The organism is Mechercharimyces mesophilus (assembly GCF_059818345.1).
Genome location: NZ_JCBAPH010000003.1, coordinates 10,196 through 67,866, shown reverse-complemented (window position 1 = coordinate 67,866; position 57,671 = coordinate 10,196). Strand labels below are relative to the sequence as shown.

Below are 57,671 nucleotides of genomic sequence, written 5' to 3'. Positions count from 1 at the left end.
CACACCCTGCTCAAGATCAACCATCTTGTAATAGGAAAAAGATTCTTTTCGCCAACAATTTTCTATGCAACTGGCCAACTCCTGAAACCAGTCTGGATCAGCAAAGCGCACATCGGTAATCAGGTATTCACCATCCACCGTTAACAGTCGAATCGCTCCGTCCCAAGTCAACTCCTCCACACAAACAAAGGGAATGTGGTGCGTATCCTCTTCCATTAGCACCAATTCCTCCTCTTTAATCTTTACCTCTCGGTATTGTCGGAGGCGTACCCAGCGATCATCAGTCAAAGAGATCAGTCCAACATCCCATGCCACTTTCCTCAGATGAGGAATCCACTGAGGATAATAGGGAAAATCATAGACCAGGTGTGTGCTTTCGATGGAAATTCGTTTCTGATCCTCCTCCCAACGCAGTTCTAAAATTTCCGATATTTCTATCCGTTGCTTTCTTCCCCATTTTACAATGACCAGATGAGCACCCCTGCGCTCAATCCTTTCACTCCACACACAATAAATAAAAAAAAGAAAGCCAGCGAACGTACCCGTCGCAGTCACCCCGATCACTACATTAACGACCCTTTCCCATGCGGAATAATCCATCAATGCAGGGTCAACAAACGAGAGAATGGCACCATTCTCTTCTAACATATACACACGAACAGGTTGTCCACTCTGGATTACCTTGCGAAGTTTTCCCTCATGCATGGGAGCATACAATATTGGATAATGGTTGGTCGGCGTGAGGACCTCCCCCGAAAGCACACCTTCCACTCTAATTTCCCTTTCTTCTACTTCTCCCCATACTGCCCGTGTTTCCCATGTTCCAACAGCGAAGACAGACACCAGGAGCAAAACAGTCAAGGCCATATAACGACGAGGATGACGCTTTCCCCAATAAGCAACAGAGGCGACTAAAATTATCGCAGGAAACCAGGCAAACAGATAGATCTCCATCATCCATAAAAGATAAAACGATGCCCCTGGGTACCAAATCTGATAGCCCACAAAAAGGAGTGCCGAGGCGAGTGTCGGTGTCCCAAGAAAAAAAGTCAGCCATGCCGTCATCACTCGGTTCTCCATTGAGTCGCCTCCTTCTAAGAACTTTTCTAATGTTACTCTATTTTATCACAATTTTCGCCTTATGAATGAGGCGTAACGAAGGTACAATCCGAGGGAACCTCCACTTCTGGTGCATAATAGGTAAGCTTTCTTAGAAAATAGCAAGACTCAGGCAAATGATGTTCGAGGAAAAGAAGTGTTGTCTTGTTCATCAAACGGGCCCCTTTATACTCCCGTATAATATACTGAACATAGCGATAAAAATCAATTACGGTCTTTGCCGTTACATAAGCCAACTTTTCTTGTCGCGGAAAACCGGTACTTTGTTTGCGCAAGTAACCATGGATCGCGCGATTTTGAAGCAACAACGCCGCAAACTGCTGTCGAAACTTTTCCGTCTCGCGAAACACATCAACCTCTATTAGATCAAGGTCAAAAGCAAGTAATGAAGCGTGCCCATACTGATCTGCCAACCAGAGATTGGATAGATCAACCAAAGATAGACGCGGTGGTTGTTTCCCGTATACATAGTAAGAAAGAAGGCGGATATACTCAGCATTTTCTCCTAATGTTCCATTAAAGTAAGTAGGGGTAAGCGATACCTGAACCTGATTGGCGATACGTAAGCTTTGTAGACGGCTCTCCAATTCATAGTATCCATTAATTACGGGGTAAGCCTGACTAGCAAACCGGACCATAGCAGGATCTTCAGGACCTGCCTTGTCGTCTAATTTTTTCAACTCTTCTTTTAATAACTCAAAGCGAGTAACATACTGTTCCGCTGCCGTCACCCATTCTTTTTCCTTCGGAGCGAGAAAATCATAGACGAATATAGCATGCTCTTCCAGAATACCCACCCAAAAAAGATGTTCCTCCCACGTAGTCAACTCTGCATTCATCCGCTCATCCCCCTCTAGGATCGGTCTACTCCTATTTATACTCTTATAGGAAGTACCTCAGCACATGATCCTCTAATTCTCCACCTGATTCCCCCGTGCTTCAGCTTGAACTCATCGAGTTTGAAACAGAGCAAGCAGGTCTTTTCCTTACTTTAGAGAAAGTGTTAAAGGAAGTATATAGAATCCTTTTACTCTTCGATTTCTTGTATCTCTATTAAAGAAAGGAAAATACTGATGACCATTTCAGATGTTCAACAAACGATGCAATCCTACAAAGATTTGTCCAGCCCCATTTTTAAAGAAAAAGCCTATCCTCTTTACAAAGAACTGCGTGAAGTTGCTCCTGTTCTTCCACTGCAAGGTTCAGATGGTAGACGACTATGGCTCATCACACGTTACAACGATGCACTCGCGTTACTCAAGGATCCACGTCTCAGCAAGGACCCTTATTCCTATCTTGAGGAGGAGCAACTAGATGAACTCATTAAAAATGAACAAGATTACCTCTCTAAGCATTTGCTCAACGCCGATCCTCCTGATCACACCCGCTTACGCAACCTGGTTCACAAAGTGTTTACCCCTCGAGTAATCGAAGAATTACGCCCACGCATCGAAGAGATTGCGACTCAGTTGCTTGCTTCTAGTAAAAAAGAGGGGAAATTTGATCTAATTGATGCCATCGCCTTTCCATTACCGATTATTGTCATTAGCGAAATGCTAGGCGTACCTACAGAAGACCGTGATCAGTTTCGCGAGTGGTCCAATTTTTTAGTGGAAGAAAGCTCGATAACAGATGAAGAGAAGGCAAATGAAGTGATGCGAGATTTCATGATGTACATCGGTAAACAAATCGCAGATAGAAGGGAGAATCCAAAAGAGGACCTCATCAGTCAATTGGTTCATGTAGAAGAAGAGGGAGATAAGCTGGACGAAAAAGAGCTATACTCCATGATTTTTTTGCTCATCATCGCTGGACATGAAACCACGGTGAACTTAATTGGCAACGGAATGTACGCGCTACTGCAGCACCCAGACCAATGGGAAGCGCTAAAAGAAGACCTCTCTCTACTGCCCACAACAATTGAGGAGATGCTCCGTTTTTATAGCCCAGTAGAGATGTCCACCGCCCGTTGGACACGCGAGGAGATTGTCGTACAGGAGACCGTTATTCCCAAAGGAGAAATGGTTATCGCCTCTCTCGCCTCTGCCAACCGCGATGAAAAGCAGTTCCCCCTCGCAGATACATTTGATATAAGGAGAAATCCCAACAAACACCTCGCCTTTGGTATGGGCATTCATTATTGCCTGGGTGCCCCTCTCGCCCGCTTAGAAGCGCAAATTACCTTTCAAGCGCTCATCAAACAGATGCCCACTCTCCATCTGAGTGAAGAGCTCCAAACGCCTCTATGGAGAGGGAGTCACCTCATGAGAGGACTAAAGTCCCTACCGGTTGAGATTTGAGTCGTCTTCAACCTCCCTCCTACCCTAGCTATATCCAGCAAAAAGACCGCCCCCACTAGGGGACGGTCTTTTATTCATTATCAGCTTATACAGCGTATTTGCCAGCTTCAATGATGCGCTTCGCAATTTCTTGTTTCAATGCCACTTCGTTGATCGGATCGAAACGGGTCAGTTTTTTCAAGATGGAAAGTTGCGTACGTAAGACGTCGCCTTCTTCCATCGCTGCGAGCGTATGACGGGAGAATTGTTCTACTTTAGCAAAACCGTCGTTAACATAAGCAGCCACGAGGTCGATTTTTGCTTGAGCTTTTTCTTCTCCATCTTTATCAATCGCTTTCTTAGCCCGTAGATAAGCACTTTCCATCGCGAAAATTTCAATGCCGATATCCGCAAGGTCACGCAGAATTTCTTGTTGTTTTTGTAGATCTTGTTGATACTTCTCTACTGCCAAACCAGCCGTCATAAGGAAAATTTTCTTCGCGTGAGCGATTTTCTTCGCTTCGGTTTCCAATGCTGCTGGGTTTTCTTCTGGCATAGCTGGCATCATGGTCATCAATTCTTCCTGCAGACCACCTGCAACCTGCAAGAGTGGCAGTTCGCCTTTCATTGCTTTCCGCATCAGGGTAGCCGGAATCAAGAGGCGGTTGATTTCATTGGTCCCTTCAAAGATACGGTTAATACGGGAGTCACGGTAGATGTTTTCTACTTCATACTCTTGCATGAAGCCATAACCACCATGGATTTGTACCCCTTCGTCTGCTACATAATCCAATACTTCGGAACCGAAGACTTTGTTGATGGAGCACTCGAGTGCATACTCAGAGATGGCTTTGGCAAATGCTTCACCGTCGTCTACGTCTACCGTGCTAAGTCCTTCGTCAAAATAGCCACCAGTACGATATACCATGCTTTCCAAAGCAAAGGTTTTCGCAGCCATATTCGCTAGCTTCTCACGGATCAGACCAAACTTAGCGATCGGAATGTTAAATTGCTTCCGTTCTTTCGCATAGTTGGTGGATATTTCGATCACACGCTTAGCGGAACCGAGTGCACCCGCAGCCAACTTGTAACGACCAATGTTCAAGATGTTAAAGGCGATGACATGACCTTTACCTACTTCACCCAGAAGATTTTCAGCTGGTACTTTCGCATCTTCTAAGATGAGGGTACGGGTAGAGGAACCTTTGATCCCCATCTTCTTCTCTTCTGGACCGGTGCTAACACCTGGGAAGTCTTTTTCAACGATGAAAGCGGAGAACTTATCGCCATCGATTTTAGCGTATACCACGAATACATCAGCAAACGCGGAGTTCGTAATCCATTGCTTCTCACCGTTAAGAAGGTAATGTTTTCCATCTTCAGTCAAAGTAGCCGTCGTTTTTGCACCGAGCGCATCCGAACCAGATACCGGCTCGGTCAAAGCGTACGCAGCAATGCGCTTACCGGTAGCCAAGTCAGGCAGGTATTGTTTCTTCTGCTTTTCGTTTCCGAAGAAGACGATTGGCAAGGTACCGATTCCCACATGTGCACCATGGCTGAGACCAAACGAACGAGCCAAGGAGAATTTCTCGGTGATCAATGTGGAGCTGATTTTATCCAAGCCCAATCCATCGTATTTATCAGGTACATCGGCACCCAATAGACCCAAGTCCCCAGCTTGCTTCAACAGACGAACACTGTGGTCAAAGTTGTGCTGTTCAATTTCTTCCAAAACCGGCATAACTTGCTCTTTCGCAAAGTCTTCCGTGGTTTTGGCAATCATTTTTTGTTCTTCATTTAAATCTTCTGGAGTGAAGACATCGCTTGGTGCATGGTCTTCGATGAAAAAGCTTCCACCTTTTTTGATGGTTTCTGTCGACATATGTCGTACCTCCCAAAATAAATGTTATTTAGTCAACCATTTCAATGACACCAGCGGCACCCATACCGCCACCGATACACATCGTAATCAATCCGTATTTTCCGTTGCGACGCTTTAATTCATGCATGATCTGTACGGTAAGCTTCGAGCCGGTACAGCCAAGTGGGTGACCCATGGCAATCGCGCCACCATTTACGTTGACAATATCTTTGTTAAGTCCCAGCTGATTAATCACTTCTAAAGACTGCGAGGCGAATGCTTCGTTCAGCTCAATCAGGTCTACTTGATCCAAAGTGATCCCAGCTTTTTCGAGTGCTTTTGGAATAGCGACAACCGGACCGATTCCCATCACATCAGGATCTACTCCACCTAGCATAAACGAGCGGAAGATGGCTATCGGCTTAATTCCAAGCTCTTCTGCACGTTCACGGGACATCACGATCACACCTGCAGCACCGTCACTGGTTTGCGAGGAGTTCCCTGCGGTCACAGATCCACCCACACGGAAAGCGGGCTTCAACTTCGCAAGTCCTTCCATCGAACTGTTAGGACGAACCCCTTCGTCGGTATCGAAGATAAATTCCTCTTCTTTCACCTTGCCGTCTGCACCGAGCGTACGGTTGGTTACTTTTACCGGTACGATTTCATCTTTAAAGCGTCCTTCTTGGATTGCTTTATACGCCTTCTTGTGACTTTCCACTGCAAAGGCATCTTGCTCTTCACGCGAGATGTTGTAACGTGTTGCTACTTCCTCAGCGGTATGGCCCATCGACATATACGCTGCTGGATTATGCTCCATGAGGTAAGGGTTAGGAGCCGGTTTGCTTCCGCCCATCGGCACCATACTCATGCTTTCGACGCCACCTGCAATGATGACATCCGCAAAACCAGCCATAATTTTTTCGGCCGCGATACCAATTGTTTGTAAGCCGGAAGAGCAAAAACGGTTAACCGTCATCCCAGGAACCGTGGTTGGCAGGCCTGCACGCGTCGCCACAATGCGCCCAAGGTTCATTCCTTGTTCTCCTTCTGGGAATGAGCAACCTAAGATTACATCTTCTACATCTTTGGGATCCAGTTGCGGTGTGCGATTCATCAATTCGCTCACAACCGTCGCGCCAAGTTCGTCTGGACGATGGTTCTTCAGTGCACCACGATTCGCTTTACCTACAGCGGTACGTACACCAGCTACGATAACTGCTTCACGCATCTGTCTTCCTCCTTCACACTTTTTCATTTCCGTTCATATGAGCAAGCGAGAGGGATGAACATCCACCTCACTCGCTCGATTTGGAGCTAAGAGAAATCTGTTCGCTTTCTAATTTGGTCTACAAGATTCTCCCTGTTCGATACGATTAAATCTCATAGAGACACTTCTATCGTCATCAAACCTCTAGTTACGTAGTGGTTTGTTCTTGGACAACATATGCATCATACGTTGTTGAGATTTGGGTTCGCCTGCAAGGCTCAAGAAGGCTTCGCGCTCTAGGTCTAAGAGGTACTCTTCCTCTACGATGGTACCCTCTGGCAAGTTGCCACCGGAGAGAACAAACGCGAGCTTGCTTGCAATCTTGTAATCATGTTCCGAAACATAACCCGATTGCAACAGGTTGTATGCCCCTAAGCGCAGGGTGTTATATCCCGTTTCCCCAACAACCGGTAGTTTCATTGGTTTCGGTGCACGATATCCGCGCTTCGCCATGGACAGCGCCGCCTGCTTCGCATCATAGATGAGGTGATCTTTGTTCACCGTCATGCTGTCACTCGGGTTCAAGAAGCCGTATTGACGTCCCTCTTCCCCACTGGTCGAAACTTTTGCCATAGCAATCGTTTCAAAAGCTTTATTGACAGCTGCTTGCAGTGCGATCGAATTTTTCGGATCGATCCCTTGCGTCAGACGGTATAAGAGCTCCTTATTTCCGCCACCGCCAGGGATAAGCCCTACGCCCGTCTCCACGAGACCCATGTAGGTTTCACCTGCAAATTGAATGTGGTCAGCCGGCAGAATCGTTTCTACTCCGCCACCCAAGGTCATGCCATGAGGAGCTGCGACGACTGGAATATCCAAGTAACGCATGGCACCCATGGTTTTTTGGAATTGACGAATCATCATATCGAGCTCTGGCCAGTTATGGTCTTGAGCTTCCATAAGAATCAACATCAGGTTGGCGCCGATGCAGAAGTTCGGAGCTTCGTTTCCGATAACGAGACCATCAAATTGCTTATGCCCTTCATTCGCAGCATATTGCAACATGCTGAGGATGTCGCCACCAATCGCACCTTTCGGGGAATGGAACTCAATCATGCCAATGCCATCGCCCAAGTCGATCAAGCTAGCACCACTGTTCGACTTTACCACCGCGCCTTGTGCTTTTAAGCTAGCGAGCGAGATTGATTTTGGATGCTCTTCGATTCCTTTGAACTCGCCACCCAGATGGAAGGCAAGTGGTTGATGATTCTCTTCTTGATAGAAGGAGGTTTTACCAGAAGCCAATAGTTCTTCTACTAGCTGCGGAATGGTTTCGCCTTCTTCTTTCATCCTGGCAACGGATTTCTCCACACCGATTGCATCCCAAACTTCAAATGGACCCATGTCCCAATTAAAGCCCCACTTCATCGCTTGGTCGACACTTACGATGTCGTCAGCAATTTCTGGGATACGTGCAGCAGCATAGAGAAGTACCTTTTTCGTGATCGTCCAAGCAAGTTCACTCGCTTTGTCTTTACCGTACATAAGCGCTTGCAGTTTCTCTGCATCTGTTTTCGCCCGTTTGGACATCTCTAGAGATTGTGCTTTTAATTTCTTGCGTGGTTCATATTCAAGTGTTTGAGGGTTAAGGGCATAAATTTCTTTTCCTTTTTCCCCTTTTACTTTTTTATAGAAACCTTGGCCTGATTTAGAGCCGAGCCAGCCGTTATCCACCATTTTTTGTAGAAGGGCAGGCACCTCAAAGGCTTCCTTCTCAGCTGGATCTTCAACGTTTTCACGTACGTTGTGACAAACGTGAATAAAGGTGTCCAGTCCGACAAGGTCCGCGGTACGGAACGTTGCACTCTTCGGTCTACCCATTGCCCGACCGGTTACAGAGTCAATCTCATCCGGGCCCAGTTCCAAGTCGTTCATCGCTTTAAATGTCATCTGCATCCCATAAACACCGATGCGGTTAGCAATAAAGTTAGGTGTATCCTTAGCAATAACCACACCTTTGCCTAGTGGACCTTCCGCAAACGCTTTCATCTGTTCCACGATTTCAGGCTTGGTTTCTTTCGTTGGAATGATTTCAAGCAATTTCATGTAACGAGGCGGGTTGAAGAAGTGTGTTCCAAGGAAGTAAGAACGGAACTCTTCGGAACAACCAGCTACCATATCATTGATTGAAATCCCGGATGTATTGGAGCTGACAACCGTCCCTGGCTTCCATACTTTTTCAATCCGGCTGAAGAGATCTTGCTTAATTTTCAGATTCTCGATAACTACCTCAATGATCCAGTCTACTTCAGAAAGTTGATCGAGATCGTCCTCTAAGTTACCTACCGAGATAAGATTGGTAACATCTTTTGTATAAAGGGGAGATGGTTTCTCCTTCAGCAAACGATCCTTCCCTGTTTGAGCTAGACGGTTACGAACCGCTGGATCTTCCAAAGTCAAACCCTTTGCTTTTTCCTTATCTGTAAGTTCGCGTGGAACAATATCCAACAATAGTGTTGGAATCCCCACATTGGACAAATGACCAGCAATAGCTGCACCCATCACACCAGAACCGATGACAGCCGCGCGTTTGATACTCGCCAATTTCGTTCCTCCTCTCGTGGTCGCTTACGTATATTTGTAAGCTTCACGTGGTTATTCGATCAGAGATCCGAAAGATTCGGACAGGCAATTCTTTTGCACCTATTTCTATGAATGAATGCTCATTCATTCGAAGGGGTTAAAAAACACCTTCCTTCGGATAGGCGTCTATCTTCGACTTTTTCCCTCAAACATCTTTATTGATAAAAGATGTGACGTATTCCACACAGCCAGTGCCATGGGAGTTTTCGAAGCAAGGGGCACGGACACCGTTCCCTCTCCGAAGGCTTCCGTCATTAGCCTTTACAAGTGGAGCCAAATTGACTATAGGATTTTCCCTCTCACGTTTAATTATCGATCTGAAAAGGAATTTCGTCAAGGGGGTAGTGAACATTTTCAAACAAAAAAGGGGCCGAGAGTATTCTGCCCCTCGTCCCTTTACTTAGTCTTCAAAGTACTTGGCATTGATCTTAACATATTCCTTCTCATCATCTGGTACAAAATCTTCTTCGAATATCGCTTCTACTGGACAAACAGGTTCACACGCACCACAATCAATGCAAGTATCCGGATCAATATAAAACATCACATCATCACCATGAATCGCATCTACCGGACAAACCTCCACACATTCTGCCGCTTTCTCTACTTTACATGGGGAAGTAATAACAAAAGCCAACGAATAATTCCTCCTTTTATGGGTTCCAAAAGAACGAATGCTTAAAAATTAGGAAGGATTCACTCAGTTTCTACTATTGGTCTAGCTACACTCTAAAGGTATTCGTGACAAGTGGACAACATTCCTGTCACAGCCTTCCTACTCAAAATTTACCCTTAGATAGAAAGATCGAAACATTCTTTTATAATTGAGTTTGGTATGAAGCGAGCCTTTTTCGAAGCCTGGCACTTACACGAGGTGAGCTATAATTGATTAATAGATATATATGCTATATTTTAAAAATTGTTGAATAAATGCATCATTTATATTAATATACAACTTAGTTTCAATCGAGCATGCTTGATGATCAAAGGAGAGGGTAATTTGAACCAACCTCAATTAAGCCTTTCTACTAGCGCAAAGCCTGTTTACAGACAAGCCTTTCGAGATGCCACTCCAATTGTTATCGGTTACTTTACGGTCTCTGCTGTGTTCGGCTTAATGGCAGTAACACAAGGACTTCCACTTTGGTTACCAGTAGTCATGAGTATGGTTGTCTATGCTGGAGCTGCACAGTTTTCGTTTCTAGCATTGATTGCTGCAGGCGCACCCGCCTTGTCGTTGATCATGACAACATTTCTAATTAATTTGCGCCATTCTTTAATGTCTATTTATATGGCGCCCAAAATGCGAGAGAGTGGGATAAAGAAAGGAGGAAGATGGATGTATGCGATGGGATTAACAGATGAATCATTCGCTATTCATAGCGAGCTTTTTGAAAAGAGAACACTTAGTACACAATATCTTGTCTCTTTTAATGCTTTTTGTCATGTAGCATGGATCGTTGGTTCATTCACTGGAGGTTTAGCTGCCATTTATACAGATCAAATCACATCCATTAAACTAGAATATGCACTGACTGCAATGATGTTGTATGTTCTCGTCTCTTTGGTTAATTCCAAAGGCAAGGTGGGTGTTGCATTAGCCTCTGTTATCACCATGTGTGTATTAAATGTAATCATGCCTTCTTACTTTAATATCTTTTTTGCAACAGCAGTCGGTTGTGGGGTGGGAATATGGATGCGACGTACTTAGTTCTCATTGTGGTGCTGATGGCAGTCGTCACCTATTTTCCACGTGCACTTCCTCTGCAAATTGATGAGAAGTATTGGCCACAGTGGTTACACACTGTGGTAGAATTTTTGCCAGTAGCGATTATCGCCTCTATAACCGTTCCTGGGTTAATTGTACAAGAGGCGACGATAACTTTTATCAGCCCGGAAGTAATCGCTGCTATTCCGACGCTGATCTGTGCTTACTATACACGTAGTTTAATGCTTAGCGTTGTAGTTGGCACGTCCATATATATTGTTCTGCAATTATTCATGTAAGAACCATTAATGATTTCATATAAACTTCCTTTTTCGTACAAAAATCTCCCCAACATCTTTATATTGCAAAAATAGGAATCGAGAGGGGAAGCTTCCTCTCTCGCTATTTACAAGTTCATTTCTTATACTTCTTTCGCAAAAAGAGAAGGGTCGTTGTTACTCCGAAGATAAGCAGGAAAAGACAGAGAAACCAAATAACATTTTCTACACTACTTAATAACGCCATAGAAACATCCCTAATTTTCAGATTTGTTCTATCATACCAGTTATCTGATTCGCTGTGAACCAGTTGAACATACTCACCATATGGCATACACGGCTCACTCAAGTCCACTTCCGTAGGTATGAATTATGAGCAATCGAAGCTCTCCAAAGAGGGTATGTAACCTCCTCATAAAAAAGCATCTCTTGAAAGTTACATGTTCTTGTTGATCTCCTCTTTCGTTGTTTCTTTTCACCTCTTCATAAAAGCCTCCTCCTAGAAGGAGAAGGCTTTTATCTAATAACCCAAGAAACACGAGAAGCATTATCCACAACGAGAAAGATGCCTTCTGTAGCAAAAAAATTAAAGGCAGGGAATGATTGATCAAATAATATAAATTCCTTTCCTGCATTCACTCCTGATGACAAATCTACAGACGGGTCAACCTTCTGCTCTATTAAAATCGTTATATCAATAGCATTTCTGGGAACACGAATCGATGCAGATGCTCCGGTTTCAATGTTGGATCTTCGTTCTTTTATTATGAATATTTGATTTGATATCTTGTAAGTGACAACTAAATTCATAGCATGAGAGTTAAAATTGGTTAACGCTACTACCGCCATAAAATTCCTCCTATTCTCTCATATTTATTCATTAATCTCTCTCTTTCTAGGATATGCTAGTTTTTGAGAATGGATTGGACTACACAAGTAACAAATACTACAGAAAGATATTTGGTATAAAAAAAAGCGATGGCACCCATACCATCGCTTTTTCTAGTCATTCTCTCACAAAAATTTTTTCAAACCTACTTTTTAGACCTCTCACCTCTCGTGACAGAGAATAAAATGCACTCCCTTTTTATCCTTCGATCCATGTTGTCAATTTCTCAATAGCAAAACGGGAGGTTTCTCGAGGCTCAACCGCTTCTTTTCCAAGTGCAATCAGCATTACAGGCATATACCGTGAATCAATGTTAAATTCCTCTATCAATTTCTGCGGGTTAAAACCGCCCATCGGACAAGTATCCCAGCCCTTTGCCTTTGCAATCAGCATCAATTGCATCGCCATCAGCGAAGCGTTCAGTATAGCAGAGTCACGAGCTGTATGCTCTCCCTGATAGGCACGGTTTATATTGCCTACTAATGTCTCATATGCCTCTTTCGTCATTAAACCCTCTTCCACTAACGGAAGAAAGACCGCATCTGCATTTTTATTTGCTTCGAGATCACCTAATATCGCGATAACAGCTGAGGCTTCACTCACTTGTGGTTGATTAAAGGCAATCGGCAACAGCTTCTTTTGCGTTTCCTCCCCTTTGAAAACCATGAAATTCCAATGTTGCAGATTCCAAGAAGACGGGGCTGTGGTTGCTTCTTCTAAGATCTCTGTCAGTTCCTTCTTTGAAATAACGGCATCTGTTTGATAATGTTTAACGGATTTTCGTTCTCGCATCACATGAATAATTTCTTGGTATGTACTCATCATTTTCCTCCTGTATATCAGATCGAAATAACAAAATGGATTTTTCTTTCGTCCAATCTATTCTTTATTCTAACCCAAGCGGACAGGATCACTCAAACAGCTTCCCACAGGAGAAAGACGAGTGCCTCTTCGCCAACTTCGAGCAAAGAAGTTGGGGAAGCACATTCATCGATAGGATGTTAGGTATATATTACCGTACTACCTTAAAATTCAATAAAAAAATGAATTTAGCTATATTTCATGTTAATATAAAATTATAAAGAATTGCATATGAATGATTGGAACACAAACACGTCTTGGAGGAGAAATGATGATCACCATCCAAAATGCAAGTAAAACCTACAGCGGGTCCACTGCCCGAGCAGTGGATGATTTAAATTTAACGATTCAATCAGGAGAAGTTTTTGGCTTTCTCGGACCCAATGGCTCAGGTAAAACTACTACCATTAAGATGATCACCGGCATTTTGTCTCCCGACAGTGGAAGCATACATATTGATGGCATTCCAATAAAAAATCAGCCCGTCGAAGCCAAACGTCGCATCGGCTATGTACCAGATTCTCCTGAACCGTACGAAAAACTGACAGGAAGCGAATATATTCAATTCATTGCGGATATGTATCAAGTCCCGTTGGTTGAGCGCAAAAAGCGCCTTCCTGTCCTCTTGAAGCAGTATCGCATGGAAGAAGCGGTCGATCACTATATTCATAGCTATTCGCGCGGTATGAAACAGAAGATCACCATTATTGCTACCTTGTTACATCAACCACCCGTTTGGATTTTGGACGAGCCCATTGTTGGCTTGGACCCACAGTCTGCTCATGTATTAAAAGAAACGATGAAACAACATAGTGAATTAGGTCACACGGTCTTCTTTTCCACACACGTACTGGAGGTGGCAGAGAAATTATGTGATCGCGTCGGTATCATCCAAGATGGGCGTTTGCTTGCTGTTGGTACGATGCAAGAACTACAACGCGGAAAAGGAACACATATCCAGGATCACACCACGTTAGAAAATTTATTTCTTGATCTCACCAAAGGGTCTGATACGAATAACTAGTCTTCCGATGCTACAAGTCATCCCATCCGCAGCATCGGCAATGTATCGATGAAAGGAGAATTGGCGTATGTCCCCGTTTTTCTCTCTACTCAGACTTACTCTGCGAAATCTCTTTCCCTTCTCATATATCAGATACCGTCTATTCATAAAAAAGGATTTTACCGTAGAGGCGATCTCCGCCATTTTGGCGATTTTCTTTTTCTTGCTCTCACAATCGATCATTATCCCTACTTCTATGGCACTTTTTCACCTATTGTCTGGCGCACAACAAGAAGAGGCGATGCTGACAGGAATCATCATCCTAGCACAGGCATCTAGCTTTATTTTCGGCCTTACCTATATTTATAGCCACCTTTATCACAGTCGCGATGTGGAATCTTTTCTGCCTCTCCCGGCCTCACCTGCCCATGTACTGGCCGCACGCTTCGTTGGCATTTGGGTGTATGAGGTACTTACTTTGACTCCTTTCATCCTTTCTCCCCTCCTCGTCTATGGCATCATGAGTGGGAGTGGGTGGGAGTACTATCTCACCATGGGCATACTTTACCTAACCTTACCCATCTTGCCCATCACGTGTGCAGCTTTGGTCGTCATGCTCCTGTTACGGGTTATTCCTTTTCAGCGTGCCCGCACTTTAATCACCATCTCCCTTCCTCTTATTGGACTTTTTCTCTACATCTTTCTCATGTCCAACTCTTACGAGGGAGGCATGAATATAGAATCGATACAATATTTACTTACCAGCTCGAGCCTGGTATCGTCACTGGGAGAATGGTTCCCTCCTAGCATTTGGGCGACGGAAATGCTTTCCTCCTCGTTTGTTACCACATGGTTCTCATGGGGATTGTGGATTCTATTACAACTGGTAGCGACCACGGGCTTTATATTCCTTGGGAAATATGTATACTATCCGAGTATAAGACGAAACCAGGCGACGTCGCTTCGTAAAAAAAGAAAATCAAAAGGAATCCAGTCACAAGCACAAACCCTTCACTCACCTGTCATCGCTCTCTTCTTACGCGAGTGGAAAACCTACATTCGTACTCCTGTCTTTGTTGTTAATACCATTGTTCTCCCGTTGCTCATGCTCGCTTGTATCGTTCTTCCGCAGATCAATCTTCAGGAGCAAAGCATCGATAGCTTCCTAAAGGGGACGAAAAGTGGGGACCTGGTGGTGTGGGGGACCGTTTTCATGATGACTTTTATTTCTAGTTCAAATGGTGCCTCTTATTCTGCAATTTCAAGGGAAGGACGCTTCCTCTTTCATTCACAGATGCTCCCGATCTCAGGGGGTACCTGGATACAAGCCAAGTGGCTTCATCTCGTCGCGCTCAATACGGTGATGATTTCCATTTTGACGGGAGGAACTTTTCTTCTCCATGCCTCCCTCTCTATCACGCTATGGGCATGGATACTCTCCCTAATGAGTAGCACCATATTCATTCAAATGGGATTATTTTTGGACCTTGCCTCCCCTAAACTGGATTGGAACAACCCCAAAGAGGCTATCAGTAAAAATTTCAATGGATTCACCATGATGATTGGGGTCATCGTATTTTCAATCACATTAGGCTCCCTTATCTATTTTTCTTATTGGCTCCACATACCAGGATGGTTGATTATGAGTCTCGTTGCTTCTCTTCTTGCAGGAGTCAATTATGCTTTATGGAAAGCTTTATTGCTCCATGCTGACTATAAATTTTATCACCTAGAATATTGATATAACCTGGACGATAATAAAAACCACTATCTTAGTGGAAGAAGGAGATCCTCGTATCATCGATTTTTTCATGAAGCGAGGATCTTCCTATATTTGTATCTTGTTAAAGGAAAAAGAAATTTCTTCATGTTTTCATTACAAATCCATTTCTTTTTCCTTGTACCAGTTTTGGTTGGACTTTCATATGATGTACACGAGCAAGGATCGGTCCTTTTTTCACTTTTTTTAAAAATTGATTCACCTTCTCTGTCTGACCTTCCACCTCGATCTCCACTGTTCCATCCGCACAATTACGCACCCACCCACTCACCCCGTACCGCGTTGCAATTTTTACCACAAACTTACGAAAACCTACACCTTGAACCTTTCCGTGTACAATAACATGATAACCAGCCATCAAACTCACCCTTTCTTCTTGATTTTCACACCGCTCTTCTTATCATTCCATCTTCTATATAGATGGAAACATCCACTGCCCACTCTCTTCAGACTCATTTCATTTCTATCTAAGAGTTCAACTCCAACCCATCACCTTGTGAGAAATTTATCGAAACCATATAGATCTCATACGATCCTTTCATTCTGACGCAAAATCCGCGCTTCAAAGTCACTTAAAATAAGCAAAACGATAAACATACCATTCTACTTTGAATATAATAGCATGAACTCTCTTAAAAAGGAGGCGAGAGTATTTTCATTATATAGAAACAGTCGTAGCCCATCCTCAAGTAAAGCCTCCCATCCTCTCACTCGTCCATACCATCCACGACTTGTTTCGAGTAATAAGAACCTACTACAGACTCTTGATCGGACAGTTATGTTGTTACCGTGAAATAAAACCATGTCTGTCACCAGACAATTAGAGGAACTGTCAACTGAACTAGCCGTCAGCAGACTTATGTGATCGTGATCATGAAACAATTATGAAACAACAGGGGGAAAGGGCATCTACGTGCAATTCTAAACCCCTTCGTTCAATATAAAGGTGGTACAGTATGCTCCCCCTATCTTTTAAAAGAATTCGAATGAAAAGTGTTTCTGTTATAAGAAATATTGTCTATACGATTGGCAAACGTTCAAAAAGCCTTACGCTCATAACGGCAATTGCCCTTGGGACGATCTCTCCCCTATTAACCTGCTCTTCTTTGTCACAAATCTTCCTTCATCCGACTAACGAACGCTCTGATTTACCTGCTGACTCCCTCACTTCTTCGTTTCAAGAGACGCTGGTACAAGCAAGCCTTCATCCTCGTGCTTTCGTTTCCTTCACGAACTCCTTCCGTTCATCTATTCCTATAACTGTACCAATCGACAAAGACAAAGACCGTATCCTGCCAGAGATAAAACAAGAGACAAACACCCCACTAAACACTTCGCTCTATCCCTATAACGCTATTGCCTCTCTTCATCTACAAGACGCGAAAGGCAAGTGGTATACTTGCTCCGGCTGGTATATTGATCCCAATTCGATCGTCACGGCGGCCCATTGTGTCTATAATACGTACCATGATCAATATTTCCGCTTGGCGTTCATTATCCCTGCCTCTAATGACACAGAAGAGCCGTATGGATGGCAATACTCTACGCAATTTTACGTTTCTGCAGAGTGGATGAACGCCGACCCTGAAGAGGAAGGGAAAGTATATTACGAAGACGTCCCGCACGATATTGCCGTTATTAATATCGCGCAGTCCCACTCTTTCCATCTGACAATCGATACCTCCGCTCGCTACAATGACTCTCTTCAAGTCATTGGGTATCCAGCAAGAAAAGGAGGGGGTGTCATGGTTCAACGTCCGGGACACATCCTCGTCAAAAATCGGTTGAATCAAGTCTTGCATCACCAAGCAACGGTGGAGGGAGGCATGAGTGGAGGACCCATCCTTTTCTATCATCAAGGGGATTGGAAAGTGATCAGTATGGTGAGTACTCAAAGCTGGGGACCTTTGCTGGAGCCTTCTACTGTCCTCACCTTACGCAATTGGGCAAAATTAAATGACTAAATGATCGGTTGACCACCCCTCCCCTCGATTAGGATGATGGCGTCTCAGAACAAGCTATCGGCAACTCAACTCTCTTCACACACTATCGCTCCGACTAGGGTTTATCGCGGAGCTACTGGACCTACCGGTCCTGGAGGGGCAATCGGAGCAGGAAGTAGAGGACCTACTACAGGGCCTGGACCCAGAATAGGGCCAGGCCCTAATCGAACGGGTGGGAGCTGACCACCATCTCGCCGCAGACCTTCCTGTGCTGGTTTTCTGACGATGTTCATCGTTTTCCCTATATTGACCGAACCCGCATCACTGATCGAACGCACCTTTAAACACCCCACCATAACTTCAAACATATCCTCCACCGCCTATTTAAGGGTTCTTCACTTCCTATTCATCTAAATCCCATCCACTCCTAATCATCACCACTCTGTAATACTTCAAGGATATGAAAGAAGGGTTCGCTCTCATACATAAAATTGAACTCTGGGTATCTAGCACATTTTCATATCGTATACGAAATACCCCTTCCTCATTTTTTCTATTTGCGTATACTGCAATATAAACGTTTGTAAAGAAGGGGATGCTTCATGTCTAACCTCCAAAGCGAAATAGAACGTCTGTTGAGCCACATGAGCAGCTTATTGGCGCAGAGCACCTGGCTACAATCTCTGGGATCGCAAATCGTAGAAATGGGGAAAAGAAAAACAAGATCTCACAGAGAACAAGAGGTTTCTTCAGGGACGATTCTGATCAATGTCGGGAATTCCATACAATCAACTGCGAATGCTATTCAAACTGTTTTAACCAAAGAACAAAGCAACCTCATTCACTATACCAAGGCCGTCGATCTTCGTGCCCTTGATTTGTTACTGCAATCCATCGATCAAGGGATGAAAACCATTGCAAAGGTTAATCAATCCCTTCCCCGCGATTAATCTCCCGCATTTTTGCTCGGTGCTCATCACAACCATCAATTGCTCTTCTGTTACAATAATAGAAAGGAGGATGATGCAACATGGAACCCTTGTCAACCCAATCTATTCCTTTGGAACGATACCTCGGAATCCGTGCGGCCCACGCGCCCACTTTTTCATTCAATGATGAATCCCTTTATTTTCTTAGTAACATTACAGGATACTCACAAGTATGGTGCCAACATACTTTAACAAAGTGGCCCCAACAAATTACATTCTTCCCCGATCGGGTGATGGGGGTACATGCCTCTCCAGCAGGCAAGCACCTTTTAGTCAGTGCAGACCAGGGTGGGAACGAACGTGCTCAGCTTTTTCTTATGGACCATATCGGACTAAACTGCAAAAATGTAACCAATGACACAGACCATATCTACCGTTTTGGCGCATGGTCACCAGATGGTCAGCAATTTACATACAGTAGCAATAAGCGGAACGGAAAAGACTTTGATCTCTACCTCTTTGATGTGCAGAAACACACGCATCGCTTACTTTATTCGAGTGATCATACGAACTATGCTGGCCGATTTAGTCCTGATCAACGCTCCATCCTCTTTGGTCGCTCCCATACCAACATGGAGAATGACCTTTATTTACTCCATTTACATACAGGTCAGGTCGAACATTTAACCTCATTTCAAGAAAAAGCGAAATACAGCGCACCCGTTTTCTCACCAGATGGTACGATGCTCTATCTTCTTTCTAACAGAGGAAGTGAATTTATGCGTGTCGCTGCCTACCATCTTTCCACGAAGCAATGGGTTTGGATGACTGAAGACCAATGGGACGCAGAAAGTCTAACTCTATCCAAACATGAAGGGTATCTCGCATTTACGCAAAATAAAGAGGGAACTTCCCACCTGACAGTGATCGACTGCGATACCTCACAGGAGATTCCCCTTCCGTCCATACCTGCTGGTGTTATTTCTGACTTGTCATGGGACCATAAAGGTTCCCAACTGGCTCTTACTTTGAGCAGTCCTCATCATGCAACAGAAGTTTGGACCATTAAACTGCAACAAAAGAAACTGGATCGACTCACCTATGCTTCGATTTCCGGTGTTCCCCAAGAAACCTATATCCAGCCTGAGCTCATTCACTATCCGTCGTTTGATAACCTCAACATTCCTGCTTTTTATTATCGTCCTACCCATGTGAAAGGTCCTTATCCCGTTGTTGTTTATGTACATGGGGGACCAGAATCGCAAAGCCGCAATGGATTTAACAGTCTCTTACAATACTTTCTCCAACTCGGCATCGCGGTCCTCGTTCCTAACGTCCGCGGAAGTACAGGCTACGGTCGTACCTATGTGCGATTGGACGACGTTCGTAAACGGATGGACTCCGTTGCCGACCTGGCGAATAGCGTAGATTGGCTTGTCCAACATGGAAATGCCAAAAAAGATTCAATTGCTGTCATGGGAGGTAGCTATGGAGGCTTTATGGTACTGGCAGCCCTCACTCACTACCCTGAATTGTGGGCAGCTGGAATCGATGTAGTGGGTATCTCCAACTTCCGTACCTTTATTGAAAATACAGGTCCTTACCGTCGCCACTTACGCGAATCAGAATATGGTACTTTGGAGAAGGACGGTGAATTCTTCGATCAGATTTCTCCAATTCACCATGTAGATAAGATTCAAGCTCCCTTGTTCGTCATTCATGGGGCTAATGACCCACGTGTCCCCGTGGAAGAGGCAGAACAAATTGTCACCAAATTGCAGGCGCAAAACAAGCCCGTTAACTATCTCCGTTTTGAGGATGAAGGACATGGACTTGCCAAATATAAAAACCGTTTGCAAGCTTATAGCCAAGTTGCCGACTTTCTTAAGAAATGGGTATTACGTTAAAGTAAGCCATAAGAACGAGAGACAAAAGAAATCGGAGTACCGAACCTTGATTCGGTACTCCGATTTCCTATACAGATCGCTCTAAAGAGACCCATAAAAAGTGCTTTTTCACCACTTCATTTTAAAAATGATGTCATTCATTCTTTTGAATGGTTTAGACCTCCACCTCTACAGATGGGCTTTTCTAATCAGGTGAAGGCAAACCTCCTTCTTGTTCCTTGCTTTTTAGCATGGTATAAACGCGTTAGATGAATAGAAACTCTCGCACACGAGAAGCCCACTTCTCTTGATGGGACTCCCCATACTAACAGATTCCAAACACATAGATACTTACCCATGGGAAATGTCAGCGATAAGAAACAACGTGGATTCCCCTCGTACTTTCCCGGGAAATAGGCCAAATTAGATTCCAATCAATCCTTCTGAATTGTCCTGAATAAATTGACGAATCGTCGCCTCCGCTTTCTCTTCGGTGTCCAGCTGATCATTTGTAAAGGAAAAACGCCCTTTCTTTTCATCCAAATCCAGCTTATCTGCTAGATACCCTTCTAAACCCACGGTACGCTTATCCAGTTCGAAGAAACCTTCCACTCGATGTTTGGTTGTCCCTGGTTGGAAATTGAACACGATTTCATCATACCTGTCCTTGAGCCACTCAGTTGGGTAAAACTGAATAATCTGCGAAGAACCATGCCGGATTCCCGTATACCCTTCGCCAATATGGCGGAATCCAAGCCGTTCAAATCCTGCTAGGAAGTTCTTCATGAGACCCGCAGGCAATACTTGAATGTAGTCACGATCTTTTGCATCTATGCCCTTTTCTATTTCTAAATCAGTCAGAAAGTAATATTTCGTATTTACTGAGGAAACCGGGAGATATTCCGGACACGTAAACGAGAATGAGAATGTTTGTTCCCCTTCAGCTTGCACCGTAAATGGACTTCTCGCGATCGAAACCGTGCTCACTTTTTCATCTACATTAACGGTTGTATCGCCCATGGAGAAAAAGGACTGTACGCAAAAATGAACAGATAACTTTTCAATCTTCTGCTCAACGTCTCCTCCTTTTAAACGAATCTCACCCGTTACTTCCTCCCCCATAGTCACTCGGTCTTGATCTAAGATCAGATCAATTTTGGCCGCGCCAATCCCAAGTGATGCCAGCATCGTTTTAAACATTTTAGATGCCCCTCTCCCTTGTTATTATTCCTATCATAGCATATCTTTACGGAAAATTCGAACGAAGTATGCTAGGAAAACCCTGTCTTTGTTGATGTGTTCAAGCCATAGGAACAGTTTCATGCAGAGGAACATGCAAATTCATGATTTGCGCAAATCACTGCTTTGTCTACTACCATCTTTCCTCAGAGTTAATGCAACCAAGGCTGCCACCGCACTTAATCCAGCTGCGATGTAGTATACCAGTGTGATTGACACTTGTTCCGCAATCTGACCGATGATCAATAGTGAGACGAGGAAGGTAAGAGAACCGGCTGTATGCATAGCTGCAAAAACTTTCGCTATGACCGTCTTCAGAACTTGCGACTGCAAGTACGTATTCTCTGCAATCTGTCCAATCTGCTGGGGCAACCCCATCAATAAAGACAACAGCAAAGCAACAACAGGTACAGGAATGGATACGAAGAGAAAGGTCAGAAGCGCAACCCCCATACACGCCAAAAACATAGAGAAGATGAGGCGTCGCTGAAAAAATTGTGCATACCTCATTGCTAAAAAACCACCTACAATTGCACTGGCAAAGTAAGCAGCGTTGAGCCATCCCCACCAACCTTCACTCTGATGAAGAACCTGATCAACAAAGACAAGGATAATCGCTCCTACCCAGACTGTTCCAGCTGCACAATCGAGTAAGGAGATCGTTACAATCTTTTTTAGTGCAGGTTGCCGAAGAATAATATGCCATCCCTCACTAAGCTGCTCCCAAAGAGACGCCTCTTTATCTTTTAATTGAGGACTCTCCTTCACTCGCATAAAAAATAGCGCCAAGGAGGAAAATGCGAAGCAGATACCTGTTATCCATAGGACGGTTATCGACCCCATCAGACTTACCAGTACTCCTCCCAAGGTCCAACCTGCCATAAGAGCCACTTGATCAGTGATAGAGAGCAGGCTGTTGGCCTTCATCAGTTCCCGCTCAGGAACCAACACAGGAATGAGTGCATTGCGTGTCGGCACTGTCCAGCCATCCAAGAGGGATATGGTCACCATCAACACCCACATCCAAAAGTACTCCTGCCCTTCAGACAAGCCAATCCAAATCAAAGCCACAAGTAGAATGGTTTGTATCCATTGAGAGGTACTTAATAGTAAAGTCGCGTGAAACCGCTCCATAAGAATGGGTCCGATCAACCCACCGACAGAGACTGCTCCCAACCGCAGAACCGGTATGAGGGAAGATAAAAAGATCGATTGCGTACTCTCGTATACAAGAGAAACCAGCGCCAAGATATAAAATGAGTCTGCCAAATTGGCTAATGATTGGCTTAACCAAAGCAGACGGAAAGAAGCTTTGTTATTCATTTTTTCTTCTACTCCCTTGTCTATCGTCCTTGTATGAATTTGGCATGGTTCATACTAGACTTGCGGGAGTGTTTAATCACTGAAGTGATTAGAAATCACATTTTTAGTCACTTTCATCTTAATATCCTTTCTTTCTGTATCAGATAAAGCTTGTCTTTTATATAGAAAAATCATTTTTAAGTATAGTATATATTTTCTTTCCAGTCAAAATACGTTAAAATCATAGTAATCATTAATAAATAAATGAGGAATATCATGCTTCAAGAAGTTCGAGATTATTTTGGTGACCAAGCTCATACGATCATATGGTCTAAGCTTTGCCATGTGATCTTTCTGCTTATTTTTTTGCCGGTTTACTTTTTGATAATAGAGACCTTCCTGCCTCTCATGTTAAGGTTTATTATTTTTATGATGGCGTTTATCTTACCAAACGAGTACAGCAAAAAAATAGACCCTCACAATCAGTTCTTTAAAACAAAGCTCGGGAAGATCATCTCCCGCTCCTTTCTCTTCCTTCTTCTATGCGAAGTGATAATTATAGGTATTTATGCTTAGACTCGCCCTCTGTCTTATCGCACTAGCCTGGACTTAGAGCAACCATGAGTAACAAGCAGGGGCATGAAAATACCAACCCTGCTTGTTACTCATTTAATAGAGGCTTTTTAAGACTTGCATCTATCCTAGCCGCTGACTCTTCTTTGTCCTTATAGCCACCTATTTAGCTTCTAATACCATTCATTCGTAAGGAAAGTGATTCAAGTACATCAACCACATAAGCTAGTTCTTCCTCTGTATGTGTTGCCATGATCGAGAAGCGGAGCCTAGCACTCCCTTCCGGAACTGTAGGGGGGCGAATGGCTACTGCTAAAATGCCTTGCTCTTTTAAGGCCTCGCTTGCGGCCAGTGCTTCCTCGCTCTTTCCAATCACGATCGGAACGATTTGTGTTGAAGAGCCGGCTGTCGCCCATCCTTGCTGCTGCAGGGCTTCGCGAAACCAAGCCGCTTTTCTCTGTACTGCTTGCCGCCTCTCGTCTGCCTGTTGCACCCAAGCGAGTCCAGCTTCTATGCTACCGATAACCGCTGGAGGCAGTGCCGTTGTGAAAATGAAGCTCCGACAAGTGTTCACCAGATAATCCATCCACAGTTGTTTGCCTGCCACATAGGCACCGTACGCACCCAATGCCTTACTAAATGTTCCCATCATGAGATCCATCTCATCAGCTACGCCTCGGTAATGAGCGAGCCCTGCCCCTTCTTTTCCCCAAACGCCACTGGAATGCGCTTCATCGATCACTAACGCTGCATCATAGCGATGTTTCAGCTCTACCAATTCCACTAGCGGTGCTTCATCCCCATCCATACTAAAGATCGCATCGGTTACAATCAGTTTTCGCTGAATCCCTTTCGCCGTTGCTTCTTTTAGTTGTGTTTCCAAATGCTCTAGATCACAGTGGCGGTAGCGATAACGATGAGCCCGACCTAAGCGGATACCATCAATGATGCTGGCGTGGTTAAGTTCATCGCTAAAAACAGCTGCATCCCGATCTAGTAAAGCTGAAAGCATTCCTACATTAGCCAAATATCCACTACCAAAAAGCAGGGCCGCTTCGCTTTCCTTCCACTGCGCTATTTTTCTTTCTAGTTCCAGCGTTGCCCCATCCGTGCCTACAATCAGTCGTGAAGCGGTACTTCCCCCTCCTCGTTTCAAAGCCTGCGTCGCTCCCACTGTGAGTTCCCGTTCGCCCGCCAGACCCAGATAGTTATTGGAGGAAAGGTTGATAAGCGATTTTCCTGCTCGCTCTAAAGCGGGATTTACCGCCCTTTCTACTGGTAGTAGCTGACGAGTGCGCCCTTGCATCGCAATCTCTTTCATTTGATTCGTCAAATAATAATCCCAATTACTCACAACGCACATTCCTCAATTTCAAACCCAAGATCAGCAATCATTTTATGATCTTCTTCCGCTTGCTGTCCCTGGGTTGTAAGGTAGTCTCCAATAAAGGTGGCATTCGCGGCGTAAAAGGCCAATGGTTGGAGACTGCGCAGGTTCACTTCGCGACCACCTGAGATGCGAATTTCCGTTTGCGGATTAACAAAGCGGAATAAGCAAAGGATCTTTAAGCAACGACGAGGGTTAAGTTCTTGCATCCCTTCCAATGGAGTTCCCGGAATCGCATGGAGAAAGTTTATTGGGATCGAATCAGCACCTAACGAGCGCAACTCCTCTGCAATATCCACAATTTGCTCATCGGTCTCGCCCATGCCCACAATACAACCAGAGCAAGGAGAAAGACCGGCAGCTTTCGCATGCTGGACCGTGCCTACCCGATCCCCATACGTATGCGTCGATGTAATCTGATCATGGTGATCGGCACTCGTATTCAGGTTGTGGTTATAACGATCCACTCCTGCTTCTTTCAGCTGTTGAGCTTGCTCCTCATCCACGATACCGAGACAAGCACAGATTTTAAGTGGCATCTCTGCCTTAATCTCTTTGACCGCGTCCACCACCTGTGCGATCTCGCGCCGACTCGGCCCTCGTCCGCTGGCAACGATACAGTAAGTTCCCGCTTTCCGTTCCCATGCGCTACGCGCTCCCGCAACCAAGGTCTCTTTATCCAAGAAACGGTATTTTGTGATCGGAGCATCAGAAACAATCGATTGCGAACAATAACCACAGTCTTCTGGACATAGCCCGCTCTTCGCATTAATAATCATGTTTAATTTCACCTTGAGTCCATAATAATGCCGACGGATTCGGAAAGCCGCGTGTAAAAGAGCCAGTATCTCTTCGTCAGGGGCGGAGAGAACAGCGAGTAATTCTTCCCTTGTGGGCAACTCTCCGGTCAATACCTTGTCTGCGAGCATATTCCACCGATCAGATCCAGTTGAAACCGCTTTCAATTGATTCTCCATTAGGCTCCCACTCCTTTTAGCTGTTTGTTTAAGGTACTCTTACTCTTGCATTCCTACCATTGTTCATCCGTCCAGCCATGATTGGATACGCTCCATCTGTACCGATGTCTCCACAGCATGTCGAAGTGGAGCTCCTCCTTCGATGTGATGCACATAAGGAGTATGACCGATCACAGGTACTTCTGTCAGTTGTTCAATCATCATACGATTATCCGTAACGGCTTGCGGGCAGTGATTTTCCTCCGTTGCACTGTTAAAGATCACTCCAGCTACAGGCACACCTTTTTGTTGTGCCGCTTTCACTGTTAAAGCCGTGTGGTTCACTGTGCCAAGCGTAGGGCGTGCCACGACCAATAAAGGATACTTCAACCGGCTGGCCAAGTCGGCGATCGTCCAATCCACACCCACGGGTACCAACCATCCCCCAGCCCCTTCGATCAACACCACGTCAACCTCTTTTTGCAACTCTTCTACTTTCTCAAGAATGTCATGAAGCGAGATGGAAACCCCTACGTTACGTGCCGCAATCAAGGGTGCCAGAGGTTCAGCGAAAGAATAGAGAATCATTTCCTCTAGTTTTTGTTGGTTTCCCGTCCACCGTTGTAAAAGACGCACATCACCAGCATCATCCTCTGCCAAGTGCCCACTCTGTACTGGCTTTATCACACCCACTCGATACCCGCGCTCTTGCAATGCCCGTGCTAAACCCGCAGTGATAACGGTTTTTCCTACGCCCGTATCGGTTGCCGTAATGAAGAACCCTCTGCGCTTCATTCGCCTGTTACCTCTACGAGTGCGCGTTCCAAAATGCCTACCATCTCTTCCATTTCTACTTTACTGGTCACAAGCATCGGCATAAAGGTAATCACATCGCCCAAGGGACGCGTAATTAGCCCCAGTTCACGAGCTCGTCGGCAAACGCGCTTACCCATCGCTTCTTGCCAGGCAAAGGGTTCTTTACTCTCGCGATCTTTCACCAATTCGATTCCGATCATCAATCCACGTTGCCTGACCTCTCCTACGTGATTTCTCTGCTCTATTCCTCGTAGCAGTTCTTGCGTGAATGAACTGAGCGACTGTACATGTTCGATTACATTCTCTTTATCGTAGAGGTCGAGGTTTGCCAGTGCCACCGCACATCCTAGTTGATTCCCTGTATAGGAGTGACCGTGGAAAAAAGTTTTCATCTCTTCAAATTCTCCATAGAACGCATCATAAATCTCATCCGTCGTGAGCGTAGCCGCCACTGGAAGGTAGCCACCAGTTAATTTTTTCCCCAACATCAAGATATCTGGTTCGACCTGTTCATGGTTACAAGCAAACATTTCACCCGTTCGTCCAAAACCAGTGGCTACTTCATCAGCCAGCAGAAGAATGCCATGCTGATGACATAAGCGTTCCACCTCTTTCATAAAGCCTGGGGGCATCATGATCATGCCACCTGCTCCTTGTACCAGTGGCTCCATTACCAAACCAGCCACTTTCTCACCCTTTTCCTCCAAACATTGCGATAGTTCTTGCAGGCATGCATCCACACATTCCTGTTCACTCCCGTCAAAACGGTAAGGATAGGGATAAGAAATCTTCTCCGTCTGGAACAACATTCGTTCAAAGGTGGCATGGAAAAGGTCCATTCCGCCTACACTAACCGCTCCCAGGGTATCCCCATGATAAGCATTTTTCATGCTGATGAAAGTCGTACGTTGTGGCTCTCCACGATGTTGCCAATATTGGTAGGCGATCTTTAATCCAATTTCCACTGCTTCGGCACCACTGTCCGAGTAAAACACTTTTTGTAAGCCAGAAGGTGTCAGTTTCACAAGTCGCTCCGCCAGATCCAACGCAGGCACATTGGCCGCTCCCAACAAAGTCGAATGGGCAATAAGATCGAGTTGTTTAATCAAAGCCTCGTTTAATTCCCTTCTCCCATGCCCATGGGGATTAAGCCATACGGAGGCATTTCCATCATAATAAGCATTGCCTTTGATGTCGATCAGCTTGATTCCTTCCCCCCGTTCGATAATCAACGGGTCCTCTTGCAAATATTCTCTCATTTGTGTAAATGGATTCCATAAGTATTTTTGATTTTTTTCTAAATATGCTTGATAGCGGTATTCGCTCTCTCCCATACTTCCCCTCCTTATTGTCAACTAAAAACTGATAATTAGTTAACATTAACGGTTTGAGTATAGCATGAGGGCAAAGAAATTGTCTAGCAACTTCGCCGGTTCCTACTCTTATAACAACAGCACTATATGGAAGGGATAACTTCACTCAAACAGGGGACCATTCGTATGTAGAGAAAAGGACGGCAGATATCCCGCCGTCCTTCGATTCACTCACTCGTTCTTCTCATGCGAAAAGCTTTTTTCAATCCTCTTTCTCTTCCTTATATCCTAGACTTCCTGTAGCAGTAAGGTAAATGTGGTCCCTGCTGAGGAGCTTTCTTTTAATATTAAATCTCCCTGTTGCGCCGTTGCGAGCATTTTACTTATCGATAACCCCAAGCCTAATCCACGCACCCGATCTTTTTTCTTCGTTCCACGGAAAAAACGTTCAAAAATCAGTGTCTGTTCCTCTTGAGGAATACCATATCCAGTATCGGCGATATCGATAGCAACCATCCCTGACTGCTTGCGGTACAAAGTGAGGGTGATCTCCCCCTCTTCACCCATCGCAGCTTGGCTATTCTTAATGAGATTCATCAGAATTTGTTGTGTTCGAGTGGGATCTGCATAAACATAGAGTGGCTGACTGGGTAGAGAGCAGGTAACCGTCACACCCTTACATTCTGCAGATACACTCCACTTCTGTTGCACCTCTTTCACCAGGGTATTTAGATCGATCTCTTCCGGCTCCACATGAACCGAACCTGTCGCATACGTATTAAAATCCAGTAAATCTTCTACCATCTTCCGTAAGCGCTTGGTCTCTTGAAGAGAGAGATCAACAAATTCTCGTTCTTCTTCTTCTGTGACAACCTGATCACGAATGGCTTGCAATAGTCCACTTATCGATGTAACTGGTGTTTTTAATTCATGTGTTACACCTGCCAGTAGCTCCGTTCGCATCGCTTCCAAGCGCTTCAAGCGATCTGCCATGTCAGCAAAAGAGGTAGTCAGCTCATAGATTTCCTCTTCTTTCGCATTCTGTGGCAAATGAACATCATAATTTCCTTGTCGCACTTCCGCTGCCGCCAATGCCACCTCACGAATAGGGCTTGTCAGCTTACGTGACAGAAGGTAGATCACAAACCAACCCATCACACTGATCCCAACGAGGACAATAATCCAGGGAAGAATAGGAGGAGAGTCCTCTTTTTTTAGCAGACTATCTTCTGGCAAAGCCAAATAAATATTGCCGATCACCTCTCCGTCGCTCGCAATGGGTTCAGATATCAGATACCACGTCTCGTTTTCATGTTGAAAAGAGACGGTTTTCGTTTCTTCCACAAATTCAGTCTGAATCATTTCGATGCCTGCGCTTCCTGCATTCTTTCCATTAGGATACAAAACCATCCCTTCATCATTAACTACTTGAATTCTCGCAGGATGTCCAGGAAGGGATGGCTCTCCTGATTGCGGAGGGAGGTGTGGTTTTTCTTGTTGACCCTTATTATTTGGCAGAGAAGAGGCTTCCTTCTCTGTCCCCAAAACCCTTTGAATGAAACTTGCTCGAACTTCAATCTCCCCATTTTCAATAAACCTGCCTTCAATATCATCGGCCAGGAACTGAAGTTGTATCTCACGTTCTCTAAGTCGGTTCTGTTTCTCACTCTCTTTCATCCAATAGACAGAAATAGAAATAATGATGACCATACTGATGAGTAATATGAATACATATCTTTTTGTCCAATGACGAATCAGCGGAACTCTTCTCACTCGCTTTTCATTCATAGATACGGAATTGATATCCTACCCCCCTACTGGTTCGTATTTCCCCTTCCGTTTTCGGCCACATCTTTAATATTTTTCGAATGCGTTTAATAGATAAATCAACCGCGCGATCACTCCCTTCATAATCCATTCCCCAAATTTGATCCAATAATTGATCGCGCGAAAACGTTTGATTAGGATGTTGCGCTAGATAAAGAAGCAGCGTTCGATCCCGAGGGGTAATGGAAAGTTCTTCACCCTCTAATATCACCTGCTCAGAGGCAAAGTCCAACTTTAATGAACCATACTGCACCGTATCTTTCTCTTGAATAACTTGTGAAGAACGACGCAAGACAGCTTGTACTCTAGCTACTACCTCTTCCGTCTCAAAAGGCTTCGTCACATAATCATCGGCACCATGATTAAGCCCTTTTAAACGATAGTCTACCTCCCCTAAGGCCGTAAGCATAATAACAGGACAACTACTTTTGCTACGAATCACCTTTAATACTTCCCATCCATCACATTCTGGCATCATCACATCCAACACAACAATATCTGGTTGCTCCTTTTCGTAGCAGGTAATGGCTTCTACTCCATCATGAGCCATAACCACCTCAAACTCCGCTTTACGCAGGTAAGCATTCAACACACGGGCAATTGCCAGTTCATCTTCAGCCACCAAAACCTTTCTCATACCGCAATCCCCCATTTTTCTCACATAGGATAAACGAAAGACCCCTTAAAAAAGGGACCTTTCGTCATTAAATTATGCTTTTCGTACGCTATACTTCTCTATTTATCTTCCGGTTGCCCTTCTCCTGCTTTCACTCTCTTATCAGGTTTTAGCTCATGTAATTCCTCTTTTAATTCATCCATCGTTTTACCTTCCACATCAATTCCTAGCTCCTCTGCTCTCTTCATAAGCAATTCTTCGCGTAGTTCCTCTTTGCTTTTCCCTTCTGTTTCAATTCCTAGCTCTTCCGCATGCTTTTTCATCTGGTTTTCCCTGATCGCTTCGCGTAGCTCTTGGTTTGTCTTTCCTTCTGTCTTAATACCTAGTTCATTAGCTACCGATTTTAAAATCTCCTCTTTGTCCACTCCTTCCGTGTCGATCCCAAGCTCTTTCGCTAATTTTTCTATGCCTTTCCCTCTCTTTCCTTCATGACCTTTCTTGCCATGTTCACCTTTTTCTCCATCGTTCCCTTGTTTAAGACCCTTGTCTTCAACAGACTGATTTTTCATTTGCTCTTGTTCAGAGGATGCATCCACATTAGCAAAAGTGGTATACCCTCCCACTGCCGTTACTGCCAACGCGCCTGCTAGTGCCATTGTAAACATTTTCTTTTTCATCATTCATTCCTCCTAAGTCATATGCTTTCATCTTGTTGATCTTACGCTTTCTACCTCCATGATAATCACCATTTATGTCAAGATGATGTCACCCTACCTACTTCCAAAATCATCTTAGCCACTAAATCTTGCTTAAGCGATCCCTTATTCGACCGTCTTCATTCCATTGTGCCCACCGCCTTCCCCTTTCTTCCTAATATAAAGAGGAAAATATATTAGGACTGTGTTGAAAGTAAGTCTTCACCTATTGGTTCAACCTACTCATAGACGTGAAAATCCACATCCTTTCCAAAAGAAAAAAAAGAGCCTCACCAGTGAGTGAGGCCTTCAATAGGGGGATGCATCCATCAATCCAAGGGGATAGATCAAGGATGTGGTTGCGATAAGCTTACTTTACACTTCCTATATGTCGGCTAGATGTCAAAGCTAGCTATTCTTGATTTCAACCAATCCATTCACTTATAGATTTTTTTTAAAAACCCCGCGATTGAGGGGTACCTTTTTGAAATAACATTGTCATAATGAATGTTAGTTAAAAAATATACTACAAAAGGGGGACATCCACATTGTTCAAGTTAATCTCTCTAAAATCGCTCTTATTTAACCTGATCGCCTTTACACTTCTCCTGTTCCCACTAGGACAATCCACCGCATTCGCCAATGATGCCGATAAGATCCAAGATACTCTTCAACAAAGGGAACAAAAAATTAAACCAAGCATAAACATAGAACCAGCTAATGATAGTGAAAAAAATGACTACCCCATCATCTTGGTACATGGGTTCGCTGGATTTGATGAACTATATGGACTCCAATACTGGGGCGGACTCAAGGACCTAGAGAAAGATCTGAGGCAAAAAGGGCACGAAGTATACACAGTGGCCATCGGTCCTGTTTCAAGCAATTGGGATCGTTCTGCTGAGTTATATGCCCAGATTAAAGGTGGACGCGTCGACTACGGCAAAGCTCATGCAGAAGAATATGGACATGATCGTTATGGTCGCACCTATCCAGGCCTCTACCCTGAATGGGGTGAAGTGGATCCCGATACCGGTGAAGTGAACAAAGTCCACATGATCGCCCACAGCATGGGAGGGCAAACCGTTCGTACACTCATTCAGTTGCTAGAAAATGGGCATGAAAATGAAAGCGTTTTCAAGGAAGAGAAAGAACAATCTCCTTTGTTTAACGGTCAAGAAAAAGATTGGGTACATGGAGTCGTCACCATCTCCTCTCCCCATGATGGAACAACGCTTACCAGCTTTGTCGACCATGTGGTGCCTCAAGCTCAATCCCTTCTCGCCGGATTCGCCGGTCTTCTGGGAACGCACAAGAATCCCGAGATTGATATGAAATTGGATCAGTGGGGATTGAAGCAAAAACCAGGTGAATCCTATCGTGACTATTCTCGTCGAGTACAAAATAGCCGGGTATGGGATACTTCTGATCAGAGTAAATGGGATTTAAGTCCACAAGGTGCTAGAGAATTAAATGAATGGGTGACGGCATCCCCTGACGTTTATTACTTTTCCGTCGCCACAGAGCAAACACGACGTAGCCTCTTTCGTCGTTATCAAGCTCCTGAAGCGTTGATGAATCCTGCTCTGTACGCCACTAGTTTCCACATGGGGCGCTATAAAAGCACAGATGATGGAATAAACATCGACTCCAATTGGTGGGAAAATGATGGAATTGTTAATACCAACTCAATGGATGGTCCCACAATCCGTTCTACTGACGAAATTGTCTCCTATAAGGAAACTCCCCAAAAAGGGAAATGGAATTACATGGGTGTTATGAACTCTTATGATCACTTCGATATCGTCGGTGCAGGGATACGTGACATGCGCCCCTGGTATCGTGATTTAGCCGACCTTCTGAGATCTTTACCGAAGTAGAAGAAGACTGTCTTCACAACCTATGGGTACATCCCATCGGCGGAAAAGGACGTAGGGGAGCTCTTTTTAATGACCTTGCCACAGAGCAGCGCAATGGGCTATAAAAAAGAGCTTTCCACGTCCGCTTCCTTATCACGTAAGAACATTCATCATTCACAATTGTCACTTTCAAACAAAGGCTGTCATGCACATGAATGTAAGCGCTTTCAAAAAAGTCAGCCGTAAGACACCTTTTCTCTGTGATTTCTCCTTGTTTTTGATTGAAAATAAACAATATTCCGTCTAGGAGGCGATTAAATTGAAACACCGTTCTTTTGTTCGACCGTGGACCCTGATCATCGTCGCGTTGTTTATGAGCTGGCTCCCTTTAGGCTCCTCCCTATCAGCCGCTCCTAATTCTGTAGAAATAAACGAAGCGCACCCATTTAATGAATCGCGCGACGCCGCTCAACAAGAAAAGCAGATCGATTCACGCATCGAGATTGAGCCAACATCCTCTCAGAAAAACAATGACTACCCCATCATCTTGGTACATGGATTGGGTGGATTTGATGAACTGTATGGCATTCAATACTGGGGTGGTCTCATCAATATTCCACAGTATCTAGAGAAGAAAGGACATGACGTACACGTCGCCTCCATCGGACCGGTATCAAGTAACTGGGATCGTGCCTGTGAGCTCTACGCGCAGATTAAAGGCGGACGTGTGGATTACGGCTTAGCGCATTCCCAGGAACATGGTCATGACCGCTATGGTCGTACCTATCCTGGATTCTACCCTGAATGGGGAGAAGTCAACCCCGATACAGGTCAAGTAAACAAGGTTCATTTAATTGGTCATAGCTTGGGAGGACCTACTTCTCGCGCACTGATTCAATTGCTAAACGAAGGACATCCAGCGGAACAAGCCAACACCCCAGCAGACGAACGCACCCCTCTCTTTGATGGAGGGAAGGACTGGGTTCATGGGGCAATCACCCTTGCTTCTCCTCATGATGGGTCCACCAGTACCTATCTAATCGATGACTTGATTCCCCATATTCAAGAGATTCTTGCTACCTTCGCCGCCCTCCAAGGAAATCGTTCAATCACTGACTTCGACTTTCAGCTCGATCATTGGGGACTCGTCCGTGAGGACGGAGAATCGTTCGAAAGCTATATTGAACGGGTGAAGAACAGCAACATTTGGAAGACAAAAGATACCGCTAAATGGGATGTCCGTCCACTTGGAGCGAAGGAATTAAGCGAATGGATGCCTGCTTCTGATGATGTCTACTACTTTTCTGTCAGTGCAGAACAAACGTATCGAAGTATTTTCACTGGTTATTACAAGCCTGAACTCTTTATGAATCCGATCTTTAGTGGTGGTTCTACCTTTATGGGCAAGCACACCTCCAACATCGATGGCATTCCAATCGACTCTAGTTGGTGGGAAAATGATGGTGTCGTCAACACCAATTCCATGGATGGACCTACTCTGGGTTCAACAGACGAGATTGTAGACTACAATGGTACACCCCAGCAGGGGCAATGGAATCATCTCGGCACCTTACATTCGGTCGATCACATCGACATCATCGGCATTGGTGTACGGGATATGCGTTGGCTCTATAAAGATTTGGCGGACCTGCTCGCTTCACTCCCTGAGTAACACTGCTAGGATTTAATAAACAAGAAGTTGGCCAGATAAAAACCACCTTCATGGATAACCCACCCTATTTTTCATGTAAAAGCTCATAGAGAGGTGGAGGTTCCCCTTTCTTCATGAAAAAGCCCCGCGAACAAAGCATGTTCGCGGGGCTACTTGTCATCCACACTTGAAATTTTTCTCCCGACCAGATCACCCACCCATAATTTGTCCACGAATCTCCCCTGAAGGATACCCTCTCGTGTGAACATTGACATAGGTATTCCCACTGTTCATCTCATCAATCAGAGACGTCAACGTTTTTCCTTGCAACGGCCCCGTTAAATCTTGTTCTGTTATCGTCCCAACAATATTGGCAATCCCCACCGTAATGGGGCGACTAAAGGAGTCATATAAAAAAACGACAATGGGTCCGTTCTCCTCTCGTCTTCCCAAATGGATATGAGCTTGTGTAAATAGATAAAGACTTCTTAGATCCAAAAGGAAGGATAAACTACGTTCATCGGGGCTGAGAATAAAAGTAATACTTCCGTCTGCCGTCGTATGGACAGGTGGAACTTCCTCTTCACCTGCCAAATAGGTGTAATAAGTAATCGCCATCAATCATCTTCCCTTATGGCTGACATTAACCTATCCTATGTGAAAAGGCACTCGTCCGATTGGGCAACTGCTTCATTATTCCTATGTAATAAAATTATCGTCTTTTCTGCCGGATTAACTTTGGTTCTCCTCAAAAGAAAAAACCATCAACCCTCCGATAAGGGCGTGGCTTTTTTAAAGAAGTAACTGATCTAAGTCCAGTTACTATCCTTTCTTATTGATTTTCATATACTGAGTAGGTTGGACAGACTGACCATTAATCATCAATTCGATATTTCCTGGATTGCCAAACTCTAACCACAAGTCGGTGCTTACATGTTTCGGATGCTCTATGCGGAAGAACTCACCGGATTTCAACTTAACATCTTTTAAGGATCCTTCACTCTGATTCTCACGAATAATAACAGAGGACTCCTCTTTGGCTTTCACCTCAATCACAATATCGACTTGCCCGTAAAAGTCATATTGGCTATTGGTTTCATCACGACTGATAAGTGCCAATTGCTCAGAAGCATAAGCCTGGTTACTACTATCTGCCTCTTGAGAAGCATTCTTCGTTGACTGGCTTGCGCTACTCGAATCTACCTGACCATCTTGTCTGGCCGTCTGCGTCTCTTCCCCGCCCGTGAGGTAAATGATAAGACCAGCTGTAGCGATGATCAGCATCACTCCAAGTGCCGTACCAAGCTTCATCCATTTATTTTGGAAAGAGAAAACCTGCGCCCAATTAAATTGCCTTGTTTCCGGTTGAGAACGAGAGACGCGAGTAGCTGGATAATTTCCTTCTTCTTCTATATGTACCGTTGGAGCTGAAGGAGGGTTAGGAAGAGAATTCCGTGCTGGTTCTCGGTTCCCATGAGCATGTGGAAGGGATCTCCCTTTTAAGCCCAATTGGTATTGTTGTAGAACTTCCGTCGGATCTAGGCCCAAATACTCGGCATAATCTCGCAAATATGTCCTTACAAAAAAAGGAGTCGGAAATTCACTCAAACGACCCTGTTCCAATAACATAAGTGCATCGACAGGAATGCGTAAAACATTTGCAAGTTGACCATATGTTAATCCTTGTTCTTCCCGTGCTCTTCGCAACTCAGTACCTAATTCAATCCACATTTCATCTCACCCCTTCGGCTCGTATCGATCATACTCCTAATCTAGTAAATAGTTAGAGATAGTATAGCATCTGTTCTGCGAAAAATCTTATTTCTCTCCATATTTTTATATAAAATTAACCTTGTTGTAATACAAAAGGTAGACAAACACATTTCACTCACCCCATTCAAGCGAAATGCTTCGTTCCCTTTCTACTCGCTCCGTTTTTTTCACCTAGGTGCCAAATTGGTCCTCTTGGTTTTTCTGCTATGTTTATACCATTCGACACACCGTTCGAAATTTCCTTTTTTCTCAGCAGAGAATCTATTATTGACAAGCCTAGATATTTTCTGTAATATCCTCTTTTAAATCAATTTATCAATAAATCAAAGTAAAAGTGAGCGAAAGGATTGGTGTTACTTGTATCGCTGGCTAAGAGTCTATGTACTGTTGATTATCAATTTTTTTCTCATGAATTTGCTCTTCTACACGTCAATCACCACATTGTTTATGCAATCACTAAATATCTCCATGACGCAGATCTTCGCATTGGAATCAGTACTAGCGGCTGTTCTATTTATCGCAGATATTCCTTCGAGTATTTGGGCTGATCAGATGAATCGGAAAGTGGTTATGATTATGGGAAATGGCTTAGCAGTAATGGGAGCGCTCTTAATCGCATTTGCTGATGGATACGGCGACCTTATATTCAGTTTTATACTTGAAGGCGTCAGTATCGCTATCTTGTCCGGTGTACAATCAGCCTATATATATGATGAACTTTTACAGATAGGGAAAGAGGATACTGCTACGAAAGTGTATAGTCGATTACATATTGTAACAACCATTGCCACGCTAGTTGCTCCCATTATCGGGAGCTATGTCGCCTTCCAAACGGAGCTTAGAGTACCTATTTGGATTACAGTGATCGCACTTTTATTAGGGTGGATATCTACTTTCTTTCTTCCTAACCAAAGGCCTCATTCAATGGAAGAAAAGGAAGAGAACGAAAGAAACAAGATTAAAGGATGGTATTACTTTAAAAAAAGCTTTTTTCATATCCTTCGCTCTCCCTCTCTAATCTTTTTTGCACTTAGTGGCCCCACCATATGGGTAATCGTAAATAGTATTTACTATTTGAATCAGATCATCTTTGAAAGAATCGACATTCCTATATCCAAATTCGGATTGATCATGGGGATCGCTACACTCATCTCCCTCATCGGAGCTGCATTATCTGCTCGTATCCAAAAGAGGATAGGGATCGTAAGGTCAATTTCTCTCAGTTCCATTCTTCTAGCAGCCTGCTTTCTATCCTTAATCTGGGCGGAGAGTATCTATACAACTACAATCATCATCGGGATTCTCTTAGGAGCATTAGCCTTAAGATCACCCATTCTCTCCAGTGCCACGAATAGCCAGGTACCTTCCGATATTCGCTCTACGACTTTATCACTTCTCACAATGACTGGCACCTTTTTTACGATACTCTTGCAACCGGTTATCGGGTTTTTTGCAGACTTGAACATCGACTATGCACTCATTTTTTGTGCATCGATGATCCTCTTCATGACGTATTTATATTATCCCAAACTAAGAAATGTTCCTTTAAACTGATTGGAACCTCTACAAATTGTAGAGGTTCCAATCAGAGTAGGTATTCAAATAGAGACCTTTCTATCCCATACATAACAACAGCATGCTAAACCTGAATTTGATTCGAAATCTCATTCCGTTTCCCTTCTCTTCTCTCGTTTACTCTAAACCCTCACAAAAGCGATGAGGCCCTACCTTCTTGTTTAAGGAAAGCGGAAGATAACTCTCTACTGTTGTTTCTACAAATAAAACCTCAATAAACCATCGTTTTCTCTGTCTTCATTTGCAAGCTATGCCCAATGTGATATACCTTATCTAATGCTTTTAACTGCTGTTCCGCAATACGCTTTACTACAGGTACACTAACCGCATTTCCTGCTTGCATATATAAGTGAGAATTTGCCATATCTTCAGGAAGAGTGTATCCATCATCGATAGGGAATCCTTGAAATTTAAAAGTCTCTTTGGGTGTAAGTTTTCTTATTCCCCAATCATCAATAATGAGGGGAACATTATGTCCTCCGGAACCCATGTTTGCTGTGAGAGTTGGACATACATTACTTTGATTTTCTCTTACATAAACACGGCGAAGTTGATAAACCGTATCCTTGCGTTTCATTTGTTCATTCAACATAGGATAATATTGAGAGTTTTCACGATAGTAATACTTTTCATCTTGTTTTTCGTGACGATCAAGTACATCATCAATGGTGTTTGTTAATTCCAACTGCTCGTCCGGCCACTTAAAATGTTGTAACGCTTTTTTGTTTTTAAAGCCAACAATAAATATGCGTTCACGGTTTTGTGGAACATTCCCATGTGTCATTGTATTGTATATTCTATCGTCAATGTGATAACCACTGTCAATTAACATCTGCTTAATAACGCCAAATGTTCTTCCTTTATCATGCCCACGTAAGTTTTTTACATTTTCCAAGAAAAATGCTTTGGGCTTTTTTGCCCGAATAAAACGAACCACATCATAAAACAGTGTTCCCCGTGGGTCTATAGCTTTTGTATGCCCTCCACACTCTGGACAGAAGGCTCCTTGGACATACTCATCATAAGTTACCATATGCTCTTGATTGCAGTCGTGACATTGGTACTTCATTCCATGTCTTTGTCCTGCCACTGAGAAAGCGACACAGGGCCACCCTGCGGTAATGATATCTGTTTCATCAGGCATTTCAAATTCATGGACATTACGAATATCGTCTTCTAATAGAAGATGCTTAAAGTTATAACGGTAGGTTATACACGCATTCTTGTCCAATTCATTTGCCCATATGATCTCTGCCCCTGCTTGCTCAAATCCTTTGTCTATTCCACCTACACCTGCAAAAAGGGATGATACAGTATATCGATAGACATTCTTTGTTGTCATCTAGTACACCTCCACACGAACTGACGTTCCGTCCGATCAAGCATACCCTATTGTATCATGGATCAACTTTTTTGGCTGCCCCTTGCGCTCAATTCTTAAATTCTTCCTGGAAATCAGCGTAAGAACCTTTGCTCGCAAAGTTTATTTTAAAGCGATGATCGTTATATTTCGTGATAAGCACTGAATCAATACCCACACGATCAAGATCATGATAAGAAACAACTTGCCCTTCTGGTATTTGTAAAATAGTGCAAAGTATCCAATCACCCAATGCTTTATTAGGATTGCTCATCAATCCTTTTCCTCCACTTTGGCAAATACTCGCATCCATTTTCTTTCCGTCAGGTAGGACAAGTATGAATGGATCTTTCTCCCCTGTATGCCTGTTATAAGGGAAAAAACCTGTAAATTGTTGATGTATCCAAGAAGGAATAGGAATATAGATTTCGTTTGGTTTTCTTGGACGTTTGTCTCCTTTGGCATTCCACTGATTTAAACCACTCTTTTCCTCCACTTTCCCGGAACGTGCTGAATATAGAGGTAAAAAGATTTGCTGGTATTTCTCCTCTTCTGATTGGTTTACCATGTAGTATTTCTTACTTTCATCACGAACGCCCACAAGAAATTCGAATGGATTATCAAGGATATCCACCTGAAAGCTCGCTACAGGTTGGTTACAAATAAATTGCTTATAAAGTGTACTTTTTGCAATATAAAATTTATAGTTCGCATGTCTATCTTTAAAGAAGATATTTTTCTCTGTCGTCTTTTTTTCATCCAACTTCAAGGTATCAAAGTCAATGTAGTTCATTTCTTCTTCATGTAACTCGAACTTGCCGTCTTTTCGAGTAACTAAATGATAAATCATTTCATCTGTTCCGTGGGCGCGTTCGGTAGCCGCTAATCTATTATTTCTTAATTCGGCTATTTTCTCCATTGTTCCTTTCTTGTCTAACTGCCGAAACTTATCAATGTCTTTATTGAACTCGGCTACTTTCTCATATTTCTTCCCACTACCGTGCATAAAGGTCTTTAAACCGATCCCTACATTACCTTTAAATGCATCAAAAGATATGTCACCTCGTGCAAGGTTATTGGCATCTAGAGCCCGACAGAAGATGTTCTCAGCAGCCCGGTAGTATAAGTAAGGTATTTTGTTCTCACTAAAGAGATTCGAAAGAGACCCCACCATTTTCAACAATTCTATGTAATGCGCTTGTTGTTCTTTTGTTTGTCTATCGAAAAACATTTTATTCCTCCCCCATTTTAATATGTAAATATTATCATATTTTCATTTAGTATAATAGATTCATGCACAGACCATAGAGCCTACAGACCTACATTAATAATGCCTTTTGTTTTAATTGATGAGCTTCTTCATTCATGACGTCTTATATTATCCCAAACGGAGAAAAAGCCCCTTGACCTAATTAAAGCCCCTACACATTGTAGAGGCTTTAATTAGGTTTTCCCTCTAATGAAGCAGGGTGTTCAGGGTATTCAACTTACTCTCTCAACCTACTCTTCCTACTCCTACTCCTACTCACTGCAGGGTACATAAACCGTAACTTTAAACAAGTCCCCGTCCAGACTAATCCCCATTCGCCCTCCATGAAGATCAACGATCGATTGCGCGATGGCAAGACCCAGGCCAGACCCTTCCGTATGTCGAGACAGATCAGCCCGCTTAAAGCGCTCCAATAACTCATCGACATCTTCCCCTAGTTCGTAGCGCGTTATATTTTTCATCGTAAATTGCGCTTCCCCCTTTACTTGCTTAAGGGAAACATAAACACGGGAACCAGCCAATGAATATTTCACTGCATTAACGACCAAATTGTCTAACACACGGGACCATCGCTGCCCATCCACAAAGGAAACGACCGGATGATCAGGCAACGAGAGACGAATATCCAAATCCGCACGTACGAAATCCTCTTGATATTCAGCTAGTACTTGTTGCATTAACTGAGTTAAATCAACTTCATCGATATGAAGCTCTAGATTGCCCGTTGCCATTTTAGAAACCTCGAATAGATCATCAATCATCCGCTTTAAGCGCTCTGACTTCCGATCCAAAATCTCAATATACTTCCCGCGTTCCTTCACTGTTAGCTGAGGATCTTTAAGTAGATTTGTATACGTAATGATTGCGGTCAACGGTGTGCGTAAATCGTGGCTCACATTGGTAATCAATTCGGTTTTAAGCCGCTCACTTTTTGCCTGTTCGTTTAGTGATAGACGATACCCCTCACGCAATTGATTGAGATGCTGAGCATGCCTCGCAAGCGTCGACTTACCATGAATAGGAATGGGCTCTAGTAATCGGCCACTCGCAATCTGCTTAGCCCCTGAAAATAAACGGTTCAAATACCCAATACGAGCAAATAACCAAGCAACCGAGGGGATTCCTACTACAAACACGCAAAAGAAATACGGGAAGATGAAAGCTGAATCCGCCAATACCCAAGAAGTGCCTAATCCCCAGAAAAAGAGTACGATTAGAACCCAGATGGTTCGCCAATCAAAGATTGATGTTTTTATAAAGGTGCTTACGAACCAACCGTTTTTCAACTTGGTCTTAAAATCTTTTTTACTCTCTATCTCCTCCCACAACCAGATGATTTGGTGAAGTGCACTCCAAAGAGATATAGCCGTTAATAGAAGATAGAGGGTGATTCCTAATAGCCCGAGCAAATTAAATAGATAAAAATTTCCATCCATAAATGCAAATGGTACTGAAATGAATAATAGCAAGAACAGAATAAGAAAGATATTCATGAGGAAAATCATCAACTTACTATCCAACGGCCACTTAGCATAACGTCGCTGAAAGGAAGTTTCACGAAACCAGGACCGCTGGAATCGAAGAGGAAAGCAGAGTAAACCTAACGCTATCACACTAGCACCAGCCCACACATACATAAAGATTTTATGAGCCAGAAACACTTGATACAGATTAATACCAATCAGGATATGAGCATCTTCTTCTGCCACGATAATTTTCCCTTCATACGCCCGATTCTCCCCCACGACGTTGTTGATGAGATTATTTATAGTATGAAAATAATATTCTTCCTCCACATTGGGCTTGAGAAATTTAGGAGCATGATACTCTTTCGTGAATACCGCATCCACATTGACATCACCATTGGAGTAGGTCTGCCCTGTTTTTTTATCCTTCAACTCATAGGTAAACCAATCATAGGAATGAGAAAACGCATCTTTCCGATCCTCGATTTCCTTGAGATAACCAACTACTTGCTGTTCCACTTTCTTTTTGTCCCATTCAATAAACTCCTGCTCCCTTTCTTGAATCAATTCTAATTGATGTTCACGATCGCCATCTTCCTCTGCCTGTTGAATTCGTTCCCCATATCTGTCTTCTATTTGTTGTCTGCCTTCCTCATCTATTCTTTCATCCGTATGGGACCAGTACCCATCTGAGGAAGTCTCAATGACATTTTTTATTCCCTCTTCGTCCACTTCGGTTAGAGAGAGGGTCATGAGCTCATTAGTAAATAGCGCATAACTCTCCTTAAATTCTTCGCTATCATAGTAATCTCCCACTAGATACCTATATTCACCCTCCAAGAGTAAGTACCCCATCGTTAATATAATACAAAGGAGAAAGCACCAAGCAAAAGATCTCCTTATATTTTTTTTATTCATGTCATCCCTCTTTCTACTCTTACTCTGTCGAATTTGTTCCTCTCCTCTATCACTTGTTTCTACTATGAACAAAGCGCAGATTAAACTTCTTTTTCTACCTTGTAACCGATTCCCCACACCACTTTAAAATACTGCGGATTTTTCGGGTCAGCCTCTACCTTCTCTCGGATATTACGAATATGTACAGCCACTACATTCTCTGCATTGTAAGCGGGTTCATCCCAAACACGTTCATAGATCTCACGGATAGAGAAAACACGTCCTGCATGCAACAACAAAAGTTCGGTAATCTTATATTCTATCGGTGTCAGCTTCACCCATTCTCCATCGACACTCACTTCTTTCGCTTCTTGATTCAATGAAAGGCCCCCTACATGCACATGATTGGCGGAACCATCATATGTACCCAATTGCACATAGCGACGTAATTGCGATTTCACACGCGCAATCAATTCTAGCGGGTGGAACGGTTTGGTGACATAATCGTCCGCTCCCACAGAGAGACCATGAATCTTATCAGAATCTTCTACTTTCGCACTCAACATAATGATGGGTATATTGGAATACTCACGTATCTTAAATGTCGCCGCAATGCCATCCATCTGTGGCATCATGATATCTAGTATCATCAGATGTATCTCATTTTCTTTTAATAACTGTACGGCTTCTCCTCCATTGGATGCTTTCAACACGTGAAAACCTTCATTTTTTAAATAAATCTCAATCCCATCGCGAATATCATGATCATCGTCGGTAACTAAGATGGTAAATGAATTCATACTTTCACTCCTCTTCCTGTCTTTCACACTACTCATTGTAACGGTTAACTCTTTGCATTCTCCTAGGAAAAAACCGAAGAAAATCTTAAGAACTTCATCTCGTTCACTTCATACAAGCACTAACCACTGCACTGAATAAGAGAAAACACTGTTTGCCCCTTCTGAAGTAATCTAGGAACATCGATCGGACATATGCAGAAAGAATATAAAGGAATAGGATCAACCGGTTAAGGCTGATCCTATGATTCGCAAAAACTCATCCGATTTCCCATGCACATACCGCCTTCCTTCGCCATCCATACAGTCCATATGAAACTGCAACCCAGTACAGTAGTAGCATTACCTAACCCCGCACATCTCTCAAAATAAACTCCAAAAATCTGCTACTGAACATCATGCCCTTCCTACTTGCAGCAAGGCACTATACACGGTCACTCGCAGTATTATAAATGTCTTCTTTTTGTTTAGGATTTCTAAAGCCTACAGCTAGAAAGAATATTTCGTTCTTTTCTTCTCGAACCTCATAGATAATCCGCAGGTCGGTTCTTGATCCTTCCCGCGGATTCAGGACAGAGTGAAATTTCTTTTTTCTAAACCCAATATATGGCGGTTCTTTTAGCCTTGCTGCATAGAAGGGATGGCGGATAATCTCATCAACAGCCTTCAGAATGCAAGCGTAAACCTCGTCGGTATCTATTGATTCTTCTTCAATCATGTTGATGTCATCAGTGTTGAATTTATCGTGGTATTCTGCTTGATAAGGAGGCTTCACTTCTTACTAGCCTCCTTCCTTTTATCAAACGTTTCTCGAAGCACATCCGTCATTGTCTTTCCCTCTGGAACCTTGTGTAACTCTCCCTCCTTCAGACGAGACTCAATGATTTCCGCCCATTCCTTGTCTTCTCTTTCATCTTCGAGCTCTTCGAGGGTCTTATTGTTGATCTCTTCTAACCATTGGTGAACCCAGTTCACCTTTTCACTATCCAAGCGATCGATCAGGCGATACAAGTCTTCCTTCCTCTTCGCCATTTAAATCACCTCTTAACTTTATTATAACCGATTACTCGCCATATTGTTCAGATAACTCATGGAACAATAGGGGAGATCGTTTCCCTCGATAAAACAATGAGTATACAAGGCAAAGTCAAAGTGGCCCCCCGCTATCACTTTCTTTTAGCGTATGGTAACTGTACATGCCCTCTTGCTTCTCTCATTTCTCTCAGCTTTATAGGCCCGAACTCAAATGCTCGTGTATCAGCTTCCACTCTCCCTCATCATTGCGAACAAATACATTCGTGGCTCGTCCACTTCCAGAAGCCTGCTTTCCTCGAAAGATTCCTTCCCAGGTATAGGTATAGATACAGGTAGCCATATGATCTTCTACTGCCAACCACTCCACCTCTGTCGCCCCATATACCTCTTCACGAATCTCTTTCCACGTTCGTTCAAAATAGCTTCTAATGGCCTGCTGGGTTCTACAAGATTGATTAGGAAACCAGTAGACAGCACGCTCATCTAATAGCTTCGCCACATTATCAAAGACATGGGAGTTGGTAGCATCAATGTAGGCAGTTAGAGCCTCTCGATAACTCATCTCACTCTCACTTCTCTCGAGGAAACATTTTTTTATATATCGCATTCTTCTCTCTGTTATACTTAGAAGATTTCTTTTGCATTAGGTGGCAAGGTCTTTACATGGTGGAGAAATTTCGTCATGTTGGTATCGTCATTTACCGGATAAGAATAAGAAAAAGAGTCAGCTACCTCGTTCGCCAGTGTGCGAAATAGCTCACAAGCAACAAAGATAGCATCCCATACGTGCTCCAAATCGCCATCCGAATACGTACTTTTATACTTCTCCCAATATCCCATTGGCAAGTATGTCTTAAAGTACTTGCTCATTTTTCCGGTCGAAACTTGAAAATCCTGTTGCATCCCGATCCACCACGAAACCATCTTATCCAACTCCGCACGAATCACATATGCAAACATAAGCTTCGCATAAGGAAGTTCATCTCGCCATAATCCTTTGGCTACATTTTGTAGGCACCACCAAAAGTTATTGCAACAGCCAGCGAATTCTCCCTCTGTCGGTTTCTTTACGCGATAATCCAGATCTGTAGGTGAAGAAATCTCTGGAAGACAACCATCTTTATCTAGTAGAGGAACCGTCAGTTTGTCATTCTGATACTCCTCTAACATTGCCTGTTTGGTTAGCAGGCGCAGATCCATCCGATTTCCGTCGGCGAAGAGCATTAAGTAGGCGTAAGATCGATTAAAATCAGCCGTACCACCCGCCCACTGATCATTCTTATCTGGTTCTTGGATCATCAGTAGGTCCCCGAATACCGCAATCCATCCCTTATCTTCGATAAAGGAAGCCGTCTTTTCTACCACATAGACGATATCATAGTCCTGAAAAATGTCCTTCGGGACATGCGGATTGGTTCTCGAACCATTCATATAGACTGCTCGAATCCGCTCATCCTTTTCTGCTACTCCTAGAATCAAGCCAAACATATCTTTTTCGCTTCGCATGAGAGTACCCCGCTATCTAATACCGTTCTAGCTCATTGGCTTTCATTCATTTAGCATCTATTTTTTCACAGTCGACTTTAAAGAAAAACTACGTTCTAATAAACCCTTTTTTAAATAACTCATACCATTCTTTTAAATCATCTCCTTCTAAAACACCCAATCTACTTAAAATGTCTCTTGAAAACTCAATGGCGCCACTTCCATTAGCAGTGATGAGACAGCCCTCACTCACCGATTGTGCTTCAATATAATTTTCATCCCCTTTATAGTGAGGCGCCCCTTCTTTTAAATATGGCAGTGAGTTTCCTGTGTGTCTACGATGATCAAGAAATCCGTGGTTCCCTAAGAAAGTGGTTGCATCACAAATGGCTGCAACCGGAATGTCTTCTTTAAAGCAATACTCCACCAGTTTCTTTACTTGATGATTCTTTTCATCTCTCCACCCCGTGCCTCCAGGAATAATCAACATGGAAAAATCCATTTCAAAAGAGAAGTCTTGCAAATGATAATCTGGAACCACCGTAAATCCACCCATTGAAACTTTAGGGTCCTTGTCAATCGCGATAGTCTGAACTTGAAAGCCTGTTCCTGGCTTATTCAACTCTGCGGTCACATAGCTAGCTTCCCAATCGGCAAAACCATCCGTAATAAAAACCAATACTTTTTTCATCTATTCTCCACTCACCTTCATTATTTTCCATGATTTATAGACATTTTTCCCAATATTTTTAATCCCTGAGCTTCTGTCAATGTATGCAACAAGGTTGGTGCCACACGCCCGAATGAAAGCAATCAACATGGGAGCATCTGGTTGTCTCATAGCGTGGTTGATGGGTGGGCGGCATCTCCTATCGTTGCCTGATCCACGGCTCAGAGTCTCTCAGGGAGAAACCGCTTGCCCATCTTCCAATCAATCTTAGGGGGAGCTTTCACCCATGTCTTCAACGACGGTTTTTTCACTTAGCAAAATCAAGTTTCACTAAGTGGAGATTTTCATAGAAAAAGCCGTTACCATGATTATCTCATAGTAACAGCTTTAGTAAATAACTTTCTTACTTGGTACTCCATATTTTTCGCCATCCAACAAGCGGACGATTGCCTTCTTCTAATCTTTACTCCACCGTTACACTCTTCGCGAGGTTACGTGGTTTATCGACGTCAAATCCACGTGCTGTACAGGTGTAGTAGGAGATCAATTGAAGTGGGATCACTGTCAGTACTGGACTAAACAGGGGCAGGGTGCTAGGAACAGTGATCACTTGGTCCACCGTTTTGTCTAATTCGCTATCCCCTTCACCTGTAATGCCGAGCACATGGGCTCCACGGGTTTTGACTTCTTCAATATTGCTCACCATTTTATCGTACACAGAATCCTGTGTCGCAAGTGAGATCACTGGGATGCCTTCTTCAATCAAGGCGAGAGTCCCGTGCTTCAACTCACCTGCTGGATAAGCTTCTGAGTGAATGTAGGTAATTTCTTTTAGCTTGAGCGATCCTTCCAATGCCACAGCAAAATCGAGACCCCGTCCAATGAAGAAAAGATTCTCATGACGAGCGATTTCATTGGCAAACGCCTTCAGATCACTGACATCTGCTAAAGCTGCCTCTGCCTTCTCCGGTAGGACAAGCAAAGCATCCACCATTTTCTTGATGTCTTCTTCAGACTGCGTGGCACGAATTCGCGCCAGATAAAGACCCAAGAGATAAATTGCCACCAGTTGCGAAGTGTAGGCTTTCGTCGATGCCACCGCAATCTCTGGTCCAGCCCAGGTAAGCAGTACATCATCCGCATCACGTGCTACCGTACTTCCCACTACATTGGTAATCGCAATTACTTTTGCTCCTTGGCTCTGCGCTTCACGCATCGCTGCCAACGTATCTGCTGTTTCGCCCGATTGGCTGATCACAACGACCAGCGTGCTTTCGGTAATGATCGGGTCGCGATAACGATACTCAGAAGCCACGTCCACTTCCACTGGGATACGCGTCAGTTTCTCCATCACGTATTTTCCGACCATGCCTGCGTGATACGCAGTGCCACAAGCGACAAAATGAATCTTGTCGATCCCCTGAATCACTTCATCGGATAGAGAAAGGTCACTAGATAGATCAACCACTCCACCCTTGATGCGACTAGCAAGCGTATCGCGTATCGCTTTGGGTTGTTCATAGATTTCTTTGAGCATGAAATGATCGAAGCCTTCTTTTTCCGCTGTGACAATGTCCCAATCAACATGAAGCGGATCACGGGTCACCTGTTCTCCAGAGGTCTTCATCAACTTTACTTCATCTTTCGTCAAGACAGCCATCTCACCGTCTTCCAAGATCATCATTTCACGGGTGTGAGCTAAGATCGCCGGGATATCAGAGGCAATGAAATTCTCTCCTTCGCCTAATCCCAATACAAGTGGGCTCGCCAAACGCACAGCCACCAGTTTGTCCGGTTCATATTCACTCGTGATGGCGAGCGCGTAGGCACCTTCCATTTTATGAACGACCTTTTGCACCGCTTGAACGAGATCGCCATCGTACATTTCGGCGAGAAGATGGGCAATCACCTCGGTATCCGTTTCCGAAGTAAAAGTACGTCCTTTGGCCTTTAACTCTTCTTTCAGCTCCAGGAAGTTTTCAATGATCCCATTATGAACCACTGCAAATTTTTGCTCACTATCTGCATGTGGATGGGAATTTTCATCGGATGGCTTACCATGAGTCGCCCAACGCGTATGACCAATTCCGATTGTACCGGGTAACCCACGTCGCTCGAGACTCCCTTCCAAATGAGCCATGCGACCTTGTTTCTTCTGGATTCCGATTGTTTCCCCATTGTAAACAGCCAGACCAGCTGAATCATACCCACGGTACTCCAGTTTTTTCAAGCCATCAAGTAAGATGGATTGCGCTTCTTGCTTTCCAATATATCCAACAATTCCACACATCGTTCCCGTCATCCCCTCTCAAATTAACACTTCTCGTCTACATTTATTCTTCAAACGGACATTCGTCTATACAACCCAAACTCAAGTTTATCGTACTGAAATTTTTGGCGTGTCAGTCACCCAACACGTTTGTATTTCAGTTCGGCGGCCGCGATACCGACCGGGAGGTACCCGCCGAATTTTCGATCAACCTCCACCTCGTCAACTGCTTTCGCTCGCAGTCCTGGCGCTTTTCTCAACATAATCACAGTAGGCTTATACTCTCTTTTCTTCCTCACCTCCTTTAAAAAATGAGCATCTCTTTACACCATGTTTTATATCCTATGCGAAAACCAACAAAATGTAAAGAGATATATTTTCATCATAGCTTTAACTTAACATAAAAATTATGGTTAGGATTTTCCCATCTCATTCTAATGCAACGATTAGGCTTCTTGTTCATTGAGAGACAAAAAGCAGGACATCGGAGTTCAGCCTCTTGTTCTCTCCCACACAACACTCTTTATGTTAAACGTAAAAAAGAGCGACAGGTTCTTCATCGTGTCGCATACTTTTTCAGCTGTTTAAGTTTGTTTGATTGCTTCCGCGATTTGATCCACATATTCTTTTATCTGCTTTTCATCTGGACCCTCGGCCATCACACGCACCATGGGTTCTGTCCCCGATGGACGAACCAGGACACGCCCTTCACTTCCCAAGGTCGATTTCACTTCCGCAATCTTTTCTTGAACTTTGGAGTTCTTTTTATAAGCCTCTTTATCTTGAACGGTGACATTAACCAGTACCTGAGGATACTTTGTAAAAATCTTCGCATGGTCACCCAGTGTCTGGCCTTTATCTTTTAAGACTCTAAGCAATTGTACCGCGGATAATAAGCCATCCCCTGTGGTACTATGATTTAAAAAGATGAGATGACCCGATTGTTCTCCACCAAAGACGATCTCTTCTTTTCGCATCGCTTCCATCACATAGCGATCTCCTACTGGAGTGGTTTCCACCTGGATTCCTAACTGATTCATCGCCTTCAAAAAACCTATATTACTCATGACTGTAGCCGCTATTTTGTCCCCTGATAATTCTCCTCGTTCCTGAAGATACTTCGCACAAATCGCCATAATAGCATCACCATCAAGTAGCTGTCCACTCTCGTCAACCGCTACCAAGCGATCGGCATCACCATCAAAAGCCAAACCAATATGCGCTTGGCGACTAACCACTTCCTGTTGGAGGTTTTGCGGATGGGTGGAACCACAATCTACATTAATATTAATCCCATCCGGTTTTGAATGAAGGGCAATCACATCGGCTCCCAAATCCCGGAGCAAACGCGGAGCCAAGTTGGACGCTCCCCCATTGGCACTATCCAATACAATGGTCATCCCACATAAGTCCATATCAATCGTTGCTTTTACATGCTCTAAATAACGGTGAAAGGCTTCTGGACGATCATTGATTCTCCCCACTTCACTCCCACTAGGACGGGGAAGCTGATCTTCTTGCTGAAGCAACAAAGATTCAATCTCCAATTCCGTCTGATCTGAGAGTTTAAACCCATCTGCTCCAAAGAATTTTATCCCATTATCAGGGAAAGGATTATGGGATGCGGAGATCATAACCCCAGCCCCTGCTTTCATCTCTGTTGTCAAAAAAGCAACCGCTGGAGTTGTCAGTACACCTAAGCGGGTGACATTCACCCCAACGGAAGTCATCCCTGCAACCAAAGCGGCCTCCAACATCTCGCCGGATAGACGCGTATCCCGTCCAACCACCACATGATTCTTCCCTGTTTCTTTAGTTAGTAGATAAGCACCAGAACGTCCTATTTTAAATGCTAGCTCTGGCGTTAATTCGGTATTAGCCACTCCACGTACGCCGTCCGTACCAAAAAATTTTCCCATCTTGCTCCTCCTCTTTAACGCATCATCATTCTTTTTTCTTAATGGTTACCTTTGCTTTAACCTCACTATCTCCTTGAATTCGGATATAAGGAGGCAATTGAAATTGAACCGCTCTTTCATACGTTCCTTCTTTTAAATTGGCCACATCGATATATGCAATGATATCTTCTTTATCCACTTCCTTCAAATTTTTCGGTGCCCCTTCAAGGGTGACCGACATCTCTTCTGAAGCGGGAGTAATAATCTCTGCTGATAGCCCATCCTCTAACCCATTGGTTTGAATCGATAAGCGATCCATCTTCTTCGTCTCGGATGAGACTACTTTTACGGTAATACGCACCATCTCCGGTTCCACTTTCACTGCATCATCACGCACCGGAATGGGTAATTCAAAGGTACGGTCACTTGTAACATCGGCCAAATCCAATTCTGGACCCTTATAGGCTGTTAGATCGTCTACATAACTCTTTGGCCCATATACCGTAACCTCTTTCTCTGCAGATTCAATCTCAGCAACGGCGTAACCATTTGGAAGTCCATCCTCAATATCGATCGTCATCGGAACGGTTGCATTTGGTGCCGCAATCGGTATCTCTACCTCTACGACCGACGGCTTGATCTGTAAATCATCCAGTGGCCCTTCATCTCCGTAAACCTGCAATTCCACCGACTTGGTAGTGGTCTCTTTTGCTCCCTCAATGTTAGCGACGGCTTTAACCGACTTGACCTCTTCTAATTGAGATTCCGTTCCTCGTATCAGCACCTTGGTCGGAGATAAAACAGGGTCACCCGCTTTGTATCCCTCTGGTGTACTGCCCACAACCGTGACATCAACACTCATTTCTTTTTGTTGCAGTTCTTCTAAGGTAATGGAAACATAGGCTGGATCTACTTCCGCCTCCACTCGATTGGGTATCCCATCCAGTTCGATCGGTACTTCATCATGTGTTCCCGGCTCCAATCCCTCAAGATTGATATATGCACGATATTGAGTGGGGGAGATCTGATCCAAGGCGGAACGGCTCCCCGTCAAGCTTAAGTTAACAGTTTTAGGTGCATCAACTAATTTATAGAGAGATTCATCGTAATTCGTATCCAAGGTTACATTTCGAATAATCATCGGATGTTCTTGATCATTAGGAAGGAGAAGAGATTCTTCGTTTACAATGGCCCACATCATGATAGCCAGGGCAACGGCAACGAACTTTAATATCCGATCACTCTTTAACCACTTATTCACGCTTCTCCCCCCTTTTCCAAAAGCTTGATGATTTCTCAGGAGGACGCAATTCAACGTATAATCGCGATAATAATTCTTCCTCCGTTAAACCACGCTCTAGCTGACCATGAATAGCCAACGAGATATGGCCTGTTTCCTCTGAGACCATCAAGGCAATCGCATCCGACATCTCTGTAATTCCGATACCCGCTCGATGACGAGTTCCTAACTCTTTGCTGATAAATGGATTTTCTGATAAGGGGAGATAACAACTAGCTGCTTCTAAACGACCTTTCCTCATGATGACAGCCCCATCATGAAGGGGAGCGTTAGGCATAAAGATATTCGTCAATAATTCGCTACTCAGCTCCGCATCTAGCGGTACACCCGTTTCAACATAGTCAGATAATCCTGTTTCGCGCTCCAGTACGACCAGTGCCCCCACTTTATCTTGGGACAGATAAGCAGCAGCTTTAGCTAATTCGCCTGCTACCCGTGTCACCACTTGTTCCTCTCCAAATGAGCTACGGTTAGCGAACAGTCGTCCTCTCCCTAGCTGTTCAAGCGCTCGCCTTAACTCTGGCTGAAAAATAATGATAATGACGAGTAGCCCTAACTCAAATAAATTCTCAATGAGCCAGCGTAACGTAGAAAGTTGCAAAAAAGCACTTAACATCCAGCCTGCAACAACCACCGAGATCCCTTTAAGCAATTGAATGGAACGAGTTCCCCGCAGTAGCTGGAGCAACTTATATATTAGATAGCTTACAATCGCAATGTCGACAATAATACTCAAGTATTGGCCCAATCCATCTATTACTCCCATAAGCCGCCTCCCCGACTCCATTCGAATCGGTATTCCTTATTCGCCAATATATTATAACACAGCGTGTACGTACACCCTTTTATTCTCCCAATGAAAGAAGACCTCTCTGTAAGGATAAGAAGAACTGCCCCGCAAAACTTTCTCATTCTTCATTTCAGCACGGCAACCACTCGAGAAAGGAATGAATAACTATATTTCAAGTTACTCTAATCGTTCTTTCTCCTGCCGATGCACTTCTTCCTTACAGATGAGGGTCCTGCTTCTCTCTAAAACCTCAACAGCAAAGTATCTGCTTATCTTCTTTCATCAACCTGTATTCCGCAGACCTGCTGCAATCCCATTTATCGTCAGCAACACTTGTTCCAGTAGCTCCGCGTCTCCCTTTTCTTCTTTTCTAAGCTGACGCAACTCACGCAACAACCCTACCTGAATATAACTTAGCGGATCGACATAGGGATTACGCAAGCGAATCGACTCACGAAGAGGTGGCACATGGCCCAACAGTACTTCTTGGTTGGTAATCCCGAGTGTCATTTCTTTCGTCAACCTATATTCTTCCTCCATCTGCTGATAGAGAGCTTCTCCACGGGGAAGATTCACCGCCAACCCTGCATACTCCTTCGCAATCGAAAAGTCCGCCTTCGCTAGCGCCATCTGTAGATTGTCAATGAGGGAACGGAAGAACGGCCAATGCTGATACATCTCGGATAACTGTTGACGCTCACGCTCTCCTCGTTTCATCACTGTTTGGATAGCTGAGCCAGCGGCATACCATGCTGGGAAAAGAAAGCGACTCTGCGTCCAAGCAAACACCCATGGTATCGCTCTTAGATCCTCAAATGCTTGACTATTTTTCCGACGAGACGGCCGGGAACCTATCTTTAGCTCCCCTATCTCTGGAAGAGGCGTCGCCTCCTGAAAGAAGGAAAGGAAGTCTGGGTCTTCAAATAAAAGATGTTGATAAGTTACACGAGCTTGCTCTGAAATCTCTTCTAAGCAGTCAATCCATTCCGCTGATGGTCCTTGTTCACTACCAGAGTGAGCCGCCGCTGTCTGTAACAACAAAGCAGAAGTCGCTTGTTCCAAACTTCGCATCGCGATCGGTTTCTGAGCATAGCGAGAAGAGAGAACTTCGCCTTGCTCCGTGATTTTCACTCCGCCCAGTATACTGCCCAGTGGCTTAGCCTGGATACTGCGATAGAGCGGTCCGCCTCCCCGGCCAAGGGCTCCCCCTCGTCCATGGAAAAACTTCGCTTCCAAACCATATTGATTGGCTAATCGAGTCAGGTTTCGTTGGGCACGATAGAGCTCCCAATTGGCAGTGAGCACTCCTCCATCTTTATTACTATCGGAATAACCCAGCATGATTTCCTGTGTAGGGTGCTTATCTTTATAGAAGGGGAGATAGGCTGGGTGCTCAAAATAGGCCTGCATAATCTCTTCCGCACGGTGGAGATCATCGATTGTCTCCAGAAGTGGCACCACATGCAAACGAGAGATAGCCTTCTCTTCGGATTTCTGATGGAGCCCCACTTCCTTGGCTAACAACAGAACTTCTAACAAGTCACTGGTTCCTTGTGTCATGCTGATCAAATAATTGCGGATGGCTTCTTCCCCAAACTCCTCTTTGGCCTGCTTAATCACGGCAAACAATTGCAAGCACTCCGCAGTCTGCGGTGAAAAGGACATGAAAGAGGCCGTCAGCGGACGAGGATCTGCTAATAATTGCGTCAAACGCTTCATCTTATCCTCTTCGTCCAATTGGTTATACGCTTTCTCAATCCCTAAGTTCGCTAATATCTCAGTAATGGCCTGCTCATGTACTGCACTATGTTGACGAATATCCAAAGTCATCAAATGGAAACCAAATAGATCCACTTGACGTATCAGACGGGTTACGTGCAAATCAGCCACATGATGCGCACGATGGGCAGTCAGCGATTCGCCCAACAACCTCAGGTCTTTCTTAAAGGCTTCTGGCTTCGCATAGTAGCCTTTTTCTCGCTCTCCCGTCCGGGTATGGCGCAGACGAGCGAGCATATACATACATTTCCGACGATAAGGTTCGTGCTCGTTTCGCCACTCCCCTTCCCCAACGTCTTCTAGAGCCACTTCCTGTTGATCCCTTTCAATCGAGTGTTGCAAGTCGTCCGTAATCTGGATGCGACGCGTCGAGTAACTTAAGATCTCTACCATTTTCTTTATTTTCTTCTCATACTTCGTTAAAACCAATTCTCGATGCAACTCGAGGGTATTCCATGTAATATCCGGTGTCACAGATGGATTTCCATCGCGGTCTCCACCAATCCACGACCCGAATCGCAAATAGGTAGGAACATGCCATTCTTCTTCTGGATAGTAGTGCGTTAGAGATGCTTCTAACGAACGATGTATTTCAGGAAGAACTTCAAACAACGTCTCATCCAAATAGAACAGCCCATTACGTACCTCATCTAAAACATGAGGCTTGCGATGACGAAGCTCATCACTTTGCCATAGTGCGAGCACTTCCGCTTGAATTTCTTGTTGAATCGAAGCACGCTCTTCCTCAATAAGAAGCGGATCGTCTAATTTCATCACATTCTCTGCAATTCGAGAGTGCAAATCCAGGATGGTACGCCGCATTGCCTCTGTTGGATGAGCGGTCATCACCAGTTCCAATGATAAATAAGGGAATAACTCCTTGATTTCTTCTGCTGTCGTTCCTCTCTCCTTCAAGGTTTTCACTGCGCTCTCTATCGATTGTGGCTGTACCTGAGTCTCATCCGCCCGCTTATATTCCCGATGACGGCGAATACGATGGTTCTGCTCAGCAATATTTACTAAATGAAAGTAAAGAGCAAAAGCACGGATAACATCCCGCCGCATTTCCGGTGTCAACTGTTCAATCTCTTCCTTCAAGTAACCAATTTGCTCACCATTCCCGGATGCACGTATATTTTTCGTCTGTTCTCTGATTCTTTCCACATGTGCGAACAAATTTTCGCCACCTTGTTGCTTTAATATGTCCCCCAAGGTAGCTCCCAACATACGAACATCTCGCCTAAGAGGTTGATGCGGGTCTTTCCCTACTGCTTTCTCCATCTAAAATCACCTCATGCACGTTTTAAATAAGAACGACCCAAACAGGAAGGTTTGGGTCACATCTTTCGTCTACAATACTATCTTCCCGAAAATGGACTCCATTAACCCTACTGCCACTTTTGCCGTTCGGTTAGCGTTATCTAAAATCGGGTTGACTTCAACCAATTCCACTGAAGATAAAATACCACTACTAGACAGCATCTCCATCGCCAAGTGGCTCTCTCGATAGGTCATACCGCCAACAACCGGGGTCCCTACCCCAGGAGCATCCGTTGGATCCAAGCCGTCCAAATCGAGACTTAAGTGAACACCATCTGTACCAGTGGACACTACCTCAATCGTCTTCTCCATGACGGCTCCCATTCCCATACGGTCAATATCGTGCATCGTGAAGACGGTAATCCCCATCTCTTTTATCAGGGCTTGTTCTCCCGGATCCAGCTCACGCGCACCGACGATCACGACATTTTCTGGTTTCACTTTAGGTGAAAACCCTCCACACTGAACCAAATCAGGGTGACCCACTCCTAAGCTAGCGGCCAGTGGCATTCCATGGATATTACCAGAAGGAGATGAATCTCCTGTATTCAAATCTCCGTGGGCATCAAACCAAATTAAACCCAGATTGGATACATGCTTGGAAACCCCCGCAACCGTTCCGATCGCAATGCTATGATCACCACCCAATACAAGAGGAAAGCGGCCTTTATCCATCACATCAGCCACAGCGATCGCCAGCTCTTCGTTGGCCGCTACAACTTCTTTCAAATACCGATGTTTTGGATCCTGCTCTGTTGATGTATTTTGAATGGGAACCGTAATATTACCCCGATCCTCCACTTCATAGCCCATCTCACTTAGACGCTTTTTCGCACCAGCATAGCGAATGGCACTTGGCCCCATATCTACTCCGCGTAGTCCTTGTCCCATATCCATAGGTACACCAATAATTGAGATCGATTGTTGTTTCTCTTTATTCATGATGTTATTCGCCTCCATCTATCAAGCTATCCTATATGTAAATCTGTATTCACACTCATCCTATATTTCTATTGTACCATAGAGCGTATCCAATCAAAAAAAGTGAAATAGCAAAACACCCTTTACCATATGGTAAAGGGTGTTTCATATTGGAGCGGAAGACGGGAGTCGAACCCGCGACCCTCGCCTTGGCAAGGCGATGCTCTACCGCTGAGCCACTTCCGCATGTTATTTAAAAATCATGGTGAGCCATGCAGGATTCGAACCTGCGACACCCTGATTAAAAGTCAGGTGCTCTACCAACTGAGCTAATGGCTCGCATTTTGGCTGGGGCGGCAGGGATCGAACCTGCGCATGACGGAGTCAAAGTCCGTTGCCTTACCGCTTGGCTACACCCCAACAGCTTTCTTTTAAGTAAGATG

General features: G+C 44.1%; 47 protein-coding genes and 3 tRNA genes (1 of these 50 cut by a window edge). 11 read left to right on the top strand and 39 right to left on the bottom strand.

Annotated features, from left to right (window positions below):
• Both AC6RGY_RS10160 and AC6RGY_RS10155 read right to left on the bottom strand, forming a co-directional pair.
• A protein-coding gene (locus AC6RGY_RS10160; protein WP_499862608.1) for a hypothetical protein crosses the window boundary here: on the bottom strand, positions 1–1,080 show its 5' portion. Its footprint begins 18 nt before the window's first position; 1,080 of the gene's 1,098 nt are visible here — the first part of the coding sequence; its start codon is at positions 1,078–1,080; the stop codon falls past the left edge of the window.
• A gap of 59 nt (positions 1,081–1,139) precedes the next feature.
• The gene (locus AC6RGY_RS10155; RefSeq protein WP_499862605.1) at positions 1,140–1,958 is read right to left on the bottom strand and encodes a DUF2935 domain-containing protein; all 819 of its coding nucleotides are present in this window, start codon (positions 1,956–1,958) and stop codon (positions 1,140–1,142) included.
• Positions 1,959–2,192: 234 nt separating this feature from the next.
• On the opposite strand from AC6RGY_RS10155, the gene AC6RGY_RS10150 reads away from it, so the two are divergent.
• Complete coding sequence (locus AC6RGY_RS10150; RefSeq protein ID WP_499862603.1) at positions 2,193–3,419, top strand: cytochrome P450 family protein; 1,227 nt, start codon at positions 2,193–2,195, stop codon at positions 3,417–3,419.
• Positions 3,420–3,504: 85 nt separating this feature from the next.
• Here AC6RGY_RS10150 and AC6RGY_RS10145 read toward each other — a convergent pair whose 3' ends face one another.
• From AC6RGY_RS10145 to AC6RGY_RS10130, 4 genes are all read right to left on the bottom strand, one after another.
• On the bottom strand, positions 3,505–5,280 hold the full coding sequence (locus AC6RGY_RS10145; RefSeq protein WP_499862600.1) for an acyl-CoA dehydrogenase FadE: 1,776 nt from the start codon (positions 5,278–5,280) through the stop codon (positions 3,505–3,507).
• Positions 5,281–5,308: 28 nt separating this feature from the next.
• Positions 5,309–6,490, bottom strand: a complete 1,182-nt coding sequence (locus AC6RGY_RS10140) for an acetyl-CoA C-acyltransferase (RefSeq protein ID WP_499862598.1) — start codon at positions 6,488–6,490, stop codon at positions 5,309–5,311.
• A 183-nt stretch (positions 6,491–6,673) separates the two neighbouring features.
• On the bottom strand, positions 6,674–9,073 hold the full coding sequence (locus AC6RGY_RS10135) for a 3-hydroxyacyl-CoA dehydrogenase/enoyl-CoA hydratase family protein (RefSeq protein WP_499862596.1): 2,400 nt from the start codon (positions 9,071–9,073) through the stop codon (positions 6,674–6,676).
• Positions 9,074–9,512: 439 nt separating this feature from the next.
• Positions 9,513–9,749, bottom strand: a complete 237-nt coding sequence (locus AC6RGY_RS10130) for a ferredoxin family protein (RefSeq protein ID WP_499862594.1) — start codon at positions 9,747–9,749, stop codon at positions 9,513–9,515.
• Between the two features lie 363 nt (positions 9,750–10,112).
• On the opposite strand from AC6RGY_RS10130, the gene AC6RGY_RS10125 reads away from it, so the two are divergent.
• Together AC6RGY_RS10125 and AC6RGY_RS10120 are read left to right on the top strand one after the other, a co-directional pair.
• Complete coding sequence (locus tag AC6RGY_RS10125) at positions 10,113–10,823, top strand: AzlC family ABC transporter permease (RefSeq protein ID WP_499862593.1); 711 nt, start codon at positions 10,113–10,115, stop codon at positions 10,821–10,823.
• Complete coding sequence (locus AC6RGY_RS10120) at positions 10,805–11,119, top strand: AzlD domain-containing protein (protein ID WP_499862591.1); 315 nt, start codon at positions 10,805–10,807, stop codon at positions 11,117–11,119. The genes AC6RGY_RS10125 and AC6RGY_RS10120 overlap by 19 nt, the downstream gene beginning before the upstream one ends.
• Before the next feature lie 495 nt (positions 11,120–11,614).
• Here the strand turns inward: AC6RGY_RS10120 and AC6RGY_RS10115 are convergent, their stop codons facing one another.
• Complete coding sequence (locus AC6RGY_RS10115) at positions 11,615–11,947, bottom strand: hypothetical protein (protein ID WP_499862589.1); 333 nt, start codon at positions 11,945–11,947, stop codon at positions 11,615–11,617.
• Positions 11,948–12,185: 238 nt separating this feature from the next.
• Positions 12,186–12,812, bottom strand: coding sequence for a nitroreductase family protein (locus AC6RGY_RS10110; RefSeq protein WP_499862588.1), 627 nt, complete (start codon positions 12,810–12,812; stop codon positions 12,186–12,188).
• A gap of 307 nt (positions 12,813–13,119) precedes the next feature.
• Here AC6RGY_RS10110 and AC6RGY_RS10105 point away from each other — a divergent pair, with 307 nt between their 5' ends.
• Both AC6RGY_RS10105 and AC6RGY_RS10100 read left to right on the top strand, forming a co-directional pair.
• Complete coding sequence (locus AC6RGY_RS10105; RefSeq protein WP_499862585.1) at positions 13,120–13,872, top strand: ABC transporter ATP-binding protein; 753 nt, start codon at positions 13,120–13,122, stop codon at positions 13,870–13,872.
• A gap of 67 nt (positions 13,873–13,939) precedes the next feature.
• On the top strand, positions 13,940–15,592 hold the full coding sequence (locus tag AC6RGY_RS10100) for a putative ABC transporter permease subunit (protein ID WP_499862583.1): 1,653 nt from the start codon (positions 13,940–13,942) through the stop codon (positions 15,590–15,592).
• A 124-nt stretch (positions 15,593–15,716) separates the two neighbouring features.
• Here the strand turns inward: AC6RGY_RS10100 and AC6RGY_RS10095 are convergent, their stop codons facing one another.
• On the bottom strand, positions 15,717–15,989 hold the full coding sequence (locus AC6RGY_RS10095; RefSeq protein WP_499862581.1) for an acylphosphatase: 273 nt from the start codon (positions 15,987–15,989) through the stop codon (positions 15,717–15,719).
• 628 nt (positions 15,990–16,617) lie between these two features.
• Here AC6RGY_RS10095 and AC6RGY_RS10090 point away from each other — a divergent pair.
• The gene (locus AC6RGY_RS10090; RefSeq protein WP_499862578.1) at positions 16,618–17,595 is read left to right on the top strand and encodes a trypsin-like serine peptidase; all 978 of its coding nucleotides are present in this window, start codon (positions 16,618–16,620) and stop codon (positions 17,593–17,595) included.
• Between the two features lie 101 nt (positions 17,596–17,696).
• Here the strand turns inward: AC6RGY_RS10090 and AC6RGY_RS10085 are convergent, their stop codons facing one another.
• Entirely contained in the window at positions 17,697–17,942 is a 246-nt protein-coding gene (locus tag AC6RGY_RS10085; protein WP_499862576.1) for a hypothetical protein, read from the bottom strand.
• A gap of 234 nt (positions 17,943–18,176) precedes the next feature.
• Here AC6RGY_RS10085 and AC6RGY_RS10080 point away from each other — a divergent pair, with 234 nt between their 5' ends.
• Both AC6RGY_RS10080 and AC6RGY_RS10075 read left to right on the top strand, forming a co-directional pair.
• The gene (locus AC6RGY_RS10080; RefSeq protein WP_499862574.1) at positions 18,177–18,524 is read left to right on the top strand and encodes a hypothetical protein; all 348 of its coding nucleotides are present in this window, start codon (positions 18,177–18,179) and stop codon (positions 18,522–18,524) included.
• 80 nt (positions 18,525–18,604) lie between these two features.
• Positions 18,605–20,410: a S9 family peptidase gene (locus AC6RGY_RS10075; protein WP_499862572.1), complete on the top strand. Its 1,806-nt coding sequence runs from the start codon at positions 18,605–18,607 to the stop codon at positions 20,408–20,410.
• Positions 20,411–20,812: 402 nt separating this feature from the next.
• On the opposite strand, the gene AC6RGY_RS10070 is transcribed toward AC6RGY_RS10075, so the two are convergent.
• From AC6RGY_RS10070 to AC6RGY_RS10030, 9 genes are all read right to left on the bottom strand, one after another.
• A complete protein-coding gene (locus AC6RGY_RS10070) occupies positions 20,813–21,589 on the bottom strand; it encodes a sporulation protein (RefSeq protein WP_499862569.1) in 777 nt (258 codons plus the stop codon).
• 141 nt (positions 21,590–21,730) lie between these two features.
• Complete coding sequence (locus AC6RGY_RS10065) at positions 21,731–22,951, bottom strand: MFS transporter (protein ID WP_499862567.1); 1,221 nt, start codon at positions 22,949–22,951, stop codon at positions 21,731–21,733.
• A 718-nt stretch (positions 22,952–23,669) separates the two neighbouring features.
• Positions 23,670–24,857, bottom strand: a complete 1,188-nt coding sequence (gene bioF, locus AC6RGY_RS10060) for an 8-amino-7-oxononanoate synthase (protein ID WP_499862565.1) — start codon at positions 24,855–24,857, stop codon at positions 23,670–23,672.
• On the bottom strand, positions 24,854–25,867 hold the full coding sequence (bioB, locus tag AC6RGY_RS10055) for a biotin synthase BioB (protein WP_499862564.1): 1,014 nt from the start codon (positions 25,865–25,867) through the stop codon (positions 24,854–24,856). Before bioB ends, bioF begins: the two co-directional genes overlap by 4 nt.
• Positions 25,868–25,930: 63 nt before the next feature.
• Positions 25,931–26,641 carry a dethiobiotin synthase gene (bioD, locus tag AC6RGY_RS10050; protein WP_499862562.1) on the bottom strand — a complete coding sequence of 237 codons (711 nt, stop codon included), beginning with the start codon at positions 26,639–26,641 and terminating at the stop codon, positions 25,931–25,933.
• Complete coding sequence (gene bioA / locus AC6RGY_RS10045) at positions 26,638–27,996, bottom strand: adenosylmethionine--8-amino-7-oxononanoate transaminase (RefSeq protein WP_499862560.1); 1,359 nt, start codon at positions 27,994–27,996, stop codon at positions 26,638–26,640. Before bioA ends, bioD begins: the two co-directional genes overlap by 4 nt.
• Positions 27,997–28,263: 267 nt before the next feature.
• Entirely contained in the window at positions 28,264–29,763 is a 1,500-nt protein-coding gene (locus AC6RGY_RS10040; RefSeq protein ID WP_499862558.1) for a HAMP domain-containing sensor histidine kinase, read from the bottom strand.
• Entirely contained in the window at positions 29,756–30,439 is a 684-nt protein-coding gene (locus tag AC6RGY_RS10035; protein ID WP_499862556.1) for a response regulator transcription factor, read from the bottom strand. The genes AC6RGY_RS10040 and AC6RGY_RS10035 overlap by 8 nt, the downstream gene beginning before the upstream one ends.
• A 98-nt stretch (positions 30,440–30,537) precedes the next feature.
• Complete coding sequence (locus AC6RGY_RS10030) at positions 30,538–31,095, bottom strand: hypothetical protein (protein ID WP_499862554.1); 558 nt, start codon at positions 31,093–31,095, stop codon at positions 30,538–30,540.
• 566 nt (positions 31,096–31,661) lie between these two features.
• On the opposite strand from AC6RGY_RS10030, the gene AC6RGY_RS10025 reads away from it, so the two are divergent.
• Both AC6RGY_RS10025 and AC6RGY_RS10020 read left to right on the top strand, forming a co-directional pair.
• Positions 31,662–32,993 carry an esterase/lipase family protein gene (locus AC6RGY_RS10025; RefSeq protein ID WP_499862551.1) on the top strand — a complete coding sequence of 444 codons (1,332 nt, stop codon included), beginning with the start codon at positions 31,662–31,664 and terminating at the stop codon, positions 32,991–32,993.
• Between the two features lie 298 nt (positions 32,994–33,291).
• Positions 33,292–34,644, top strand: a complete 1,353-nt coding sequence (locus AC6RGY_RS10020) for an esterase/lipase family protein (protein ID WP_499862549.1) — start codon at positions 33,292–33,294, stop codon at positions 34,642–34,644.
• 189 nt (positions 34,645–34,833) lie between these two features.
• Here the strand turns inward: AC6RGY_RS10020 and AC6RGY_RS10015 are convergent, their stop codons facing one another.
• Positions 34,834–35,241: a CHRD domain-containing protein gene (locus tag AC6RGY_RS10015; RefSeq protein WP_499862547.1), complete on the bottom strand. Its 408-nt coding sequence runs from the start codon at positions 35,239–35,241 to the stop codon at positions 34,834–34,836.
• A gap of 204 nt (positions 35,242–35,445) precedes the next feature.
• Positions 35,446–36,354 (bottom strand): helix-turn-helix domain-containing protein, encoded by a 909-nt coding sequence (locus tag AC6RGY_RS10010; RefSeq protein ID WP_499862544.1) that lies wholly within the window; start codon positions 36,352–36,354, stop codon positions 35,446–35,448.
• A gap of 429 nt (positions 36,355–36,783) precedes the next feature.
• Here AC6RGY_RS10010 and AC6RGY_RS10005 point away from each other — a divergent pair, with 429 nt between their 5' ends.
• Positions 36,784–37,950, top strand: coding sequence for an MFS transporter (locus AC6RGY_RS10005; protein ID WP_499862542.1), 1,167 nt, complete (start codon positions 36,784–36,786; stop codon positions 37,948–37,950).
• A gap of 232 nt (positions 37,951–38,182) precedes the next feature.
• Here the strand turns inward: AC6RGY_RS10005 and dcm are convergent, their stop codons facing one another.
• From dcm to AC6RGY_RS09915, 18 genes are all read right to left on the bottom strand, one after another.
• Positions 38,183–39,313: a DNA (cytosine-5-)-methyltransferase gene (gene dcm, locus AC6RGY_RS10000; protein WP_499862540.1), complete on the bottom strand. Its 1,131-nt coding sequence runs from the start codon at positions 39,311–39,313 to the stop codon at positions 38,183–38,185.
• Between the two features lie 88 nt (positions 39,314–39,401).
• Positions 39,402–40,562 carry a restriction endonuclease gene (locus AC6RGY_RS09995; RefSeq protein WP_499862538.1) on the bottom strand — a complete coding sequence of 387 codons (1,161 nt, stop codon included), beginning with the start codon at positions 40,560–40,562 and terminating at the stop codon, positions 39,402–39,404.
• Between the two features lie 290 nt (positions 40,563–40,852).
• A complete protein-coding gene (locus tag AC6RGY_RS09990; protein ID WP_499862536.1) occupies positions 40,853–42,985 on the bottom strand; it encodes a HAMP domain-containing sensor histidine kinase in 2,133 nt (710 codons plus the stop codon).
• A gap of 80 nt (positions 42,986–43,065) precedes the next feature.
• Positions 43,066–43,764 carry a response regulator transcription factor gene (locus AC6RGY_RS09985; RefSeq protein ID WP_499862534.1) on the bottom strand — a complete coding sequence of 233 codons (699 nt, stop codon included), beginning with the start codon at positions 43,762–43,764 and terminating at the stop codon, positions 43,066–43,068.
• A gap of 421 nt (positions 43,765–44,185) precedes the next feature.
• On the bottom strand, positions 44,186–44,536 hold the full coding sequence (locus tag AC6RGY_RS09980; protein WP_499862531.1) for a hypothetical protein: 351 nt from the start codon (positions 44,534–44,536) through the stop codon (positions 44,186–44,188).
• The gene (locus AC6RGY_RS09975) at positions 44,533–44,793 is read right to left on the bottom strand and encodes a hypothetical protein (RefSeq protein ID WP_499862529.1); all 261 of its coding nucleotides are present in this window, start codon (positions 44,791–44,793) and stop codon (positions 44,533–44,535) included. Before AC6RGY_RS09975 ends, AC6RGY_RS09980 begins: the two co-directional genes overlap by 4 nt.
• Positions 44,794–44,989: 196 nt before the next feature.
• A complete protein-coding gene (locus AC6RGY_RS09970) occupies positions 44,990–45,358 on the bottom strand; it encodes a YybH family protein (protein ID WP_499862527.1) in 369 nt (122 codons plus the stop codon).
• A 62-nt stretch (positions 45,359–45,420) separates the two neighbouring features.
• A complete protein-coding gene (locus tag AC6RGY_RS09965) occupies positions 45,421–46,302 on the bottom strand; it encodes an aminoglycoside 6-adenylyltransferase (RefSeq protein WP_499862525.1) in 882 nt (293 codons plus the stop codon).
• An 88-nt stretch (positions 46,303–46,390) separates the two neighbouring features.
• Positions 46,391–46,972: a type 1 glutamine amidotransferase family protein gene (locus AC6RGY_RS09960; protein WP_499862523.1), complete on the bottom strand. Its 582-nt coding sequence runs from the start codon at positions 46,970–46,972 to the stop codon at positions 46,391–46,393.
• 442 nt (positions 46,973–47,414) lie between these two features.
• Entirely contained in the window at positions 47,415–49,241 is a 1,827-nt protein-coding gene (gene glmS / locus AC6RGY_RS09955; RefSeq protein ID WP_499862521.1) for a glutamine--fructose-6-phosphate transaminase (isomerizing), read from the bottom strand.
• A 563-nt stretch (positions 49,242–49,804) separates the two neighbouring features.
• Entirely contained in the window at positions 49,805–51,139 is a 1,335-nt protein-coding gene (glmM, locus tag AC6RGY_RS09950; RefSeq protein ID WP_499862518.1) for a phosphoglucosamine mutase, read from the bottom strand.
• Positions 51,140–51,164: 25 nt separating this feature from the next.
• A complete protein-coding gene (locus AC6RGY_RS09945; RefSeq protein WP_499862516.1) occupies positions 51,165–52,379 on the bottom strand; it encodes a CdaR family protein in 1,215 nt (404 codons plus the stop codon).
• A complete protein-coding gene (gene cdaA / locus AC6RGY_RS09940) occupies positions 52,372–53,184 on the bottom strand; it encodes a diadenylate cyclase CdaA (protein ID WP_499862513.1) in 813 nt (270 codons plus the stop codon). Before cdaA ends, AC6RGY_RS09945 begins: the two co-directional genes overlap by 8 nt.
• Positions 53,185–53,490: 306 nt before the next feature.
• Positions 53,491–56,268 (bottom strand): phosphoenolpyruvate carboxylase, encoded by a 2,778-nt coding sequence (ppc, locus tag AC6RGY_RS09935; RefSeq protein ID WP_499862511.1) that lies wholly within the window; start codon positions 56,266–56,268, stop codon positions 53,491–53,493.
• Positions 56,269–56,337: 69 nt separating this feature from the next.
• On the bottom strand, positions 56,338–57,249 hold the full coding sequence (gene rocF / locus AC6RGY_RS09930) for an arginase (protein ID WP_499862508.1): 912 nt from the start codon (positions 57,247–57,249) through the stop codon (positions 56,338–56,340).
• Positions 57,250–57,399: 150 nt separating this feature from the next.
• Positions 57,400–57,474: transfer RNA gene (locus AC6RGY_RS09925), tRNA-Gly, on the bottom strand.
• Positions 57,475–57,491: 17 nt separating this feature from the next.
• Positions 57,492–57,567: transfer RNA gene (locus AC6RGY_RS09920), tRNA-Lys, on the bottom strand.
• 6 nt (positions 57,568–57,573) lie between these two features.
• Positions 57,574–57,648, bottom strand: a tRNA-Gln gene (locus AC6RGY_RS09915).
• Positions 57,649–57,671: the final 23 nt, after the last annotated feature.

What these genes read in the sequence shown, in the direction of transcription:
- cdaA (WP_499862513.1), bottom strand. Translation starts at nt 53,184, where the DNA reads ATGGGAGTAATAGATGGATTGGGCCAATACTTGAGTATTATTGTCGAC.
- AC6RGY_RS10010 (WP_499862544.1), bottom strand. Translation starts at nt 36,354, where the DNA reads ATGTGGATTGAATTAGGTACTGAGTTGCGAAGAGCACGGGAAGAACAA.
- AC6RGY_RS10100 (WP_499862583.1), top strand. Translation starts at nt 13,940, where the DNA reads ATGTCCCCGTTTTTCTCTCTACTCAGACTTACTCTGCGAAATCTCTTT.
- bioA (WP_499862560.1), bottom strand. Translation starts at nt 27,996, where the DNA reads ATGGGAGAGAGCGAATACCGCTATCAAGCATATTTAGAAAAAAATCAA.
- AC6RGY_RS10155 (WP_499862605.1), bottom strand. Translation starts at nt 1,958, where the DNA reads ATGAATGCAGAGTTGACTACGTGGGAGGAACATCTTTTTTGGGTGGGT.
- AC6RGY_RS10040 (WP_499862558.1), bottom strand. Translation starts at nt 29,763, where the DNA reads ATGAATGAAAAGCGAGTGAGAAGAGTTCCGCTGATTCGTCATTGGACA.
- bioD (WP_499862562.1), bottom strand. Translation starts at nt 26,641, where the DNA reads ATGAAGCGCAGAGGGTTCTTCATTACGGCAACCGATACGGGCGTAGGA.
- AC6RGY_RS10080 (WP_499862574.1), top strand. Translation starts at nt 18,177, where the DNA reads ATGTCTAACCTCCAAAGCGAAATAGAACGTCTGTTGAGCCACATGAGC.
- AC6RGY_RS09990 (WP_499862536.1), bottom strand. Translation starts at nt 42,985, where the DNA reads ATGAATAAAAAAAATATAAGGAGATCTTTTGCTTGGTGCTTTCTCCTT.
- rocF (WP_499862508.1), bottom strand. Translation starts at nt 57,249, where the DNA reads ATGAATAAAGAGAAACAACAATCGATCTCAATTATTGGTGTACCTATG.
- glmM (WP_499862518.1), bottom strand. Translation starts at nt 51,139, where the DNA reads ATGGGAAAATTTTTTGGTACGGACGGCGTACGTGGAGTGGCTAATACC.
- AC6RGY_RS10085 (WP_499862576.1), bottom strand. Translation starts at nt 17,942, where the DNA reads ATGTTTGAAGTTATGGTGGGGTGTTTAAAGGTGCGTTCGATCAGTGAT.
- AC6RGY_RS09975 (WP_499862529.1), bottom strand. Translation starts at nt 44,793, where the DNA reads ATGGCGAAGAGGAAGGAAGACTTGTATCGCCTGATCGATCGCTTGGAT.
- AC6RGY_RS10150 (WP_499862603.1), top strand. Translation starts at nt 2,193, where the DNA reads ATGACCATTTCAGATGTTCAACAAACGATGCAATCCTACAAAGATTTG.
- AC6RGY_RS10065 (WP_499862567.1), bottom strand. Translation starts at nt 22,951, where the DNA reads ATGAATAACAAAGCTTCTTTCCGTCTGCTTTGGTTAAGCCAATCATTA.
- AC6RGY_RS10145 (WP_499862600.1), bottom strand. Translation starts at nt 5,280, where the DNA reads ATGTCGACAGAAACCATCAAAAAAGGTGGAAGCTTTTTCATCGAAGAC.
- ppc (WP_499862511.1), bottom strand. Translation starts at nt 56,268, where the DNA reads ATGGAGAAAGCAGTAGGGAAAGACCCGCATCAACCTCTTAGGCGAGAT.
- AC6RGY_RS10030 (WP_499862554.1), bottom strand. Translation starts at nt 31,095, where the DNA reads ATGAAAAAGAAAATGTTTACAATGGCACTAGCAGGCGCGTTGGCAGTA.
- AC6RGY_RS10035 (WP_499862556.1), bottom strand. Translation starts at nt 30,439, where the DNA reads ATGAGAAAGGTTTTGGTGGCTGAAGATGAACTGGCAATTGCCCGTGTG.
- glmS (WP_499862521.1), bottom strand. Translation starts at nt 49,241, where the DNA reads ATGTGTGGAATTGTTGGATATATTGGAAAGCAAGAAGCGCAATCCATC.
- AC6RGY_RS09995 (WP_499862538.1), bottom strand. Translation starts at nt 40,562, where the DNA reads ATGTTTTTCGATAGACAAACAAAAGAACAACAAGCGCATTACATAGAA.
- AC6RGY_RS10070 (WP_499862569.1), bottom strand. Translation starts at nt 21,589, where the DNA reads ATGTTTAAAACGATGCTGGCATCACTTGGGATTGGCGCGGCCAAAATT.
- AC6RGY_RS09965 (WP_499862525.1), bottom strand. Translation starts at nt 46,302, where the DNA reads ATGCGAAGCGAAAAAGATATGTTTGGCTTGATTCTAGGAGTAGCAGAA.
- AC6RGY_RS10140 (WP_499862598.1), bottom strand. Translation starts at nt 6,490, where the DNA reads ATGCGTGAAGCAGTTATCGTAGCTGGTGTACGTACCGCTGTAGGTAAA.
- AC6RGY_RS10015 (WP_499862547.1), bottom strand. Translation starts at nt 35,241, where the DNA reads ATGGCGATTACTTATTACACCTATTTGGCAGGTGAAGAGGAAGTTCCA.
- bioB (WP_499862564.1), bottom strand. Translation starts at nt 25,867, where the DNA reads ATGGAGAATCAATTGAAAGCGGTTTCAACTGGATCTGATCGGTGGAAT.
- AC6RGY_RS10105 (WP_499862585.1), top strand. Translation starts at nt 13,120, where the DNA reads ATGATCACCATCCAAAATGCAAGTAAAACCTACAGCGGGTCCACTGCC.
- AC6RGY_RS10075 (WP_499862572.1), top strand. Translation starts at nt 18,605, where the DNA reads ATGGAACCCTTGTCAACCCAATCTATTCCTTTGGAACGATACCTCGGA.
- dcm (WP_499862540.1), bottom strand. Translation starts at nt 39,313, where the DNA reads ATGACAACAAAGAATGTCTATCGATATACTGTATCATCCCTTTTTGCA.
- AC6RGY_RS10095 (WP_499862581.1), bottom strand. Translation starts at nt 15,989, where the DNA reads ATGGCTGGTTATCATGTTATTGTACACGGAAAGGTTCAAGGTGTAGGT.
- AC6RGY_RS10120 (WP_499862591.1), top strand. Translation starts at nt 10,805, where the DNA reads ATGGATGCGACGTACTTAGTTCTCATTGTGGTGCTGATGGCAGTCGTC.
- AC6RGY_RS09985 (WP_499862534.1), bottom strand. Translation starts at nt 43,764, where the DNA reads ATGAATTCATTTACCATCTTAGTTACCGACGATGATCATGATATTCGC.
- AC6RGY_RS10090 (WP_499862578.1), top strand. Translation starts at nt 16,618, where the DNA reads ATGAAAAGTGTTTCTGTTATAAGAAATATTGTCTATACGATTGGCAAA.
- AC6RGY_RS09970 (WP_499862527.1), bottom strand. Translation starts at nt 45,358, where the DNA reads ATGAGTTATCGAGAGGCTCTAACTGCCTACATTGATGCTACCAACTCC.
- AC6RGY_RS10110 (WP_499862588.1), bottom strand. Translation starts at nt 12,812, where the DNA reads ATGATGAGTACATACCAAGAAATTATTCATGTGATGCGAGAACGAAAA.
- AC6RGY_RS09960 (WP_499862523.1), bottom strand. Translation starts at nt 46,972, where the DNA reads ATGAAAAAAGTATTGGTTTTTATTACGGATGGTTTTGCCGATTGGGAA.
- AC6RGY_RS10115 (WP_499862589.1), bottom strand. Translation starts at nt 11,947, where the DNA reads ATGGCGGTAGTAGCGTTAACCAATTTTAACTCTCATGCTATGAATTTA.